The following is a 57,671-nucleotide window of genomic DNA, read 5'->3' as shown; positions in this document are numbered from 1 at the left end:
CCCCATGCTGGAGCTGGAAAGCGGTAGTAACGACCCGATGGCATATATGCTGACCATCGTGTTGATTCAATTCATCCAGTCCTCCGGAATGGGAGTTCCCCAGATATTAAGCTCTTTTGCCATACAGTTCATTGTCGGCGCTGCAACCGGTTATTTCCTCGGAAAGCTGGCCATCCTTATGCTAAACCGGCTGAATATAGACAACCAAGCACTCTATCCTATCCTATTGCTGTCTTTCATATTTTTCATCTTCTCCATCACCGACCTGCTGAAAGGCAACGGTTACCTGGCCGTGTATATTGCCGGAATGATAGTGGGCAATAACAAAATCATGCACCGGAAAGAGATTTATACCTTTATGGATGGACTGACCTGGCTTTTCCAAATCATCATGTTCCTCTGCCTCGGTCTGCTTGTCAACCCCCACGAAATGTTGGAAGTTGCAGTCGTGGCATTGCTCATCGGCATATTCATGATTGTTGTGGGACGTCCTCTCAGCGTTTTTCTCTGCCTGCTGCCCTTTGGCAAGAGAATCACCCTCAAGTCACGGCTGTTCGTATCGTGGGTAGGATTACGTGGCGCAGTACCCATTATCTTTGCCACCTATCCCGTGGTAGCCAATGTGCCCGGTGCCCATGTCATCTTCAACATTGTATTCTTTATAACCATCGTCTCGCTAGTCATCCAGGGTACCACAGTCTCCCGGGTGGCCCGGCTGCTAAACCTCTCTACCCCGCTGGAAAAAACCGGAAATGATTTTGGAGTCGAACTGCCCGAAGAAATTGACTCCAACCTGCACGATATGACCATTACACAAGAAATACTGGACCAGGCAGATACTCTAAAAGATATGAACTTGCCCAAAGGTACACTGGTGATGATTGTAAAACGCGGAAATGAGTACCTTATTCCGAACGGGACATTAAAGCTTCATGCCGGTGACAAGCTGCTTCTTATTTCGGAAAATGGTAAGGAATAAGAATTACGGATAGGTTTCTATCCGTCCCAAGACAAGAAAAAAGCGGAAACTATTTGCTTTGCATCACTATAAGACCTATCTTTGCGCAGTTTTAACTAAAGTGTGCAACAGCTGAATGGAACAAGAACAAGGGTTCATCGATTATATAGAACAAAGCATTATTAAAAACTGGGATCGCAATGCCCTGACAGACTACAAAGGAGTTACACTACAATACAAAGATGTGGCAAGAAAAATAGCCAAATTCCATATCGTATTGGAAAGTGCCGGTATACAGCCCGGAGACAAGATTGCCGTTTGTGGACGTAACAGTGCACATTGGGCAGTCGCTTTTCTGGCAACGGTTACCTATGGAGCCGTCATTGTTCCCATTCTGCATGAGTTCAAGGCTGACAATATCCACAACATCGTCAACCATTCCGAAGCCAAATTGCTATTTGTCGGCGACCGCGCATGGGAGAATCTAAATGAAGAGGCAATGCCCCAGTTGATGGGGATTGTACTGCTGACGGATTTCACTCCGGTGGTTTGCCGAAATGAACAACTGATGGAGGCTTTCGAACACCGCAACGTCCTCTATGGCGCACGCTTCCCCAAGAATTTCCGTCCCGAGCATATCAGCTACCGCAAAGAGGAGTCGCCCGAAGAACTGGCTGTCATAAACTACACTTCAGGGACTACGGGATATTCCAAAGGGGTCATGCTCCCTTATCGTAGCCTGGAGTCCAATGTAGCCTATTGCCATGAAATGCTTCCCGTACGTCCGGGAGACCATATCGTATCCATGTTACCTCTGGGACATGTCTTTGGCATGGTGTACGATTTCCTGTACGGTTTTTCCGCAGGTGCCCATCTGTACTTCCTTACCCGTATGCCGTCTCCCAAGATTATCGCACAGTCATTCTCCGAAATCAAGCCACGGGTCATTTCATGTGTACCGCTCATCGTAGAGAAGATTATCAAGAAGGACATTCTGCCCCGGATAGACAATAAAATAGGCAAGTTGCTGCTGCGGATGCCCATTGTCAACGATAGAATAAAGGCTGACATGCGCAAAAAGGCAATGGAGGCTTTTGGCAACAATTTCGATGAAATCATTATCGGAGGAGCACCGTTCAATGCGGATGTGGAACGTTTCCTGAAGCAGATAAGTTTCCCCTACACCATCGCATATGGCATGACGGAATGCGGTCCCATCATTTGCTCCAGCCGTTGGGAAACACTGAAACCGGCTTCCTGTGGCAAAGCAGCCACCCGCATGGAAGTGAAGATTGCCTCCCCCGATCCGCAGAACGTGGCAGGAGAAATAATCTGTAAAGGTGCCAATCTGATGCTGGGCTATTACAAGAATGCCGAAGCCACCTCCCAAATCATCGATATAAACGGCTGGCTGCACACTGGTGACCTTGCAACGATGGATGCCGAAGGATATGTCACCGTCCGCGGACGTAGCAAGAACATGCTACTCACAGCCAGCGGCCAGAATATCTACCCCGAAGAAATTGAAAGCAAGCTGAACAACATGCCATACGTATCCGAATCACTCATCCTATTGCAAAAAGACAAACTTGTGGCCCTTATCTATCCCGATTTCGACGATGCATTCGCCCACGGCTTGGAGCAATCGGACGTTGAGAAGATTATGGAGGACAACCGGAATGAATTGAATCTGCAATTACCGGCCTACAGCCAGATTACAAAAGTCAAGATACACTTCGAGGAGTTCGAGAAAACAGCCAAGAAGAGTATCAAGAGATTCATGTATCAGGAGGCAAAAGGATAAGGGGAATGGGGCAAACTGCTCTTTTAACGTTTTCTTTTGGTTAACAAAAATAGAAGCAAAGGAACAAATAGCTAATAAGTGTTATAAAACACACTTTTTTATTTGGATAATTTGCACATTCTCCCAATATCCGTATCTTTGCAATGTGTTTTTCATAGTATTAGATTTAAGGTTAACAAAGGTTGGAGTACAGCGGTACTCCTTTTTTTATGCCCGTAAATCAGATATTCCCGGAAAGCCTCTTCAGTCCCTTCAATACAGATTTATCTTTCACCTCCATGATGCTGATGGCATAGCCTCCACCGGAAGCAGCTTTCAGTTTCAAGACCGTTTTGGGAGAAACGATACCTTTACGGATAACATAAGCTTGCGGATTTGTCTTATAACCGGCATCTTTTGCATCGGCATAGACAGTTGCAATATACTGCTTGTCTGCATCCAGGAAGTCCAGTTTCAAAGTAGAAGCATGTCCGTGCTCACTGCTGGTGCAACCGATAAACCAGTCATTCGTGCCTTTTGCCTTACGGGCAACAGTGATGTAACGTCCCGGCTCAGCTTCCAGATAGCGGCTGTCGTCCCAATCCACAGCCACATCTTTGATGAACTGGAAAGCATCCATGAAACGCTCATAGTTCTCAGGAAGGTCGGCAGCCATTTGTAGAGGGCTGTACATAGTGACATAGAGTGCCAGCTGACGCGCCAAGGTAGTATTGGCATGCGTATGGCTGTTCGGATTCAATTTATTGATGTCCATTTCAAAGATACCGGGCGTATAGTCCATCGGGCCGCCTTGCAGACGGGTAAACGGAAGTATCGTTGTGTGGAAGGGCTTGTTACCAGAGAAAGCCTCATACTCCGTGCCTCGGGCAGATTCATTGCCTATCAGATTGGGATAGGTACGGCATAAACCGGTCGGACGTACCGCTTCATGGGCATTGACCATTATCTTGTGTTTGGCAGCTTCGGTCACGGCGTATAGGTAATGGTTGTTCATCCATTGTCCATAGTGATGCTCGCCACGGGGAATCATATTGCCTACGTAGCCACTCTTTACCGAATTATATCCGTATTTGTTCATCAGCCGGTAGGCGGCCTCCATGTGCCGCTCATAGTTACGGACGGAAGCCGATGTTTCATGGTGCATCATCAGACGGACACCTCTAGAATGGGCATATTCATTCAGATACTTGATGTCAAAGTCGGGATAAGGAGTCACGAAGTCGAAAACATAATCCTTGGAATTACCGAACCAGTCTTCCCAGCCCGTGTTCCAGCCTTCCACCAACACCTGGTCAAAACCATGTTCGGCAGCAAAGTCTATGTACTTCTTCACATTAGCCGTGTTGGCCGGATGAATGCCGTTCGGTTTCATCTTGGAATAGTCCGTATCATCCAGTTTCACAGAAGGGAGGTCAAAAGTATATGCCCAGGGCTTTCCCCCTGCAATCATTTCCCACCATACGCCGACATATTTCACCGGCTTAATCCAGGAGGTATCATCATACTTGCAAGGCTCATTCAGATTGAGAATCAAATTGGAGGCCAGTATCTCGCGGGCATCATCACTGACCATGACCGTACGCCAGGGAGTATGGCAGGGAGACTGCATATATCCTTTATTTCCTTGGGCGTCCGGAGTCAGCCAGGATTCAAAAACGAGGTTCTTGTCATCCAGGTTGAGATGCATGCAGGAGTAGTCCACCAAAGCTGCCTCGTGCAGGTTAAGGTACACTCCATCAGCTGTTTTAAGCTGTATGGAAGTCTGGACACCCGTCGGCGAAAAGACAGTTTGTGACGCATTGTCGCTCACAGCTCCCTGCAGCAGTCCACGGATTTCAGAGAGCCTGGACTCCGTGTAATCATATTCCTGGGTATCATAATCTCCCGGAATCCACCAGGCAGTATGGTCGCCGGTCATGGCAAACCGGGAATGTTCTTCCTTTATCACAAAATAAACCAGATTCTTCTGTTGCGGAAACTCATAACGGAATCCCACGCCGTCATCATATACCCGAAAACGGATATTCATAAAACGAGTGGTAGACGGTTGTTCAAGTTCTACCAGCAATTCGTTGTAGTGGTTGCGGATATCTTTTGTTTCCCCCCACACCGGTTGCCAGGTTTCATCGAAAGTGGAAGTAGAAGTCCTTACTACTTTGAAACCATCCATCAGGCTGGTAGCTCCTTTAAGTTCCAGTCCCAACGTACTGAGATTGATGACAGGGGCCCCTTTATAATCCACCTGATAGGCTGGTCTCCCGTCTTTTGTCAGTTCAAAATCCAGCTTCACCATGCCCGAAGGGGATGAAATGCCTTCAGCATTCCCCGCTAGGGCAGAAAAAAGCAAAGCCGCGCTAAGTACAAATTTCTTCATAATAATGATATGTTTTTTGTGTTAATAGATAAACTCAATGATATGCTCCTTTCCATCATCCGGTAACCTCAGCAGGCAGGTCTCCTGCTTCTTGTCGGGACACCAGGCAGTTATCGTAAACTCTGTCTCCCGATTTTCTTCCAGCTTTCCGACATTCGTTTTCTTGATTTTCTGACCGTCCAGCAAAGCCGTTTTCGGCATCTGTTCCGTATAGATGCAGAACATCAGGTTTCGTTGGCCGGGTAAGCTATATTTCTCACCGGTCCGTGTACCTACTTTCAGCGTATAGCCTTTGTCGGTAGTCTGGCAAGTAATAGGAGTGCGCATGAACTCTCCACGCAAATATCCTAAATCAGTTCCTGCATCTTCATAAAGCGAGAAGGTTGTTTCACTGCCCGCTGCAGCAGGAAATATCTCAAACGTAACCGGATAGACAAGTTTCTCGTCCGTATAGTTCATGACCGGCATTTGGGGTATGATGCTTCCTTGCTTTACAAACATAGGAATAGTATTGAGGGGAGCATCCACCGTCATCCATTGCTCACCGCTATATGCTGTGTGTTTGTTGTTGTAGTCAATCCAAGTTCCTTCAGGAAGATAAACATTTTTATTTCTCGCTCCTTTTTTTACTACCGGAGCAACCAGTAGCTCACTGCCAAACATAAACTGGGCATCCGTAGAGAACGTTTCCATATCTGCCGGATATTCCAGAAACATCGGTCGCATGAGGGGCAACCCCGTTTCGTGTGCTTCGCGGGCATACGTATAGATATAAGGCAAAAGGCGATATTTCAATTCGATGGCTGTCTTGGCATTCTTCTCGGACTCTTCGCCGAACAGCCACGGCTCCACAGCCACGTTGCCCTCATGATGAATGCGGCTCAGGGGATTGAAAGCGCCCATCTGTATCCACCGCGTATAAAGTTCAGCCATCGCAGGATAATCCTCTATATCTCCGCAATAACCGGTAATGTCACAAGTAGTAAAAGGAATAATTCCCAAACCGGCAGACAACAATACCGGAATCTGATTGGCCATCTGCCCCCAGCCCTGCGTCACGTCATCACCGTTTCCACAGTCACCAGTCCAGCCGAAGGTATAGCGTTGCAAGCCCGCAAAAGCGGCACGTGTCATCTGAAATACGCGACGGTCAGGATTCCGTTTTTCAAACTGCTCCTTCACCACCTTATCCCACGTAAGACCATAAACATTGTGAATCTCATCATGCATGCCCAAATGGTGTTTCATCACCAGCCGTTCTGTCTGCTCCTCATTGCTCCAGGCAGGTTCACCCATATCAGTCCAGAAACCGGCAATGCCATCATCAATGGGCTTCTGCTGATAAGCTCCCCACCAGTCTGCCACAGCAGGAAGGGTGAAGTCTACTACGCCACAATTACCGCCCCAGGGCCAGGGCATGTCATAACTCTTGCCATCGGTGGAGTCCTTTACCAGATACCCTAACCTATCGGCTTCCTCCCATTGCCGCTTATTGGCTTGTGAAATGACTGGATCTTGCGAGACTACCACCTTGAATCCCATATCCTTGAGGTCTACAAGCATCTTTTTCGGATTCTCGTAATTCCCTTTCCGCCACTCGAAATCCTGCAAATATTGTGTCCAGCCGATGTCCTGGTAAATAACATCACAAGGAATTCCGCGTTTGCGATAGCCTTCGGCTATTTCATAAGACAATTTCTCGCTCGTCAGCAGTCCCCGGCATTGTGCAAAGCCCAATGCCCATTTAGGAGGCATTATGGGTTTTCCCGTCAGGTCGACATATTGTTTCATGATTTCCTTATAATCCTTCCCGAAGATGAAATAATAAATCATCTCTCCCCCAGGAGCCTCGAAACTGTAGTAATCGCGGCTTTCCGTACCAAACTTAAATTCGGTTTTATACGTATTGTCCAGGAAAATACCATAACGATAACTGCTCATAAAGAACGGAATACTCTTGTAGAGCGGATCCTCAACGATGCTATAACAAGGCTTGTCGCTATTCCACATCTTGTAGGCTTCACCCCGACGATCCAGCTTGCCGGTCTTTTCTCCCAGGCCGAAGAAGTGTTCATCGCGACGAAGAATCTTGTATTCCAGTTTGCGTTGTCCGTCACTGATATGTCCTTTATCGGCATAATCACTGAACAGCAGTTTCTGATACTTGTCGAATATCTGTAAGTTAAACGGGGATTTGTTTACCCGAATGCGAAGCTTGGGAGTAAAAATCTCGTAACAAGCATTCTGCTCGTCCACATGAACAGTACCCACATCTTCCAAGTCCTCATTAACAACGGCAAAAGAAGGATTATTGCGCTGGAAACTTCCATCGGGAGAAAACCAGATACGCACCGTAGACTGGCTGCACAGGCGCAATTGTATGGCAGAACTGTCATTCAAATGAAAGGTCACACTCCGCTCGTTGCTGGTATAGGACGTACAGTCTCCAGTACGGCTCTGCGCATATGCACATACCGTAAATGCACAGACCGTGAAAAATAAAAGTATATATTTCTTCATTACCATAATCTGTTTGTTCCTTAATAAAATATTTTACTCCATCACAAGCATTGTCCAGTACTTCAGCAAAGGCAAGGTAAAGGTAACCGTACCGTCTTTCTGTTCAAACACCAGTTCCTGCGAAGCACCGGCATGGAAATCGGGCGATGCAACCCATATCTTGTTCACTTTGCCGGAAACATTCATCTTCAGCGGTACGTCAGATACCAAGCGCGGTTCAGGCATTGTCCCATTCAAATCCCTCCAACTCAAATTATCTGCATTGAGGAAGTTAAGCAAATGAATGACTTGCCTGCCATTTACATTTTTGGCATAAACAGTGATGGCAGACTTCTGCGGTGGCCACACATTCAGAGAAAGATTCTGTGTGGCATCCGTACAAGTCAAAGAAACAGCTATCTCCGCCTCCGTATCCTTGTCACGAAGTAGATTCTGATAAGCTGTCATAAAGTCATAATAACGAATCATGGCTGTTTTCAGTACATCGTTCATTTGCAAAGCCGTACTTGGAAAATACTCTTGACATAGCATGTGGTCGCCCAATTCCAAATGTGAACCACCCAATGCAAACATTACGGCATCCGTCAGCAGCACACCCGGTGTATTGAACTCACCGGTACTGCTACCTGCCTTGTCATAGTTCATGTATGCGGCAAACACCGTTTTCAAGGTATGGTTGCCATACTGGTCGTTCGCTTTGATAATGGTGTGCAGATCCTTGAAGCCTGCCTCATCGCCCCATACTTCATTATAAAGGAAATCCACTTTACCCGTACCAGCTATCTGGGAAGCTCCATAGCTGGAGACGGCATTCATCACCAAACGCTTGTCCGGATGCTTCTGTTTCATGGCTTCGATGAACGAGGCATATCCCTTAGGCAGATTTACCTTATTGCCATCATAGTCATAGCGGTCACCCCGGTTTCCCAGTTGGTCTATCTGATAACCGTCAAAGTCCAGATTGGCATAAACATCATCGTTTTTCTGGGCAATATATGCCTGCCATTCCGTATTGGTGGGATTGAGCAGGAAGATATTACTTTTCCAACTGGAGGGCAAGTCATGCGAATCCTTATCCATACGTCCCGTGTTCTTGAATATGTACCATTCTTCCTTTACTCCGTCGGAAACGGCATCGTCCAAAGCTCCGAAACATAGATTGTAAAACATGGACTTCATGCCCAGGCTGTGTTGTGTAGAGATATACTTCTTCACTACCTCGGTATAGACCTCCCGGTTGGCAATGTCCTTATAGACCTCGTCCAGATGCTCACGCGTACCACCTAACGGCCAGTGATGCTTGTTGTGCCAATCCTGAAACTGTACCCCGTTAATGTGGCAACGGTTCAGGAAAGCCATCTCCTTCTCTATCACTCCATCCACCTTTTTCGAAGCATCAAAAGTGGCAACGAAACCATAACGTGGAAAACGTGTCCAGTCACTGGATACATCTACGGCAATAGTACCAAGAATAACCTCTGTTCCATTCTCTTTTGTACGGTATACATCCACCAGATAACCGGTATAATCGGTTGCCGGAGCAGTCCAAGTCCAAGTAGTACCGACAGCAGCCTGCTCCGATACAACCTTGTCCATTGTCCGGTAGCGGATTTTAGCTCCGGCAGGAAGGGCGTCAGCTGTAAAAGAAACACTCTCGCCCGGCCGGTAACATGCCTTGTCGGTAGTGAGATTGACCGTCAAGTCCGAGGTGACTGGGGTTACTTCCGTAACCCCTCCACTCTCTCCGCCTCCACCGGTACCGCTACCGGTATCATCACTCTCCTTGCTGCATGCAACCAGCAGCAAGGCTACCATTGTTGTATAAACTATCTTCTTCATCTATTGTAGATACTTATTGTTTCACGATTGAAATTGTCTCTTCCAGCTGATTCAAAGTAATCAGATAGGAACCTGCTGTCGTAATCTTCCACTTCTGGTCGATGCCGCCTACCATCACGTCCAGATATTGCGCTTTGAACGCTTCGTCTGATTTATCAAGGAAAAGCATCGGTTCAGTTTCTCCGGCAGGCTGTTTGTCTGCTACAGCCGGCATGAACCAGGCTCCATTCCAATCTTCCTGCTTATCACAAGTAAATTTCAACTCACCGGCATTCAGCGTACCTTTCCAAGTGAACACATACGGATTATCCGTTGTCTGCATCGGCGTAGCATCACCAATCGTCCAACCGGCCGGAGTAGCATCACCTACCATATAAATCATCTCATACGGAGTAAATTCGCTCATCATCATGCGTTCCTTACCACTACGGATATCCATGCAAATCTTGTAGGCCTTGCCGCATTCCCCGTCTTTCAGCACCCATTTATTGTCCGGGTCGAACCCTTTCACAAACACCACTTCTGTATCGGTATAAGCAGCATCGGCGTTCTTGGCCTTATACATATTCTCCCAACTTCCATCGGAGGTTCCGAACTTGAATTCCCCTCCTTTGCCCACTTCGAAGAACTTGCCGAAGCGGAACAAGTATGGGTCGAGCACATCTTGTTTCATCTTCACGAATCCCCAATCCGTAGCGTTACCCACAAAATAAAGCTGGTCGTAGGCAGGTGCCAACGTCTCTGTCTGGGTCAATGTAAGAACACCGGTAAACAGATTGGCCTCGACGATGTAATTATGATCTTCCTCGACAATAAAAGGTATGTCCGGCTGGTCATCACTGCTACGAAGCATCAGCAAGCCGTCTGTTCCCTTGTTGTAAGAGGGCAGGAATGAGCCTAAGGTCGTGATGAACTTAAATTCACCCGCAACAAGTCGGCCCGTCCATGTAAAGATACCATTGTCCTTGCGGATCATTTCTGTCGCATCATCGGCACTCCATCCGCCCGGAGTGGCACTACCTATAAGATAAAGGGTGGATGTAAGCGGTTTATAAGCAGTAACGCTGAAAGCAGTGATAGATACCTGCTTTTCGTCCCGTTCCGTTACAACAGCTGTCAACCGCGCCTCCAGCGAAATGTTCTCCCCGGCAGTTGCCCCAAAATGGTTGCGCAGGATGTCATTCAATTCCTCCACGCTCTTTTTCCATGAGTATTCTTGTACGGCATTCTCCACAGCCACATAAGAGTTTGCAAAATTACTGCCGGCCTTTGCCAGTTCCAACGTATAGGATATTTTATTGCCCGTCCCATAATTGGTTCCCGTAGTCCAGGAAAGCTCCAGGGCATCATCGGCATGTGCCTGCTCATTCAAAACAACTTCCGTCTTGCTGGCCGTCAGTACAAGTTCATTCTGTCCTTTATCCAATTCCATGTAATCATCATCTACACAAGCAGATAAGGCTGCACAGCCCAGTAAGGCAAATACAAGGTGTGAAATATATTTCTTCATATTCTTCTGATTAAATTAATTAATAACCCGGGTTCTGCACCATTAAGGTATTAGCATCCATCTCCGTCTGCGGAATAGGGAACAGCAAGCGGTTCTTGTTCACGTTGCTCTTTCCAATGGAATGCAGGAATTTAATGGCATACTCTCCATTGTTGACACGAATCATGTCGAACCAGCGATGCCCTTCGAAAGCTAGTTCCATGCGGCGCTCATGGATAATCTTTTCACGCATGGTTTCCTGTGACAAGCCCGAAACCTCCGGCAGTCCGGCACGCTTACGTACAATATTCAAAGGAGCGGCAGCCTGGTCAGGGCGTCCCATTTCATTCAAAGCTTCGGCCTTCTTCAGCAGGACGTCCGCATAACGATAAATTACGAAGTTCGCAGGATTGGTGTTATACTCCGGAGAAACCGTTTTCGACACTAGGAACTTGCGTACATTGTATCCCGTATTGGAATAAGAGCTTTTGTAAGCCTTACCGTCAAAGTCCGGACATCCGGCATAAAGCACGGTCAAATCCTTACGTTTGTCACCGCTCTCATATTGCCCCACAAATTCTTCTGTAGGCTGGTTCCAGCCATAACTTCCGGCAACAAAATCCGAATTACGGGGCCCCATGAAAGTGGAAAGCCAGGAAGACTGCGGGTTGTTCCCCCAGAAATCATATTCCGTATTTCCCGAATACTGGACTTCGAATAAAGATTCCGGCCCGTTATTGACCAATGCATCGAAATTGTCCTCATACTTGCAGGAAGAAAGGTCATACCCCAAATTTGTTATCTCATCACACAAATCAGACACCTCCTGATAATATTCCGTATGATTAGGAGCCAGCGTCAGATAAATATCTGCCAACATGGCCAAAGCTGCATCTTTGCAAGCACGTCCCACATTTTCGTCGTCGTAAGAAGACTTGGCAGGAAGCAGGTCAACCGCATTCTTACAATCGGAAATTATCTGGGCATAAGTCTCTTCGACTGTAGCGCGTGCAATGTCTGTCGGTTCTCCCGGATTATAAGGAGCCAAACGCAGTGGAACACCACCGTACAGACGTACCAGCACATAGTAATAATGTGCACGGAGAAAATAAGCCTCTCCCAGACAGCGGTTCTTGATTCTCTCTGACACGGCTTCAGCCTCCAAAAGACTATTCAACACAATGTTGCATTGTCCTATCCCCACCCAGGGAGAACGCCACATGTACAATGCCATCCCATTGTCACTCTGCGTAATGAAGTTAGAAGCTTGTATCGTTTCAAGACCATCAGTACCGCCACCGGCACCAACCAAGCTATTGCCTGCCACAATATCCAATGTCCAGATACGCTGGTTGTACATATTGGAAGACTGAAGGGTGCGATAGCAGGCATTGGTCAGAGCAATGGCCACATCATCGGTCACCGTCGTTTCCGGGTCAACCGTATTTTTAGGAGACTTGTCCAGGAAGTCGCTGCAGGAAGCCAGCAGCAATACCGCCAGCATATATAGTAAATTTGTTATCTTTTTCATATCCGAGTCAATCATTAAAAGTTAAAGTTTAATCCTACACTGAACGTACGGGAGATGGGGTAACGATTCTGATCTATTCCGTTAATACCCACTTCGGGGTCGAAACCGGAATATCCGGTGATGGTAGCCACATTCTCACAAGAGAGTGAAAGGCGTGCATTCTCAATCCGGGCTTTCTGCAACCACTGCTTCGGGAAAGTATATGAGAGTGTGATATTCTTCAAGCGCAGATAAGAACCATTCTCCACAAAGCGATCTGATACGCGTGTATTCTGATTGGGGTCGCCGAACACGGCACGCGGCATCGAATTACTGGTGCCCTCTCCTTGCCAACGCTCCAGTACGTCGATAGTCTGGTTATAGGCAGCTGCCATACCGGTATTGTCGATATTGTTGGCATTGTATATCTTATTTCCGGCTATACCTTGCAGGAAAACTAAAAGTTCGAAACCTTTATAGGAAAGGCTGTTGTTCATGGAGAACAGCCAACTTGGGTTCGGGTTGCCGATAACGGTACGGTCATTGTCATTGATAACACCGTCGTTGTTCAAATCCCTGAAACGAATATCACCCGGCTCAGCTCCCGGCTGCACGGCATGTGCATTCACTTCGGACTGGTTCTGGAAGATTCCGTCAGTAACATAACCATAAAAAACGTTGATGGGATAGTCCTTTGCCAGCATCGTTATATAAGAGTTATTGATTTGATTAATGTAATACGGAACGTCGCTGTTCAAATCCTTAATTTTATTCTTGTTGTAAGTGGCGGTCAGATTCGTTTCCCATCCCAGTTCACCCGTCAGGTTGATGGTATGCAGGCTCATTTCAATACCTTGATTACGTACTTTTCCGGCATTGGTATACGTGGTTGTAGTATCTTCAAATCCCGATGTGATGGGGATAGACGCCTTTACCAGCATGTCTCTCGTCTCCTTCAGATAAGCATCGAACGAGAACATAACGCGTGAATTGAACAGTGAGGCATCAAAACCGATGTTGGTTTGTGCCACCTCTTCCCAATGGATATACGGGTTAGCGAGGGTAGAAGAAACCAGCGCTGTCTGATTGCCGCTCGAAATGCCAAAAGGATATACACTAGTATTGTAGGATGCCAGATAGCTATAGTTTCCAACACTTGCCTGACTACCGGTCACACCGTATCCCACACGCACTTTCAAGTCATTGATATAGTCGTTTTTTGGAAACCACTCTTCCTGAGAAGCGCGCCATGCCACAGATACGGAAGGAAAAGTACCCCAGCGATGTTTCTTACCGAAACGGCTGGAACCGTCACGACGAATGGTTGCTGTCAGCAGATAGTGGTCTTCGTAAGAGTAGTTGACACGTGCCATGCAAGAGAGCAACGCCCACTCTGTCTCGTTTCCACCGATGGCATACATTTCCTCGCCATTATCCATTTCGTGCACATTGTCGAACATAAACACATTCTTCTGCGCATTCAAGTAGTCGTGTGTGTTCCATTGGGCAGACATACCGGCCATCAATCCCACACGATGTTTTTCTGCAAAAGTATGGTCGAATAGGAAATAGTTGTCCCACAGATAGGTGAACGACTTATTGTCGCTCTTATAGCGTGAAGTCTCTTCTGTGGGAGTAGGTTTCCAGTTATACCTGGGAGTAAAGTTGTCTATGAACCAGAATTTGGCATCATAGCCGAAGGTACTTTTAAATTTGAGCCATTTGGTAAAAGTAAGTTCTGCCGTCAAGTTGGCCAGGAAGTTGTATCCATCAGTCTTACTCTTATTCAGCTCCGTCGGCCCAATGGGATTGCGCGTGCTGCCATACCATTCCGAATTACCATCAGGGCCACTCCAACTGCCATCTTCATTCTTCACCGGATAAATGGGGAGCGCTTTCAGTGCGTCGCCTATATTATAGCTGCCCGACTTCTTCGTATCGGCACTGAACGTAATGTTATTGGAGAACTTCAACCATTTCAAGACTTGCGCATCACTGTTGGACTGGAATGTGAAGCGACGGTAATTCACACTCTTCACGATACCGGACTGATCCAGAAAACCACCGGACACATAATAATGGGATTTCTCGTTACCGCCGGAATAACTTACCGTATAGTTCTGCATCACACCCGTACGGAGCAATTCATCCATCCAGTCGGTACCTGCACCCAATTCAGAAGGATTGGCCCATTCCGGATTAGGATTGCGTCCACTGTTCACCATCATGTCATTACTCAACTCGGCATACTGCGCCGCGTTCAATAAAGAAGGTACGTTCGTAGCATTCTGGAAAGAGTAATTGGCAGATACAGCAAGTTTTCCTTTTCCTTCCGTACCGCGTTTGGTGGTAATCATCACAACTCCATTGGCTCCCCGAGAACCGTAGATGGCTGTGGCCGAAGCATCCTTCAATACATCCAAACGTTCCACATCGGCCATATTCAAGGAAGACAAGCCCAAGTCGGTAGGCACTCCGTCAATCACGACCAGCGGGTCGCAGTTGTTGATAGAACCCAAACCACGAATCTTGATGGACACATTGTCTCCCGGTTTACCGGCATCTACAATCTGTACACCTGAGATTTTTCCCTGGATGGCTTGTCCCAAATTGGATACGGGGGAATCCTTGATATCCTTGTTACCGATGGAGGACACTGCTCCTGTAAGGTCGCTTTTCTTCATGGTGCCATACCCTATCACCACCACTTCATCCAGCATTTCGGCATCTTCAGACAAAACTACCTGAAGCTGTTTCTGTCCTTTCACCTGAACCTCCTGGGTCTTATAGCCTACAAATGAAACGACAAGGGTACCGTTCGGAGACATATTCAAGGAAAAATCACCGTCAATACCGGTTATTGTCCCATTTGTGGTTCCTTTTTCCATTACACTGGCGCCAATAACCGTTTCACCGGTCTGGTCTTTCACTACACCTTGTACTGTAATTTGCTGCGCGAACATGCACATCGGAAGTAACATCCCTATCAGACAAACCATCATCCGTAGCCTGCCGATTGGCATTTTGTACTTTTGCATAATATAAGAATTAAAAGTTAATAATAAAAACATAAATCACATGTGTCACTCTTTCCAAAGAGGAACAATGCAAATGTATCAGATAAGAGAGGTCAATAGTGGGAGAAAGAGTAAAAAAGTAGTGTATTACACCATTAAAACAGATTTAAAATTCTATTTATCAATAACATATAAAATCATTATACAACTAAAAAAGTAGTGGAAATATAAACGTATAAGAGACACTTTCAGGCTTCAAAATCCCTAATTTCAGTTCTTCGACTTGCCAATTTTCATCACTTCCTGTTCCAATAAGTCGCGGTCACCGGCAGCTTTATTGCGGACTTTCGTACGATAGTTATAAATAGTAGTAACGGAATACCGAAGGAATTGGGCTATCTTCACGCTGTCAGTAATACCCAAACGTATCAATGCAAAGATACGCAACTCTGTATTCATCCGTTCGCCATTTTTCAGGGATATTTGCTCATTATCGGCAAGCAGGGCATTGAAGTCTTCTACAAAAGTAGGAAACAGCTGCAGGAAAGTATTGTCAAAGTTGGCATAGAATTCCTTCAATTCTCCTTCTATGAATTTGGAAGACTTGATGTTCTTGTAGAGTTCCTCCACATTTCCGGTAGCGGCAATCTTTCCCAGCGACCGGCGGTAATTGTCCATCTTTTCCAAATAGACCGAGCACTGATCCATATATCGGCCGATATACTCCTCCTTCAGATAAGAGTTTTCAGCAATGCTATGGTTCGCCTCCTTGAGCTGTGCATTGGAGAGATGAAGCTCATTGTTCAGCTCCTTCAGCCGTTTGTTGGCATCAATCACTTCTCTGCGGGCAGCAGCCACTTTCTTCATCTGCTTGTACACATAGAATATGGCAAGCAACAGAAAAAGTGAAAGCAGGCTGATAGATACCAGTGCCCATTTCATCTGCTCTTGCTGCTTCTCTGTCTTTTGCTGGTAAGCATCATTAATGATAGGAAAGATTTCCAGAATCTCCAGCTTGCGCAATCGGGCATTGCAGGCGGCTGCGTCTTCCATACATATCTTCACATAAGAATAGGCACGCTCGATATCCCCTTCCTGGTAAAGCAGTACCGCGAGCTTGCGCAAAGAGACATATTCACGGACAGCGGTTTTCATATCCGCTATAGCAGAAACAATCAGGTATTCCTTTTCCTTCTCCTTGTCACCTTTCAGACGGTAAGACTCTGATAAAGTATAGGCACAAATCGCAACGTCGTGTTCATAGTCCTTCTGCTGTGCCAGATAATCTGTCAGCAAACGGATGGCCTTGTCACATTCATTGCGTACATTATACTGGTCGGACTGAATCAAGGTATGTATCAGAAGATTATCTTTATTGACCAGCAACAACGAATCACGATATCTGTCCGTAAGCTCCGCATAAAGCTTCTTTTCATATTCCGTCACAGCATAATCGGCCATAAGGCCATAGACCGTACGATAGATATGGTAGTAATATGGACGGATAGCCTCCGATAACCGATTTGCATGAATATTCTGCATTAAATCCATAACCTCCTTATACATACCGGTCATTCCCAAAACATCTGCTTTATTCATGCGGGCATTGTCTATGTATCCCGGGTTTCCAAGACGTATGGCTATCCGTTCCCTCTCCTCGGCCACGTACAATGCAGAATCCGTATTGAACGAACGGTACTCATCCAGCAATGTGCCAAGAATGGCAAAACGTTCTTCAGCCGGTATCTGCCGATACAACTGTCTTTTCAGCTCCACCAGCTTCAGCTCTTTCTGCTCCATATATATGGGACGCTCCTTTATCACCCGGTCCAGTTTCAGCAGCAAAGAATCCGCCCGGCTGCTGTTTGCAGCATAAAGGCGGCACATATAGATGGTACAAAGACACAAGAATATAATTATATTTTTCATACGGCTTTCTGATTAGTCAAAGGCAATACTTTTTGAGAATCCTCATGCAAAAGTAATTAAAATACCATAAAATCCTATTCTACTATCATTAAAAGCTCGAAAGCAGAGTGATAAAAGGGCATACTGCAAGCAAAAGATTTAAAATATTGAATTACCTTTACGGAGAATTCAAAGATAGACCATATCATAATATCATCCGATTATCATGGATATACACACATTCATTGCCAATTATCAGGAAGCTTTCGGCCAACGTGCCGAACTCCCCATCGCCTTTTGGTATTCAGACCGAATGGAGGCATCTACAGAGAAAGTAACCGGTTGTCTCTTCAAATGTATGAAACAAGTCAGAGACGGTAGAACCGTCAGTCTCAGCAACGAAACAATCGCCTGCGGAGGAGGTAAGTTCTATACCGGATTTACAGAAATGCCCGAGCGCGTCCCGGGTTTCGTCTCCTTGAAAGAGAAATACAAGAAGACTCCCGAAATGGTGGTAGATTTTATCAGTGAACTACAGATTCCCAGAGCCGACAAGACCTACCTGCATTTTGCCCGCATAGACAAGATACCTTCCTTCGACGAAGTAGAAGGCGTGCTGTTCCTGCCCACGCCCGATATACTATCCGGGCTGGCGACATGGGCTTCTTTTGACAACAATGCATTAGATACCGTGGCAGCTCCATTCGGCTCCGGATGTTGCTCCGTCATCACCCAAGCCACCATTGAAAACCGGAAACAAGGGAAACGTACTTTCCTGGGATTCTTCGACCCCTCCGTCCGCCCATACTTCGAAGCTGATTTATTAAGCTTCACTATCCCCATGTCGCGGTTCAAGGAGATGTATCACACCATGCGTGAAAGCTGTCTGTTCGATACACATGCCTGGGAAAAAATCAAGGAAAGAATACAGCTTTCCCAATCAGGAGACGTGCATATTCTCCCCTCTCCCATTTCCTTCCCCCTGCTTCCGGACATTTATCTGCAAGAAATCAGAATAGAAGATGCCGCAGCCATCTACTATGCCATCGACACACACCGGGATTACTTAAGAACATGGCTGCCATTCGTGGATAATATGCGTACGATAGCTGATGAAGAAGCTTTTTTACGCCAGGCACTATCCGCTCCTGCCGAACGGTATGAACCTATATTCGGCATTTGGAACCAACAACATGAAATCTGCGGACTGATAGGTTTCCATTTCTCCGATTTCGACAACCACCGTACAGAACTCGGCTATTGGCTACTGCCGGAATACCAGCACCGGGGCATCATTACTGAAAGTGTCCGCAAGTTGTGCCTGTGGGCCGTACAAGAAAAAGAGATGAAACGGATACAAATTCGCTGTGCCGTGGATAACGCAGCCAGTAATGCTGTACCGGTTCGCCTCGGTTTCATCCATGAGGGAACAGAACGTTGCGGAGAACTGCTGGCTTCCGGAGAATATACAGATATACATATATACAGCATCTTGAAAGAAGAAGTGCTAGCCCATCTCAAACGATAATATATATATCAACGACTATTGAAATTATACATGGAACAACAACCTCATCTCAATGACCACAACAAGCAGGAGTACCCTCCCATGCACACAACGGAGCATATCATCAACCAAACCATGATAAGGTTATTCAGTTGCGGCCGCTCCATATCAGCACACATCGAACGGAAGAAGAGCAAGCTGGACTATCGTCTTGCCGACTGCCCTGCCGAAGAAGAAGTAAAGAAGCTGGAAGAAGCCGTAAACGAGGTTATCGCCTGGCATCTGCCCGTCACAACAGAATTCATCACGCAAGAGGAAGCACAAGGACGTTTCGACCTGAAGCGCCTGCCCGACAGTGCCTCCGAAACGGTACGTGTCGTGAAGGTAGGCGATTACGACGAATGTCTCTGCATCGGAGCACATGTAGAAAATACATCGGAAATCGGAACTTTCAAAATCATCAGCCACGATTGGGACGAAGAAGCAAAGCGCTGGAGAATGCGTTTTAAACTAGTCTGAAAAGAAAATCTCCCGCTGCACAAAATGCAACGGGAGATTTCATATCCATAGACAAATGTGGAACTATTTCTTTTTCCCTTTCAGGAAACGGTCTGTCAGCCACCTGCGCACCGGTGCGTCGTACAGTTTCAAACAAGCATAAGCAAGGACAACGGCTCCAACGAAAGTCAGTATCATATAAGGAATACCTTCCACCATTGTGGCGTTATTATTGCATACCCAAGCCGTATAAGTATATACCAGCGGATAATGGGTGATATAAATCGGATAGGAAATATCTCCCAGGAACTTGCATACGGCAGTAGAGCGCTTACCGGTCACCTTGCCGCCCGCTCCCATTGAAACAATAACCGGAAAGATGCAGATAATGCAGAAAGCCTCGTAAAGCCCGTTCATCCAGTAGCCGTCCTCACCTCCGATACGGGGAATGGAAAGAACCACCACAATCAGCAGGCTACACCACCAGAAAGCACGCCTTTCAAGCCGTATCAGCCAGCCGAGGCGTGACAGAAGTAATCCGCCGAAGAACGGATACATCAGCCGGACCATCCCCACATACTGCTGTTCCCAGTTCAAAGCCCAACCACCCACAATATCGCCGGCAGGAGCAGTCAGGCAACGGTATATCGTGAAACAACCTGCCACAAACACCAGCACCGATAAGGCCACCTTATTGAACTTGCGCACAAACAGCGCATACAGAATATTACCGATATATTCATAATAGAGCGACCATGCCGGGCCATTCAACGGGTGCATCTCCGTCCAGCCGCGAATGTCGAACTTCAACGGAAGGGGGAGCAATGTGCAGCCCAGCAACATCACCAGCAGCATTGTTCCGATGGACGTATTCTCGATAGGCGGAAAACAAGGCGATTCCTGCAAATAGAAAAAGGCAGCTCCCACAATACTCCCCATAATCACCATAGGATGCAGGCGGATGATACGGCGTTTGAAGAAAGTGCCCACGGTCATCCGGTTCCAACGGTCATCATAAGCATAACCGATAACAAAACCGGAAAGCATGAAGAAGAAATCTACGGCCAGATAACCATGATTGATGATTTGAGCAAGATGGCTGCCTCCTGCATGTGCTTCAAAAAGATGGAAGATAATAACCATGACAGCTGCCACGCCACGAAGTCCGTCAAGAATCTCATAATGCGGTTTCGAGGCAAGATAAGTAGTCCGTGTATTCATTCTGATGTAAGATGTTTATTATTTACGCACAAAGATAGGAGTTTTTTCCAATAATAAAACTGATAAATATCAGATAAGCTCCATCAATAAATTGACAGGAACGGCTATCCTATACGGGAGCCTGATGGTCGGTCGCAAGAGTCGGCTTCCAATGCCAGCATCCCCTGTTTGGCTGCCAATCCACCGGCATAGCCTATCAGCCTATGGTTGCTGCCCACCACCCGATGGCAGGGGATGAATATCGAAAGGGCATTCGCCCCATTGGCAGCCGCCACCGCGCGCACGGCTTTCGGATGGCCCAGCTTTCGTGAAAGTTCGCCATAGGACATGGTCTTTCCGTAAGGGATGTTCTGCAACTCCTGCCACACCGTCTGCTGGAATTCTGTTCCGACAGCAAGCAGTGGAACATCGAATATGGTCCGCTTACGGGCAAAATACTCATCCAACTGGATGATTGCCCGCGAAATAACTTCCGAAGTGCCTTCCTCATAATCGGCATGCAGTGCCTGCCGTATGCGCTTATCAATGGTCATTCTACGTTTCCCGTTCAGCATCCAGTCGCATAGGCAGAGTTTATCGCCGGAAGCGCCGAGGAGCAGGTCGCCATAAGGAGATTGATAGTATTGGATTAAAATTGTTTCCATCGAACTAATATTAAAAACACAATTGGGTATTAAAATAAATCAGAATGTGTTCCTGTATTGAGCAGAAGCAATGTTAATTCCTTATCATCCTGCTCCCATATCAATAACCCATCTGGCCTGACATGGCACTCCCCCCGCATCGCGCAAATTGCCCGGGCAGAAGATGAGGTTTGTATTCTGAAGGTAAGCTTCCCGTTTCTTGTAGAATTTCAATAACCTTCTGCAACAACAAGAGATTCAGCCCCCGCTTCTGGCATCTCATTTGTAGTCCGCCCACGACTTAATGGCCAAGTCATCCGGCGTCATCGTGCAGAATGCATTGATGAACGCACTTGCCAGACGGGCATTCGTTATCAGCGGAATATTAAGGTCGATGGCAGCGCGGCGTATCTTGTAGCCGTTATCCAGCTCGCCTGCGGTGAGGTTCTTCGGGATATTGACCACCATGTCTATTTCCTTGCGGTGCAGCATGTCGAGTGCCTGCGGCTGTCGTTCGGGTTCGCTGGGCCAGTAGACGCGTGTATTCTCCACGCCATTCTCCGTAAGGAAGTTGCTGGAACCACCTGTGGCAAATATCTTATACCCCTTCTTCTGAAGCATACGCGCGGCAGAAAGCATGTCCACCTTCTGCTTCGGAGTACCGGTAGAAAGCAGGATATTCTTCTCGGGAATGCGGTAGCCCACGGAGAGCATCGCCTTGAGAATGGCGCAGGAAGTATCGCTGCCGATGCAACCCACCTCTCCCGTGCTTGCCATATCCACACCCAGCACCGGGTCTGCCTTCTGCAGACGGTTGAAGGAGAACTGGCTCGCCTTGATGCCTACATAGTCCAGGTCGAACAGATTCTTGTCCGGCTTCTGCACGGGGAGGCCAAGCATCACTTTCGTAGCCAGCTCAATAAGGTTTATCTTTAGCACCTTGCTGACAAACGGGAACGAACGGCTGGCACGGAGGTTACACTCAATCACCTTGATATCGTTTTCACGGGCCAGGTACTGGATGTTGAACGGACCGGAGATATTCAGCTCACGGGCTATCTCGCGGCTGATGCGCTTGATGCGGCGAACCGTCTCGACATACAACTTCTGCGGCGGGAACTGGATGGTAGCGTCGCCGGAATGTACCCCGGCAAACTCGATATGCTCACTGATGGCGTACGCAATAATCTCACCGTCCTGCGCCACAGCATCCATCTCCACCTCCTTGGCATGCTCAATGAACTGGCTTACCACTACGGGGTGTTTCTTGCTGACATTCGCTGCCAGCCTCAGGAAACGTTCCAGTTCCTCCCGGTTGGAGCAGACGTTCATCGCGGCACCGGACAATACATAGGAAGGCCGAACCAATACCGGGAAGCCCACTTTATCCACAAAGGCGTTGATATCCTCCAGAGAGGTCAGCGCCCGCCATTCGGGCTGGTCCACACCGATGCGGTCGAGCATGGCGGAGAACTTGTCACGGTCTTCGGCATTGTCGATGCTCTTGGCGCTTGTACCGAGGATAGGTACCTTCTGCGCATCGAGGCGCAAGGCTAGGTTGTTAGGAATCTGGCCGCCGGTAGAAACAATCACTCCGTGGGGATTCTCCAGTTCGAGAATATCCATCACGCGCTCGAAGGTAAGCTCGTCGAAATAAAGGCGGTCGCACATATCATAGTCCGTAGACACGGTTTCAGGATTATAGTTTATCATGACACTGCGGTAGCCCTCCTTGCGGATGGTGTTCAGAGCCTGCACGCCACACCAGTCGAACTCTACGGAAGAACCGATACGGTAGGCGCCGGAGCCCAATACGACGATGCTCTTCTTGTCGCCCAGATAATGAACGTCGTTGGCAACACCGCTATACGTCAGGTACAGATAGTTGGTCTGTGCGGGATATTCGGCGGCAAGAGTATCAATCTGCTTTACTACGGGCAGGATGCCTGCATGCTTACGATAGTTGCGAATGTACAGGATGCCGTTTTCCATGTCTCCTTCGAAGCCGATGGCACGGGCAATCTGGAAATCGGAAAAGCCTTGCACTTTTGCCTTGCGCAACAAGCCCACGGGGATTGTTGACAGTTGATGATTGACAGTTGATAATTCAGCATTGGAAGTTGACAGCTGGAAGGAGTGCAACTCCTTTGACGTCTTCATGATGTTCATCAGCTTTTCGAGGAACCATTTGTCAATCTTGGTCAGCTCGTGCACCTGGTCTACCGTATATCCGGCACGGAAAGCTTTTGAAATGACAAAGATGCGCTTGTCGGTAGGTTCGCGCAGAGCCTTGTCGATATCGGATATTACAAGTTCCTTGTTCTCTACGAAGCCGTGCATACCCTGGCCTATCATGCGAAGCCCCTTTTGGATAGCTTCCTCAAAAGTACGGCCGATAGCCATTACTTCGCCAACCGACTTCATGGAAGAACCGAGCTCCTTGTCCACCCCGTGGAACTTGCCCAAGTCCCAACGCGGTATCTTGCAGACCACATAGTCCAGAGCAGGTTCAAAGAAAGCGCTTGTCGTCTTCGTCACAGAGTTGTTCAAGTCGAACAAGCCATAGCCCAAGCCAAGTTTCGCCGCTACAAATGCCAACGGATAACCCGTTGCTTTAGAGGCCAATGCGGATGAACGGCTCAAGCGTGCATTCACCTCGATTACCCGGTAGTCTTCGCTCATCGGGTCGTAAGCGTACTGTACGTTACACTCTCCTACAATGCCGATATGACGGATAATGCGGATAGCTAGTTCACGTAATTTATGATAGTCCGTATTGCTCAACGTCTGCGACGGGGCAATAACGATGGACTCGCCCGTATGGATGCCCAGCGGGTCGAAGTTTTCCATGTTACAAACCGTGACACAGTTGTCAAAACGGTCGCGTACCACCTCGTATTCCACTTCCTTCCAGCCCTTCAGCGATTTCTCCACCAACACCTGCGGAGAGAAGGAGAAGGCCTTCTCCACCAGCACATTCAGTTCTTCTTCATTGTCGCAGAAACCCGAACCCAATCCGCCGAGCGCGTATGCGGCACGCACGATGACCGGATATCCCAGTTCCCGGGCTGCGCGACGGGCATCGTCCGCGTTCTCCACAGCTTCGCTCTTGATGGTCTTTACGTCAATCTCATTCAGTTTCTGCACAAAAATCTCACGGTCTTCCGTGTCAATGATAGCCTGCACGGGAGTGCCTAGAACTTTCACCCCGTACTTCTCGAAAACCTTGTCTTTATAGAGGGAAACACCGCAGTTCAGCGCCGTCTGTCCGCCAAAAGCAAGCATGATGCCGTCCGGACGCTCTTTCTCTATCACCTTCTCCACAAAGTAAGGAGTGACGGGCAGGAAGTAAATCTGGTCGGCAACTCCTTCCGAGGTCTGCACCGTGGCTATGTTCGGGTTGATGAGAACCGTGTAGATACCTTCCTCCTTCAACGCCTTGAGTGCCTGCGAACCGGAATAGTCAAATTCTCCCGCCTCACCGATTTTCAGTGCGCCGGAACCAAGCAGCAGGACTTTCTTTATATTGTTTTCTTTCATTTGCATATCTGTTTATTAAAAAGTGTAACGACAGTAATAAAACCTTATCTTTTTTTTACTTTCACAATCAGTCGCCAATTGAATGGCATTGAGTCAGGGACTGAAAGGCATTCACTCAGGGACTGAATGGCATTGAGTCAGGGACTCATTATAGCATTTTCTTACACACTGATTACCAGACGGTTATGAGTACAACCCATATTGGTAAAATTCTCTTACTATAACAGTTTAACGAACTCGTCGAAAAGGAACTCCGTATCCGTCGGCCCGCTGGCAGCTTCGGGGTGGAACTGTGCGGAGAACCAAGGATTTCGCTTATGCCGGATGCCCTCATTGGAGCCATCGTTCATATTGATGAACAACGGTTCCCAGTCTTCCGACAGCGTGTTGTTGTCTACGGCGTAACCATGATTCTGGGAGGTGATGAAACAACGCTCAGTACCCACCATGCGCACCGGCTGGTTATGGCTGCGGTGTCCATATTTCAGTTTGTATATCTTGGCGCCCCCCGCCTTGGAAAGCAACTGGTTCCCCATACATATGCCGAAGATAGGCAGTTTCTCGTTTTGCATCGCCTTGCGGATATTCCGTACGGCAGCATCGCAGGTATCAGGGTCGCCGGGACCGTTGGAGATGAACAGACCGTCGAACTCCAGCCCGTTATAATCGTAGTTCCAGGGAACACGGACCACTTCGACACCACGCCTCAGCAGACAACGGATGATGTTGTGCTTGACACCGCAATCCACAAGCACTACGCGTTTCCGTTGAGAACCGGCAGTTGACAATTGACAATTGAGCTGCGCCGTGGGGGTGCCGGTGTCAAAACGACGGCTTTCTGTTCCGCCATATACGATGATGTCCTTGCAACTGACCTTATCCACATAGTTTATCTCACCATAATCGTCCTTTGGCAATTGTTTATTGTCCACTTCATCGTCGAAGACTATACGCCCCATCATCACCCCGTGCTCGCGAAGCACTTTGGTCAGTTCGCGGGTATCAATGCCCATAATTCCCGGAATCTGTTCGCGTTTCAGCCAGTCGCCCAGGCTTTCCACGGCATTCCAGTGGCTGTAGTTTTCGGAATAATCGCTGACGATAATGGCTTCGGCATGGATATGCTCACTCTCCATGAAGGTAGCAAGCCCGTCCGGTTCGAGCGTGAAAGGCGGCACACCGTAATTGCCCGCCAACGGATAGGTCAGGGTCATCAACTGCCCGGCATACGAAGGGTCGGTCAGGCTTTCGGGATAACCCATCATGGCCGTATTGAAAACGACCTCTCCCGCTACCGGCTTTTCAAAGCCAAACGATTTGCCGCAAAACACGGTGCCGTCATCCAGGAGAAGCCTCACTCCCTTTCCCTCCCCCCGTAGGCAGGAGGAAGAAGTTACATTCACTTTGTCATTGTTGCTATTCATAAATATATTGTTAATCAAATAATTATTCCATTACAATTCAATCATCCTCTCCCCATTGCCGTTCTATCTCCTCCCCCTCCACTACGGGAGAGGGGAGTTGGGGGAAGAGGCTTTTAAAATTGATAGACTTGTTCTACATAATCAATAAATGCCTTGTTCAGCAGTTTTACACCGCCCGGCGTAGGATAATCGCCGCTGAAGTACCAATCGCCAGCATGCTTGGGGCAGGCCTCATGCAGCCCTTCGAGAGGCTGGTAGACAATCTGTACCTTGGCTTTCGTCCCTTTGGGAGTGAGCAGTTCCACCATCTTGGCAGAGATTTCTTCGTCTGTGAAAGGAGCATAAATCTCCTTCACATAATTCACCATCTGCTCTTTGGGCAGTCCCACCTGCTCTTTGGACTTGCGGTAGGCGGCGGCTATTACATCGCGCATCTCACGCTCCTTCAGCAGTTCCACGGCAGCCTTGAAAGCGATGAATTCACTCATCCGGGCCATGTCGATGCCATAATAGTCGGGATAACGTACCTGCGGTGAAGAGCTCACAATGACTATCTTCTTCGGACTCAAACGGTCGAGAATACCGATGATGCTCTGTCTCAAGGTGGTTCCGCGCACTATCGAGTCGTCGATGACCACCAGGTTATCCACTCCCGGAACGAGGCTTCCGTAAGTGATGTCGTACACATGGGCGGCAAGGTCGTTCCGGCTGTTTCCTTCGGCAATGAAGGTACGCAGCTTAATGTCCTTGATAGCCACCTTCTCGCTCCGTATGCGCCGTGACAAGATATGCTCCAGCTCTTCATGGCTGGGACTATGCCCCAAGGCGGCAATCTGCTGTACCTTCTCCTCGTTGAGGTAGTTGTCCAATCCTTGCAACATTCCGTAGAAGGCGACTTCCGCCGTATTGGGGATGAAAGAAAAGACGGTATGATCCACATCGTTGTCGATGGCTTTCAATATGTTGGGTACAAGTTTCTCGCCCAACAGTTTACGTTCCCGGTAAATATCCGTATCACTGCCCCGGCTGAAGTAGATGCGCTCGAAGGAACAAGGCTTCATCTTGCGCGGCTTGTTGATTTGCGCGGTACGCACCTTGCCGGACTTGTTGATAAACACGGCTTGTCCGGGTTGCAGCTCCTTGATGGAACCGACAGGAACATTAAGGGCTGTCTGTATCACGGGACGTTCACTGGCAAGCACCGCTATTTCGTCATCCTGATACCAGAAGGCAGTACGGATGCCCCACGGGTCGCGTACGGCAAAAGTCTCTCCGCTTCCGGTGAGCCCACACATCACGTATCCCCCGTCCCACTCCTTGCTCGAAGTGCGCAACACGTTGGCAAGATCGATGTAGCCTTCTATGTAATGGGTGATGTCCATACCTGCCAGCCCCTCTGCTTCGGCAAGGTTGAAGAGGCGCTCCACTTCGCGGTCAAGGCGATGCCCCAACTGCTCCAGTATGATGTAGGTATCGGCATATTTGCGAGGATGCTGTCCGATGGCGGTAATGCGTGCGAAGATTTCATCTACGTTCGTCATGTTGAAGTTGCCGCAGAGGGCAAGATTCTTGGCACGCCAGTTGTTTCTCCGGAGAAACGGGTGCACATACGAGATGCCGGACTTGCCGGTAGTGGAGTAACGCAGGTGTCCCATATAAACCTCCCCGGCAAAAGGCAGCACGCGCTTGGCATATTCCGCATCATGCAACTGCTCCTTGGTCAGGTCCTTGAAGTGACTCTGCACCGTACCGAAAATTTCGGTAATGGCACTCGGACCGAGAGCACGCTCACGGAACATATATTCCTCGCCGGGACTGGCTTCCAGTTTCACACAGGCCAGTCCGGCACCCTCTTGCCCGCGATTGTGTTGTTTCTCCATCAGAAGATAGAGCTTGTTCAGTCCATACATCCATGTTCCGTACTTCTCTTCATAGTACTCCAACGGTTTCAGCAGGCGTATCATGGCAACGCCACATTCATGCTTCAGTTGTTCCATCTTTGCATTTACAATTTACCATTTACAATGTACAACTTTAAGTGTACAATTTTCTTTTTCTATATAGCGTACATATTTACATTTACATCTCCCCAAGCGCAGCCCGATTGCAAATGGCATACGCCCCAGTCACTTCCTGCAAGGCAAGTCGCACCGCCGTCAGTAAGTCCAATATGGTTTGTCACCTGAATATATTCAATGAGCTGTATCGGCACCTCGGTATCAGTGCTGCTTTCAAATAGATAACCTTTGGCTTGAAGTTTTTCTTTAAGGACGGCGTAGTTTTCAATGATGCCGTTATGGATGAGGGCGAGGCGTTCGGAAGAGGAATAATGGGGATGGGCATTGACGGAGCAAGGTTCTCCATGAGTAGCCCAACGTGTATGTGCAATATCAATGCTACCGGAAATATCTTTTTGAGCAACGAAAGCTTCAAGTGCCGAAACCTTACCTTTCGCTTTGTATATGTTCAACTGTCGGTTATCACTGATTAATGCTACCCCCGCACTATCATATCCACGGTACTCCAACCGCTTCAGACCTTTGATAAGAATGGGGCAGGCTTTCCTTTGACCTATATAGCCTACTATTCCACACATAATGTATCAGTATTTGATTTTGCGCTGCAAATATATATATTCTTAAGAACATAAAGTTAACTTTTCCACTATTTATTTATCAGAAGAATAGAAAAAAGTTGTTTTTATATCAAAAAGTTAAAGAAAGCATTATTTTATAAGCAAAAGGTCTAACTTATAAATCAAAACCAAACAATCCGGTTTTGATTTAGGATTAAAAGAAAACATAGGGCATTTTCCGTCAATTCATAACATTATCCCCTATCGCAGGAATTTTGCAAGAAAGAAGGCAGGGATTCATGTTATCATTTTGCAGTTAATACAATATATTTGCCAAACATTTTGACACCACAAATAATATTATCCAGCAATAAAGAAAGTTTATAGTCATGAAACAAGAACTTTTTAACAGCAAAACAAAAGTAGAGGATTACCAACGACAGCCCAAACAGTTGGGCTTGTATGAGGCATCCCATGAGCATGATGCCTGCGGGGTAGGCATGCTGGTCAATATCCAGGGAGGGAAATCACACGAACTGGTAGAATCGGCATTGAAGGTACTGGAAAACATGCGCCACCGTGGAGCGGAAGGAGCGGACAACAAAACTGGAGACGGCGCCGGCATTATGTTGCAGATACCGCACGAATTCATTCTGTTGCAGGGCATTCCCGTTCCCGAGAAAGGGAAATACGGCACCGGCCTGCTTTTCCTTCCCAAAGACGAGAAAGACCAGGCAACCATCTTGAGCGTCATTATCGAAGAGATTGAAAAGGAGGGATTGACCCTGATGCATCTGCGCAACGTGCCCACTTGCCCCGAAATATTGGGAGAAGCGGCTCTTGCCAACGAACCGGACATCAAGCAAATTTTCATTACCGGATTTACGGAAAGCGAAACTGCCGACCGCAAACTCTATATAATAAGGAAAAGGATAGAGAACAGAATACGCAAGTCGGACATCCCCACCCGCGAGGATTTCTACATCGTCTCGCTCTCTACGAAGAATATCGTCTACAAAGGCATGCTCTCTTCCTTGCAGTTGCGCAACTACTTCCCCGACCTCACCAACAGCTACTTCACCAGCGGGCTGGCACTGGTACACTCCCGTTTCAGCACCAACACTTTTCCCACTTGGGGACTGGCACAGCCTTTCCGCCTGCTGGCACACAACGGCGAAATCAATACCATCCGTGGCAACCGCGGCTGGATGGAAGCCCGTGAGAGTGTACTCTCCTCTCCCGCCCTGGGAGACATCCGGGAGATACGCCCCATCGTGCAACAGGGCATGAGCGACAGTGCCTCGCTGGACAATGTGCTCGAGTTCCTCATCATGTCAGGCCTGAGCCTGCCGCACGCCATGGCCATGCTCGTACCGGAATCGTTCAACGAAAAGAATCCCATCAGCGAAGCCTTGAAAGCTTTCTATGAATACCACTCCATCCTGATGGAGCCGTGGGACGGACCGGCGGCACTGCTTTTCAGCGACGGGCGCTATGCAGGCGGCATGCTCGACAGGAACGGACTGCGCCCTGCACGCTACCTGATTACGCAGGGCGGCATGATGGTAGTGGCCAGCGAAGTCGGCGTGATGGATTTCGAGCCGGGAGACATCAAGGAAAAAGGACGACTGCAACCGGGCAAGATACTGCTTATAGACACCGAGAAAGGCGAAATATATTATGACGGCGAACTGAAGAAACAACTTGCCGAAGCCAAACCATACCGCACCTGGCTGGCCGGCAACCGCATCGAGCTGGACGAACTGAAAAGCGGTCGGAAAGTCTCCCATAGCGTGGAGAACTACGACAGCATGCTGCGCATCTTCGGCTACTCCAAAGAAGACGTGGAACGGCTGATTGTCCCGATGTGTACCACCGGTGCCGAACCCATCAACTCCATGGGCAATGATACACCGCTTGCCGTACTATCGGACAAGCCGCAACTGCTGTACAACTATTTCCGCCAGCAGTTTGCCCAAGTCACCAACCCTCCCATCGACCCGATACGCGAAGAACTGGTAATGTCGCTGACCGAATACATCGGAGCCGTAGGCATGAACATACTGACACCCAGCGAAAACCATTGCAAGATGGTGAGGTTGAACCACCCCATCCTGAACAATGCTCAGCTGGATATTCTCTGCAACATCCGGTACAAAGGCTTCAAGACCGTGAAGCTGCCCCTGCTCTTCGAAGTGGCAAAAGGGTGTCGGGGATTGCAGGAAGCATTGGCAACCCTCTGCAAGCAGGCAGAAGAATCCGTCAACGAAGGGGTGAACTACATTGTGCTTTCCGACCGCGACGTAGACGCCGCCCATGCCGCCATTCCGTCACTGCTTGCCGTGTCGGCAGTACACCATCATCTTATCTCTGTGGGCAAACGGGTGCAGACGGCACTGATTGTAGAAAGCGGTGAAATCCGCGAAGTGATGCACGCCGCACTGCTACTGGGTTTCGGAGCCAGCGCACTGAATCCGTACATGGCTTTTGCTGTCATCGACAAACTGGTGAACGAAAAGGAAATACAGCTCGACTACGCCACTGCCGAAAAGAAATATATCAAGTCCGTCTGCAAAGGCTTGTTCAAGATTATGAGCAAGATGGGCATCAGCACCATCCGTTCTTACCGGGGCGCGAAGATTTTCGAGGCCGTAGGACTGAGCGAGGAATTGAGCAATGCCTACTTCGGCGGATTGAGTTCACGCATCGGAGGCATACGCCTGGATGAAGTGGCACGTGATGCCATTGCCTTCCACAAGGAAGGGATGGAGGTTATTAAAAAGAAGGGGGAAGCGGAGCTATTGCCGAACCGCGGACTGTATGCCTTCCGCAAGGATGGTGAGAAGCATGCCTGGAACCCGGAAACCATCAGCACACTGCAACTTGCCACACGACTGGGAAGCTATAAGAAATTCAAGGAGTTCACCGCCATGGTAGACGGCAAGGAAGCTCCCGTCTTCCTGCGCGACTTCCTCGACTTCCGCCGCGCTCCTATCAGCATAGACCGGGTGGAACCGGTAGAGAACATCGTACAGCGCTTTGTCACCGGCGCCATGTCCTACGGCTCCATCAGCCGCGAAGCCCACGAAGCCATGGCTATTGCCATGAACAAGCTGCACGGCCGGAGCAATACGGGCGAAGGAGGCGAAGACCGGGCACGCTTCACACCACGCGAAGACGGCACCAGCCTGCGCAGCGCCATCAAGCAGGTGGCTTCAGGACGTTTCGGTGTCACCGCAGAATATCTGGTGAATGCGGACGAAATACAGATAAAGATTGCCCAAGGCGCCAAGCCGGGCGAAGGCGGACAGCTGCCGGGCTTCAAAGTGGATGAAGTGATTGCCAAGACACGCCACTCCATTCCGGGCATCTCGCTGATTTCCCCCCCGCCCCACCACGACATTTACTCCATCGAAGACTTGGCACAGCTCATCTTCGACCTGAAGAACGTGAACCCACGGGCGAAAATCAGCGTAAAGCTGGTGGCAGAAAGCGGTGTGGGCACCATTGCCGCCGGCGTGGCAAAGGCAAAGGCTGACTTGATAGTCATTTCGGGTGCGGAGGGCGGCACGGGAGCCTCTCCTGCATCATCTATCCGCTATGCCGGCATCTCGCCCGAACTCGGTTTGAGCGAAACGCAACAGACACTGGTGCTGAACGGCCTGCGCGGGCAAGTGATGTTGCAGGTGGACGGACAGCTCAAAACAGGCCGCGACATCATACTGATGGCAATGCTCGGAGCCGAAGAATTCGGTTTCGCTACAAGTGCCCTGATTGTACTGGGTTGCGTAATGATGCGCAAATGCCACCAGAACACCTGCCCCGTAGGGGTGGCGACACAGAACCAAGAACTGCGCAAACGCTTCCGCGGACGCAGCGAGTATCTGGTGAACTTCTTCAAGTTCCTGGCGCAGGAAGTACGCGAATATCTTGCAGAAATAGGTGTGGAACACCTGGATGACGTCATTGGACGCACAGACCTTATCGTCCGCAAGCCGGATGACGGAATCAGGAAACATCAGTTGATAAGCTTCGACAAACTACTGGCACGCGTGGACAACGAAGCCGCCATTCGCCACGTCACCGACCAACAGCATGGCATCGACCATGTAAAAGACGTGGAGATGCTGCATGCAGCTGCCGAAGCCGTAGAGAACCAGAAGGAAATCTCACTGGAATACACCATCGCCAATACCGACCGTGCCTGCGGTGCCATGCTCTCTGGTACCATTGCCTCAAAATACGGAGAAAAAGGACTGCCCGAACATACGCTGAACGTGAAATTCAAGGGCTCTGCCGGACAAAGCTTCGGCGCCTTCCTTGTGTCGGGTGTAAACTTCAAGCTGGAAGGCGAAGCCAATGATTATCTGGGCAAAGGTCTGAGTGGCGGACGCATCGCCGTCCTGCCTCCGGTACGGAGCAACTTCGAGGCAGAGAAGAACACGATTGCAGGCAACACCCTGCTTTATGGCGCCACAAGCGGCGAGGTTTACATCAACGGCCGTGCAGGCGAGCGCTTTGCCGTCCGCAACTCCGGTGCCATAGCCGTAGTGGAGGGAGTAGGCGATCACTGTTGTGAATACATGACCGGCGGACGCGTGGTAGTCCTCGGACAGACGGGACGCAACTTTGCCGCAGGCATGTCCGGCGGTGTTGCCTACGTCTGGAACCGGGACGGCAACTTCGACTACTTCTGCAACATGGAAATGGTGGAGCTGAGCCTCATCGAAGAGGCCTCCTACCGCAAGGAACTGCATGAACTCATCCGCCAGCACTACCTCTATACCGGTTCCAAACTGGCACGCACCATGCTCGATGACTGGCCACGCTATGCCGACCAGTTCATCCAGGTAGTCCCTATCGAATACAAAAAGGTGCTGCAAGAGGAGCAGATGCAGAAATTGCAACAAAAAATTGCAGAAATGCAGAGAGACTATTAAAGCCTCTCCCTCCACCCCCCCCCCCGTAGGGAGGAGGAAATAGTACTGAGAAACAATGAACGACCTACAATATATATGTAGATACAGAAAAAGAGATTTACATCAAATAATACTAACCACTTAAACAAGCGTTACCTCACGCACACCCTCACAGCGCAGCCCTCCCCCTCCCTACGGGGGGGAGGGGGCCGGGGGGAGAGGCTTTATATGGGAGACCCTAAAGCATTCCTCAATATCCCCCGCCAAGAGGCGGGTTACCGTCCGATACACGAACGTATCACAGACTTCAGCCAAGTGGAACAGACACTGAACAGTCACGACCGCAAGCTCCAGGCCTCACGCTGCATGGACTGTGGCGTACCTTTCTGCCACTGGGCATGTCCGCTGGGCAATAAAGACCCGGAATTCCAAGACGCACTCTACCGGGGCAAATGGCGCGAAGCCTATCAAATACTGAACAGTACGAATGATTTTCCGGAATTTACGGGACGCATCTGCCCTGCCCTTTGCGAGAAGTCGTGCGTACTGAAACTCTCGTGCGACGAGCCGGTCACTATCCGCGAGAACGAAGCCGCCATTGCCGAAGCTGCCTTTCGCGAGGGCTACATCACACCGTGCAAGCCCGAACGTAACGGAAAGAAGGTAGCCGTTATCGGGGCAGGCCCTGCCGGATTGAGTGTCGCCGTACGGCTGAACGCCAAAGGTTACGAAGTTACCCTATTCGATAGCAAACCGATGCCGGGAGGACTGCTGCGTTATGGCATTCCCAACTTCAAACTGGACAAAGCCGTCATCGACCGCCGCATGAAAATCCTCGAAGCCGAAGGAATCTTGTTCAAGATGGGAGTCCATGTCGATGTACAGAAACTGCCCGCCGGATTCGATGCCTACACCATTTGTACCGGTACGCCCACCGCCCGCGACCTCTCCATTCCGGGCAGGGAGCTGAAAGGTATCTACTTTGCCCTCGACATGCTGGCACAGCAGAACCATATTCTGGATGGAGATACCTTCCCGAAAGACCAGCTCGTCAACGCCCGCGGCAAACGGGTACTCGTCATCGGCGGCGGCGATACCGGGTCCGACTGCATAGGCACCAGCATCCGACAGGGAGCCGTCAGCGTAACCCAGATTGAAATCATGCCCCAACCGCCCATAGGACACAACCCGGATACTCCCTGGCCTCAATGGCCCGTCGTACTGAAAACCACCAGTAGCCACGAAGAAGGCTGTACCCGTCGATGGTCTCTCGCCTCCACCCGGTTCATCGGGAAGAACGGCAGGGTATGCGGTGTGGAAGTGGAAGAAGTGGAGTGGCTTCCGGCAACAGACGGTAGCCGCCCTACCATGAAACCTACGGGTAAGAAAGAGGTCATCGAAGCCGATATGGTACTTCTTGCCATGGGTTTCCTCAAGCCCGAGCAACCGAAGTTTGCAGAGAACGTATTCGTGGCAGGCGATGCCGCCCACGGTGCCAGCCTCGTGGTACGTGCCTTGGCCGACGGACGACGAGTGGCAACAGAGATAGACCGTTACCTCAATCCCCTAAAAGAAAACAAGAAATGATTTCCCTTTCTTTAATTTTTAACCTTTAATTTTTAATTCTCATGTGTGGAATAGCAGGAATCTTCAACATACAGTCTCAAACTCCTGAGTTGAGAAACAAAGCGCTACGGATAGCGCAGAAAATCCGTCATCGCGGACCGGACTGGAGTGGTATCTACGTAGGCGGCTCCGCCATCCTCGCCCACGAACGCCTCTCCATTGTCGACCCGGAATCCGGTGGACAACCCTTATATTCACCCGACCGCAAACAGGTGCTTGCCGTCAACGGCGAGATTTACAACCATCGCGACATCCGTGCCCGCTATGCCGGAAAATACGCCTTCCAGACCGGTTCCGACTGCGAAGTCATCCTTGCCCTTTACAAAGACAAAGGCATCCGCTTCCTCGAAGAGCTGAACGGCATCTTCGCCTTCGCCCTCTATGATGAAGAAACGGACGATTACCTCATCGCCCGCGACCCCATCGGCGTAATCCCCCTTTATATAGGACGCGACAAGGATGGACACATCTACTTCGGCAGTGAGCTGAAAGCCCTTGAGGGTTTCTGCGACGAGTACGAGCCTTTCCTTCCCGGCCACTACTATCGTGGGTGCGAAGGCAAGATGCACCGCTGGTACACCCGCGACTGGATGGACTATACCTCTGTGAAGGACAACTATACCCCTGCCGCCGAACGCAACGCCGCGCCGGCTTCGATAGGCCGGACAGCCTACGGCACACAAGTCACTGCCGTGCACGACGCCCTTGAAGCCGCCGTACAGCGCCAGTTGATGTCCGACGTCCCCTACGGTGTCCTGCTCAGTGGCGGACTCGATTCTTCCGTCATCTCTGCCATCGCCAAGAAATATGCCGCCAAACGCATCGAGACAGACAACAAGGCAGATGCCTGGTGGCCGCAGCTCCATTCCTTCGCCGTCGGCTTGAAGGGTGCTCCCGACTTGATTAAAGCCCGCGAAGTGGCCCGTCATATCGGTACCGTGCATCACGAGATAAACTATACCGTTCAAGAAGGCCTCGATGCTGTCCGCGACGTCATCTATTTCATTGAGACTTACGACATAACCACTGTCCGCGCCTCCACCCCCATGTATCTGCTGGCACGTGTCATCAAAAGCATGGGCATCAAGATGGTACTCAGCGGCGAAGGTGCGGACGAGGTGTTCGGCGGTTATCTTTACTTCCACAAGGCGCCCACACCGCAAGCCTTTCACGAAGAAACCGTGCGCAAGCTCTCCAAACTGCATCTGTACGACTGCCTCCGTGCCAACAAAAGCCTTGCAGCCTGGGGAGTGGAAGGACGTGTCCCCTTCCTCGACAAAGAATTCCTGGATATTGCCATGCGCATCAATCCGGCAGTCAAGATGTGCCCCGGCAAGGAGATAGAAAAGAAAGTAGTCCGCGAAGCCTTTGCCGACATGCTCCCACAGAGCGTTGCCTGGCGGCAGAAAGAACAGTTCTCCGACGGTGTGGGCTACAGTTGGATTGATACGCTGAAAGCCGTCACTGCCGCTGCCGTCAGCGACGAACAGATGGCACATGCAGCCGAACGTTTCCCGATACATACCCCGCAAAACAAGGAGGAGTATTACTACCGCACCATCTTCGAAGAGCATTTCCCCAGTGAAAGCGCAGCCCGGAGTGTTCCCAGCGTACCCAGTGTGGCATGCTCCACCGCCGAAGCGCTGGCATGGGACGCCTCTTTCCAAGGAAAGAACGACCCCAGCGGACGAGCAGTAGCGGGGGTACACGAAGAAGCATACAAGGATTAAAAAAAGAGCTGCCGACAGATTTCCTGCCAGCAGCTCTTCTCATTTTTTATTTATCAAATCCTATCGGACTAAAATATCATTGTCTGTCTGCCAATCACACCTGCCACAGCACTCGCTACGGCAATAATAAGTTTCAAAATCACATTCCACGTTTTCTTCATAAAGATTATCCATTATCTGATTAATAATTCATAGCTACCGTTATCCCAGTGGATTCTCACCTTGGTCTCCATCCGAATCCGAGCCTCCTCCTTCCGAACCGGAGCCGCCATCTGTAGAAGTCTTCCCCTTAAGATAATCATCCAAACTCACCAAATCCAGCCTTTCTCCAGCACGGGTGGCAGACTTCGATATCTTCAGTTCCCTATTCGCCTGAAAACAGATACGGACGCTCTCCACACTCTTGGCTGTCACGTCATCAGCCTTTTCCTCACCTTTCGATTTGGCTGCCAGTATAAAGACACCCAGCCCGGCTATATTAACCGTCTTTCCTTCCAGCAGCTGCTCTTTCAGCTTTTCCACAAAGTTCTGCATCGTACTCTTGATGTCACCGATAGACAGAGAAGAGCGGTCCTGCATCTTCTGTGCAATAAACGCCAAATCCACGCTTTGCCCCAATGTCACCAACTGCGGATAATACTTCTTGGGAGAGTTTTCAATCCTGGGGTCCGACGGTCTCTCCACCGTCCTGAAAATTACACTCATACTTTTTTTCTTTAGAGATTTAAATTCGTTTTACTATTCACACGTTTCGTTGATCAACGATGCAAAGGTGAGGATTAAAAACTATGTAGCCAAAGAAAAAAGGTGCTTGGGAGTAGTTTTTCTGAAAAAAGTGATAAAGTCTTAGTTTTATGATAATTGAGTATGCCTTGCTCAATGAACACAACATTTAAACTTTCCACGTTCGATAGGCAGATAAGTTCATTGATTGTGGCATAGTTTCGGATGTCCCTTTCAAGTCCGAGTTCGCCTTTCGTCATTGCTTTGCCGCCATACGAAACATGGGCACAGCTTCATTGGCATAGACGATACTTGCCTGTGCCGGTGTAATCTCTGCCGAAATAAGGTTTTGCTTGATTGCATCCTTCTTATTATATACAGTTCAAATAAGGTAAAGGCGTTCAGCCCGGCTTCCTTTTTAAACCTCTCGAATCCGATGGGTTTAAAATTGGGGTTGTACAAACTCCCCCAAATACCGGAATATTCTATTTTATTCCGGTTACGCAGCCATTAATACTCAATTTAGAGCATATCCTTTTTATAAGGCACCAGAATGGGTTGCCTCACAAAAGTCCGTAAAGCCTTGCAGGTGGAACACCGTCCACCTGAACTTCCACTATTTTTCTGCGGATAGCCTTGTACCATTTATGAAAAATGTTGGAAGGGACGTTATTCTTTGAACAGAATGACCGAAGAGACATTCTTGAGCCCTAATTTGAGTGCTTAAAACAGATGCACTATATTGTGTTTATTATAATGCCTCTGCTTTTTCACATAATAAGGAATAAAAAGGAAAGAAAGGACTTTAGAAACCCTTTTAAGCTGTATAAATAATGATTTTAAAGTCACTCTAAAGATCAATTGATGCGTTTTATGTAATAACAATCGCTTCCTTTATCTTTTCAACAATGTATTTTACATCATCATCCGTCACCCACGGACCAGCAGGCAGACAAAACCCCATTTTGAATATTTCCTCCTCCACGCCATTGGTATAAGTTGGAGCATCCGCATACACCGGTTGCTTGTGCATAGGTTTCCACACCGGGCGAATTTCAATTCCATTTGTCAACATAAATACACGCAGAGCCTCCACGTTTTCATTGGGCTGGCAGTCAGTCGTAGCACTATCTACAGCCTTAATTACTCCCGCGGCACCGCCCACAGCAGTCTTGACCACATCCTTATAAGCATTCTCCTGACCTTGAATTTTCACGTCTGCGTCCAGCATAGCCGTGCAAAGCCAAAAGTTGGAATCATAACGCGAGTCAGCAGGTTGTTGATGAACATGTACCTCCTCCACATCTTTTAGCAGTTCTTCATATACTGCCTGTACGTGTTTATGATGATTAATATGTTCTTGTGCCACCGTCATTTGACCGCGACCTATGCCTGCACATATATTGCTCATGCGATAGTTGTAACCGATAGCGGAATGTTGGTAATAAGGATAAGCGTCACGTGCCTGCGTGGCGTACCACATGATGGTATTCTTATCTTCTGCATTTTGACAAATCAAAGCACCACCGCCAGAAGTCGTAATCATCTTGTTACCATTGAAACTCAATACGCCAAATCTACCCAAAGTACCCAATATCCGTCCATCGAACTTCGAGCCAAAGCCTTCGGCCGCATCCTCCACTACCGGTATACCATAACGGTCAGCAATCTCCATAATCCGTTCACAGTCGTAAGGCATACCATATAGTGCCACTGGCACAATCGCTTTCGGTTTCTTTCCCGTCTTTTTCATGCGGTCTTTAACTGCTTCCTCCAGTAACACCGGGTCCATATTCCAAGTCTCCGATTCAGAACCCACAAAGATAGGCTTGGCTCCCAAATAAGTGATAGGATGCGAAGAGGCACAGAATGTGAATGATTGTACCAGTACCTCATCCTCTGGTTTAACGCCACAAGCAATCAACGCTAAATGAAGAGCAGCAGTACCAGCACTTAAACACACTACTTTACAGTCCAACTTCGGACCATTCGAACAAGCATTCGCAAAATCTGCCAAGTTCTGCTCAAATACGTTAACATTTGGTCCCATAGGTACTACCCAATTCGTATCGAAAGCTTCTTTTACATACTTCTGTTCCCATCCCTCCTCGCTCATGTGAGCAAGGCAGAGATATATTGTTTTATATTCTTCCATAATGTGTATTCAAATTATCTTTATTCTCGTTTTTGTAGCAGGAGGACAATCTTATTGTCCACATCTCGCATACACCTATTACCCATTTATTCTTAAAACCATCTAAGGATTACTTTATCTCCATGAGATAATCATTCTTCGAGAACATTCTGCCACATTCCGGTACTAACATCTGAGGATCCACCTCCTCACCCTTGAGCCACTTGATGATGGCCAATGGGAGATTAACACCTGCCTCATAACTGAAAGGAAAACCGCCACCAAAACGTGGGTTCAACTCCAGTACACAATAATCCCCATTAGCCTTCTGCATAATATCTACATCCAAGTTTCCAATGTGACCAAGGTTCTCACCAATCTTACGTCCTATCTCACGAACCTTAGGTAGATTACGAGTAATAGCCTTATCAGTCTCACCCGAACGCATAGCGAGTTTCTGCTTCACGCTTACACCCACGTTCTTACCATTCAGATCGTTCATCACGTCAAGACCAAACTCACTGCCAGTAAGCTTTTCTTGAATCATGATATACTCATCACCTACCGAAACCGTTGCGAGTATGGTTCTCTTAATCTTCTTCATCAAAAGATTATAATAAATATTCAGCTCTTCCATGTCAGCAATACTTTCGAGGCCGATAGAACCGCTCCCCCATCGAGGCTTCATAAAGAGCGGAAAAGTAATCTCACCTGAAGCTAAAGCTTTTTTGCAATCCTCCAAACACACATAAGTTTTGGGAGCAGTCAGTCCTAATGATTCTATCCACTGAGCCGTCTTATATTTATCGAAAGCAATGTCAATCACCTTAGGGTCACTCACTACCACCTTCACGCCAATTGCTTCGAATCTCGCTTTATTTTCAGCCAAAATAGGCAATTCAAGATCATTCAGTGAAAACAGAGCATCAATTCTCTGCTCTTCACAGATACGCAACATTATATTTACGTACTCAGAATCATACACAGCAGGCACCTGCAACTTCATATCAGCGACTTGCAATGCAGGAGCTGTCAGTGACATGTCAGTAGCCACAATTTTATCACCCTCAGAAAGATTTTCTTTAAAGTATTTCAGCAGATACGTACGTCTACCAGCGCAAGTAAAAAGAATATTCATTATTATATCTCCTTCATATATTTGTCTATCTCCTATTTCATTATATTCATCAGTCCACCCGTATGCCAAAACACAATATTCTTGTCTTTCAGATGATACTTTTCTATTTCTTGCATCATCCCATAGAAGCCTTTGCCAGAGTAAGTGGTTGAGAAAACCAAACCAGTCTTTGCAGTTGTTTGATCCAAGTAGTCCTTCATTTCAGGAGTGAATTTCTCATAACCTCCACACAAATAGTCTGTATTGAAAAAAATACTCTCAGAATAATCTCTCTTCAAACCATAATGGGCAGCTAGCATATTAGCGAATTCTACAATCACTTGCTTGCCTCTGCCCTGTTGACGAGCCACAGAAATACCTACGCACTTCACATCCCCCCAACCAACGAGATCAAGTCCTACTACGATACCAGCCTGAGTAGAGCCTGTACCTGATGCCAAAAAGAGATAATCTGGCTTATAATCTATCCGCTCACATTGGTATTTCAATTCTAATACTGCATCCACAAAGCAAGTACCACCCGGAAGATTGTGACCGCCGCCAGTCACGTAATACGGATTATAACCTTCTTCCTTCAACTTCTTCATTGCTCTATCCATTGCCACAGCTGTATCTTCCAGACGTATCAGTTCACACTCCGCACCACTCAATCTATCAAGTAAGGCATTACCTTTTTCGTTCATAAAACGTTCTTCACTGCCCTGAATACACAAATGACATTTCCAACCATTCTTTGCACACATCAAAGCCATAGCCCTGTTGTGATTACTCTGAATGCCTCCACATGTCACAATAGCATTATAGCCATTCTCACGTAAGAAGACCTCGTATGCCACAGCTTTGCGAGCTTTACTGCCCCCACCTACAAAAGGATATAAATCATCACGGACAACTCTAAGTTTTACCCCCCCCCTACATCTATACAATTCATTATCAAACTATTACAACCAATCATTAACAAAGGTATTTGGTCATAATCAAATTCCTTAGCAAGAAGACCATAATAAAAACGATCCTCGTAATTACCATCAACCATACGTTCTTCACGATGTGTACCTTCAAGTTTAAAACCCACAGACTCATACACTCGCTGCGCACCAATGTTTGTAGCATTTGTATAAAGAAAAACTTTGTTTAAATGCAACACATTAAAAGCATACTTGCACAAAAGGTAAGTCGCTTTTTTACCCAGTCCCTGACGTTGACGATTAGGATTGACAAATAAATACAACTCAGCCTTTCTACATGAGTAATCAATGCCAGTAAGTCCTGCCATTGCAAGAAGTTCACCTATTTCGTTAACAAACACACAATCCACACGTTTGTTATTACTCAAATTAGAACGATACCAATTAACAGTATTCTCTAATGAAATAGGAGGAGTAAAACCCATAGAAGGATAAACAGCGACATCATTCATCCACATTACCCTATCCTTTAAGTCACTTTCTTGCAATCGTCTCAAATACATCTGCCACCCCATATTCATTACTATTATTGTTTGTTCATTTTCTCAGCACGCTCTACATTAAGAAGCCTTCCTGTAGGAACAACCTCTATATCTTTGCTTATCAGTACATTTTTAATAGTTTTGAAGATTATTTTCAAATCCATCCCCAACGAAAAATGTTCCACATAGTACGCATCCATTTCCAAACGATCATCCCATTTCACTGCATTACGCCCATTCACCTGTGCCCATCCTGTAATACCTGGACGGACTGTATGACGCAAACGCTCATGCTCAGTATAATATGGCAAATATTCCAGCAAAAGCGGACGAGGTCCAATAAGTGACATATCTCCTTTCAAGACATTAATCAACTGAGGAAGCTCATCAATAGAAGTCTTTCTCACAAAACGTCCCACTTTGGTAATTCTCATCTCGTTAGGCAACAGATTACCATCAGCATCACACTCATCTGTCATACTTTTAAACTTAATGACTTTGAATATCTTGCCATTCTTTCCGGGACGTTCCTGAAAGAAAAAAACACCTGCACCTTTGTTGGCAAAGTGAAGCCATAAGGCAATTAATACCAATGGTAGTAATAAGACACTCAACGCCACAAAAGCAATACAAAAATCTATTATACGTTTAAAAAAATGTTTGTACATAAGAACCCTTCAAATTATCATAAATTCAGATATGTATATAATAAGCAATCAATTTAAGGTATCCCCTTTAAAAGGGCATAAGTGTGCCAATCGTCAATTGTCAATGATAAGCCCTCTCTAAAATTCCTCGAACTCCTCTTCTGTCATCATCCGGCGCATGCTTTCCGGCAAGCGCATCAGGCAGTCGTGACGAACGCTACACCTTTTTTTATTTTTTGATAAATGGTGAGGCTCATCTTAGCTTCCTTACACAAGTATACACGCACAAATACGTGCCGCATCAATCTTCTTTCCCCAGTTGAGGGAAGTAATGACATCGTTTGTCTATTGTTCCATTGTTAATATTATTGACATATAAAAATTATAGTATCAAGATTACATTGTGTGAACATCTGCAAAAAAAATGGCTAATAACCCCGAAAAATACACTGCATATTTTGAATACAGAAACACGGTTCATAAACCTCTATACTATGTCCGTAAACCTCAACTTTAGGGTTCGCCAAGTACACGTTCTTGAGTTGCATAATCAAGTTCTTCCTAAAGGGATTTTACCTTACGTTTGGCAGCCTTACGAAATTTGCGTTCTTCAGACTTTAAGGTACATTAAACTCCAACTATATATTACGCATTACAATATCTTTAGTTATTGATTTGTAATAATCTAATACAATTCTTATATCAAAGTCTTTTTTAGCTTTTGCATTTGACGCTTCTGCCATCTCTTTTTTTCTATTTTGTGGAAGTTCTATGAATTTTATCATCGCTTCCGCAAGAGCAATATGATTTCCTGGTGGTATTAAAAAGCCATTAACTCCATTTTCTACAGTTTCTTGGCATCCCGGATTAGTAGTCGTAATTATAGGACGCCCCATAGAACAAGCTTCCATTAAAGATTTATTAAGTCCTTCCAAATATTTGCTAACTAAAACCACTACCACTCCATCTCTGAGAACATAAGAAGGGACATCATTGGTCGTACCTAAATAGTTGATAAATCCATTATTATGATCACTTTTCACTATTTCTTCAGGAACCCCCATAGGACTATCTGTTGCTAAAGCTCCCAAAAGTTCTATCTCTATATTAGGATACTTACGTTTTATAATTTTAGCTGCTTCAACATATTCGGTATACCCCTTATCATAAAGAACTCGTGCTATCATTAAAAATTTCGTTGTTTCAAATCGCATTGGCTTATAAGGATAAAGATCTAAATTGACACCTTCTCCACCTTTAAACCAGATTAAATTATTAGGTTTGCAATAATTACCATTAAGAAGCACTTCTGCATTTGCAGCATTTAAACAAATGATCTTATTAGAACGTCTCAAACTAAATTTATACAAACTACGACCAATCCTTTTTTTTAATGAATTACCCTCAAATACATACCCCAAACCAGCCACCATAGCAACGCATGGTAATTTCAATAACCTTGCAGCTATTGTTCCATAAATATTTGGTTTAATTGTATAATGAAATATTATATCGGGAAGCTCTTTTTTATAAATCATATATAGCTCCCAAAAATATTTTAAATCAGAAAAGGGATTAATGCTATTCGGACTTAGCGATACAAGATTCACTTTCCATTTTTTAGAAAGCTTCTCCAATTCCACTTCTGTGACCTTCTGTTTAGCAACGACAATAACAATCTCATACCCCATTTTCTCATATTCATCAATAACTTCTTTACGAAAATGAATAAGGCCACTTAAACAATTATTACAAAAAAGAATTTTCTTCATAATTAGATATTTAAACATAGGACTTCACACAAATGATATTTCACTAATATATAGCATCATTACTGTCCCATTAAAATCTAAAAGAGTTCTTTGAAATATTTGAAATTTGGTTAGTTACAACGATTCTCCGAGCGAACGGACTTGAATTTGTAGCTTTGCATCAGATTAATCCGATGGCATATGTTCCAAGACAAATACGTCTTCGCTCAATTGGCTTCATTTCTGAATCGAAGTAAGTTTAACCGCATAGTCACCAAGTATGATGGTGACAAATATGTGAAGCGCTTCACCTGCTGGAATCAACTACTTGCTTTGATGTTTGTCCAACTTTCTAATTGTGAAAGTTGGCGAGATTTGATCGTTGCTCTTGAAGCCCATCATTCCAAATGTTATCATTTAGGAATGGGTAAAAATGTATCAAAGTCATCGCTGGCAAGAGCAAATCAAGATAGAGACTATCACATCTTTGAAGAATATGCTTACAACCTGGTTAGCGAAGCACGACAAAAGTGTGCTAATCATATTTTCAAACTTGGCGGTAACGTTTATGCTTTAATTCGACAACTATTGACCTGTGCCTTTCAGTCTTTTGGTGGGCAAAATTCCACAAAAAGAAAGGTGGTATCAAAGTGCATACATTATATGATGTGGAAACACAGATTCCTGCATTCTTTCATATCACGGAAGCATCCGTGCACGATTCTAAAGTCATGATTGAAATTCCTTATGACCCAAGCTCTTATTACATCTTCGACCGAGGTTATAACAACTTCAAAATACTGTATAAAATTCATCAAATTGAAGCCTACTTTGTTGTCAGAGTAAAAAAGAATCTCGGGTACAAATCCATCCAATGGAAACGTAGACTGCCTAAGAATGTGCTTTCAGACGCAAATGTACTTCTAACAGGATTCTATCCTAAACAATATTACCCAGAGCCACTTAGGCTGATTAAATATTGGGATGAAGAGCAAGAACGAGAATTTACATTCATAACCAATGCGATGCATATATCTGCGCTTCAAGTTGCTGAACTTTATAAAAATCACTGGCAGATAGAGCTATTTTTCAAATGGCTCAAGCAGCACCTTAAAATCAAAAGATTTTGGGGAACTACAGAGAATGCTGTTCGAATACAGATATATGCTGCTATATGCGCTTACTGTTTGGTGGCAATCATTCAACACGATATGCAACTGGACAGAAGTACATATGAAGTGTTACAAATACTGAGTATCTCATTGACTAATAAGACTCATCTGAGAGAGCTCTTTAATAAAACTAAATTTCAAAAGGACAAAGAACGATTCGGACCAAATGGGCCAAGTTTGTTTAATTTTTAATTCGTCCCAATTTTAATGGGACACTAATGATATAGCATATTACCAAACAGCATTCTTCAAGCAAACTTTAACAATCTCCCAAAGTATAATAGTTCTATACCGTAATCTCATCAAAATTGGATTATTGCTTCTCGTATTACTTGGAGTTACATTGTTTCCATGACGGCGGAATAACATTAATGATTCTTTAAGAAATTTACGCTTATAGAAAAAACCTCCATAAACACCTATCCAAAAATCGTGACCTACACCAGATTCTGGAAAAGGCAGTACCTTATCCAAAATCTTCCGCTTAAAAACAGTACAACATCCAGTTGTTGTGCAAGACTTTATATTACGCCAAAATTCAGGATGAGGCATTGCAAATTCTTGAATTACCTGCAAATTACCATCTACAACTTTTCGCCCGTGAAGCAGAATGTCGCAATCATTCATATTTGCCATAACGCGCTCTACCTTGTTAGGCATCCATACATCATCTTGGTCAGCAAGGAAAATAATGTCACCCTTTGCCTGACGAAGAGCATTCTCAAAGTTATGAGTAGCATAATCGAAGTTATAGTGATACTTACGTGAGTGCTTATAAGCATGTAGCTTTATACGAAAATCATGGTAAGCCTCTAATATTGCTAATGTATTGTCTGTGGAACCATCATCAGATATCACAATCTCGTCTCCCGGCTCCAGCTGGCTTAGAATACTATCAATCTGTTCTTTAATATATTTCTCGCCATTATGCGTAGCTATACATACTGATATCATTTAACCATCAATGTTTTGTAATAGTCATTCAACTTATAGTACACACTATCCCACAGGAAGTTTTCCTCGCAAAAACGAATCAGATCTAGTGATTTATTTCTTTTCTTAAGACTAACAAATAGTTTTTTTGCTTCTGCCATATTTGAGTAGTATAGATTGAGTGGCGATGGAGCACCATAGTCTTCCACTCCTGGAATCTGAGGAAGTATAGAGGCAGTACCTAAGAATCCTGCCTCTAATAAAGCATTATTTGCTGTTGCAAATGTCAAAGGAAGAAATGAGTAATCACAATCATTAACCACAGAAAAATACTTGTCGTCGGGAATTCTCGGATATACTACAACATTACAATAATTATAGAATTGTTCTTTGATTCGTTGAGGTTGTCCTATCATATGAAAACAAATATCATTCCTATGTTCCAAACAAAACTTTATGATAGTTTCCATTGTATCATAATCTCGATAGTTTTGACCCAAAACACATACATTGATTTTACTTTTGTTTAATCCACTTTCAACCTTCTTAAATTTGGGTCTGTTAAAACCATGAGGAATAAACACAGAATCAAGGTTATATTTTTCCTTCAGTATCCTTTTTTGATTAGTACTTAACACGACAATGCCATCCAAACTTCTCAAAGCTTTAATAAATGAAGATTTACACCTTCTCTCTTCCTCAATATTAAGATGTAGGGTAGCCACTGTTTTATGTTTATTTAAGCGGAGAAATGGTACAACTAACGTATCACCATAGAAGTAATGAACAACTGTATATCTCAGTCGCTTAAAGCGGGAAATAATACCAAGAAAAATTACATTAAGTATCTTTCCTCTTTTACTAACGGGAATGAACCCAAAAGGAACATTCTCCCCCATTAAACAGTCTGTTTCCGGATTACCTATAATCGAATCGTACCCACCTGCTGAAGAATGGCTATTGTCACGATAGCCAACATATAATATTCTTTTCATTATTACTAAATTACACTATGATACGGTATGAAAAGAGACTCATACTGACCATGAAGTGTCTGATTAAATAAAATGAATCTATAAACAATATATACAAAAAACGCCAACCATAATTGTGACTTATTTCTGAACTTCTTTTCCATACCTAATAGTAATAACATCCCAACACCACCAGATGCCAATATTCCTATTCGCGAAAGATATGGTATGGCAAAGGCTACAGTACGATTAAAATACATTCCAAAAATATAAAGATTCAAAAGTGTATGATACATATTGTTTTGGTATTCTTCTTGTGTTGAAGATGCTTTAGAAAAATAGTGGTTACCAAAGTAATGATACAACCAAATGAAAAAAGCTCCACTACAAAATGATAGTATAATGCTCGAAACCGAACGAATAGAATACTCAGCGATTCCTCCATACATATAGCCATCAATCTTTTCTTGAATATCTCCATCAAAAGAACCTATTGCCAATAGCGAATTAATTGAATCAAGAAAAGAGACAACTGAAGAAGACGCAAATCCTATCATTATACTGGCAAAATACATAAATAACATCATCACCAAACTAAATCTTTTGCGTGGCACAAAATAGAAAGGAATAATCAAAAGAGTTGCAATGTGAATTGTAGATGCAACAATGACATAAAGAAAAAACTTTTTGAAATTTCGTTCTACAATATGTTTGAAACCCAAAATAACAATTATGGATGCTAAGGCAAAACGCACAGGAAAGATACTACCAACAAAACAACCAAATATAACACTTGTAATATTATTCAAACCCACATATTTAGCAAATTTGATATTCAAAAGTACGATTAGAGCAGATTGAACTATCAGCATTGCCGTGTAAGACTCACCTGAAAATCGTCGTACAATATCATTAAGAAGCCACCACCCATATTCATTATAATAGATAGGCTCAGAAGGATACATAAACATTCCATAATAAGAATCCCAGTCTGTACCATTCTCCCAACGCAGCCCCTGAAACAGTACTACAATAACAATCGCAAGAATTTCTATGAATATTTGTTTTTCTCTCTTTACTCCAACAGATACTAAGATAAGAAAGGCCAACAATGAAAAGACAACGTAATATATCATTTATTCACAAATTTCAGAACAAATTTCAGTGCAATATTTGACCAACAGAACTCAGGATACTCTTTTTCAAAAGACATAACTTGACTAGAACAATTGGCTAATAGCTTTTCATTGTTCAAAAACATTTTAATACATTCTGCTAATTCAATAGGTTTGTTATTAGCAAAGAGCAAGCCATTCTTCTTATGTGTCAATATTTCCTTGAATCCATCAAGGTCAGAAGCAATAATTGGCTTACCAAATGTATAAACAGTTTGAGGAATTCCGCTCTGTGACATAGTAATATATGGACAAATCACAAATGATGATTGACTAATTACTTCACACAATTCAGCATTAGAAAGACGCTTATTGATTAATAATACGTTTGGATTATTACTTAAATCTTCAAGGCATGGATCATTTCCTTTGCCAGCAACTACAAGTTTACAACAAAAACGATAGTCTGCCAATAACTTCATCGCTTCATTCAAGATGGGTAATCCTTTATATGGCAACATACTTCCAAAGAACAAGAAATATTTCTCAGGCAAAAACAAAGTGTTCTTTACAGATATCGTTTTATAAGTTTCAAATAATCCAAAGTTCAAACGATGAATCTTTTCTCTCTTAATATCTTTATAATTGAAAATATCACACAATGAATTATCAGAATAAATGATTATATCAATAGAGCTTTTGAAAAGGTACTTTAGCAATGGCGAAGGTTTGCTAAAATCAGGGTGAAAATGATTACATACTTCATGCAGCGAGACGACTATCTTGCAGTTCAGTTTCTTCAAGAATGGCAGATACTCACAAGAATAATAACCACCTATGATATTGACAATTTCGTAGTTCTGCTCATTGATAAATGAAGAAGATTTAGTGGCATAGTAATCGGAATACCATCCAATGACATTCCGCACAATGGGGATACGCTCATAGGGTCTTGGCATCTTCAACGAGAAAAGTCTAACCGAATCTGATTCACCAAAGTAAGAGAACATCTCAATCCAATTATTCACTGCAATTTCCTCAACTCCATACTTACTTGACTGATACGAACAATTGAAAGCTTCTAGTTCTGAAAACGATATATAGTAGAAAAGATAAATATCTACTGCATATCCCATTTCAAGGAACTGTTTTGCCAACGGGAAGGTACTCCCAGTAAACCCTTTTGTGATTAATGCTATTCTTTTTTTCATTTTTCAGCTTTGTGAAGTTCGTAATAGATTTGCTATATTGTACATAATCGTACTCACCCATTTTATGCATATTTGATGCATAAAATCAAAATCTATTTCAGAAGGGGTACTCCTTCTGATTTATTTCTTCATATCATCTTTATTTCTTACTTTTGTATAAAAAACCATATTTCCCAATATCAATTGCTATGTTTACATTATCTTCTTTAACATACCATATAACTCACAAAATCCGCTTTTTAAAAATTCTCGGAATGAAATCCGATATTCTTTAAGAACCCAGCGAGGCCAGTACCAATTGTTGTATGCCAACTGCACTCCCCCTTGAATGAGTATTATACCAAGCAACCCAAGACTCGTAAATTGTAAAACAACAAAGTCGCCTATACAAATTAAAAATCCAGAAATAAGGGCTGCCGGCACAAATGGTACTTGATTTCCTGAACTGATAAATATTGCAAAATTTGAGTGGTTCTCCTCGAGGAAACAGACCAAAGAATACAAAAGTAAAATATTAAGAGTAGGAAGCTGAGCATTAGAGCCAATTAAATTTAGAGCCCAAGAACCAAGAAAAACCACTACGGCCAAACCACAAATACATAGTAAATAATATACAATGATAGAGTATGAGAAACGCCGAATTGTCATAACTCTATCTCCTTGTATTCTGTATGATATAATTTGCGGCTGTAATGTTCCAAAAAATGTTACACTAATACTTGTTACAATCGTAACAAATTGCATCATCAAGCCATAGGAAGCAACTACGTCTGACGCGAGATACAAACCAATAAGGAACATACCAAATTGCCGTGTACAATAAGTGCCAATAAAGTTAACTCCAACTTTTTTCGCATTATACCATATAGCTTGGAAAATTTCACTTTTAAGTTCATCTGAAAAGGCTTGACCATATAGTTTTGAAATAGTACCATTATCATAAAAAAAATGATGAGCTAAATATCTGCCTAGAAAAGGAGAGATGAGATTAGCAATGCAAACTCCCATTAGACCAACACTAGCAAGAAGCAGTACATAAACTAAGACAATCTGCAAGACCTTACTAGCAAGAATACATTGTTTTGACTCTTTAACCAATCCTCTACCTACAAGCAACGAGTCATAATATTTGAAATAAATTGAAAAGAATGATGAAGTGCAAAATACCAACCAGATAGCAAACGAGTTATCAACGTTGGAGAACCCTTCCGTTACAAAATACATATACCATGTACCCAAAGTCATCAACAAAACAAGTACAATAGCACTTATGATACGGAAAATTCTACGCGTCACGCTCAAAAGGCACGCCAATAGCTGATAATTTACCGTCCCAGTACTTCCCTCAACAATTCCCTCTTTTAGTAATTTAGTCGCCCCACTATATACATATGAAACCTGTCTACTAATCTGTGGAGTAAAGCCAAAATCCATTAAGGTTACCAGCGTTGTAACTGTCAACATCAGATAATTCATCGCAATCTCTTCTGTACTTAGCAAGTGGAGTATGAGAGGCAGAGTAATAAGTCCTGATGCAATATTAAAAAATTGCGAAACGTAGCTCCAAATAATGTCCCCTTTTGAAATATCTATATTTGACATAAGCCCTCTTTATTTAGAACAATTTCAATAATAAGTCTATAACAAATTCTTTTTTGTGAGTTTTATAATATAGAAGTTTCAGTTTAAGTTGTATCAATTTCAGCCAAAAAGGCTTCACCCCCTTCAGTGAAAGATATCCTTCAATCCATATAATGGACTTTGGCACATTCTTAAAAATCTTATAGTTCCATTTTAGGGCTATTTTACTATCCGCAATCTTGTTGCTACCATCAGCATCCTCATCCCATAATTGACAAATTGGTTCAGCATTGTCCACTTGAGGATAATGAAAAAAATTCAACAAGCGATTTATACCTAAACCGGAACATGACAACGGTATATGATTCTTATAAGCATTTATAAATAATAACGTATATTTTTGTACTTCATCAACATAAGGATAATTTAAAGTTTCTCTTGTTTGTTTGTTCTTTGCGACAACGACAGTGCCATTTTCCTCAAAAAAATGAAGACTTGTACCTGATGGTTCAAATAAAAGATGCTCAAAAATCAAACAATTCCTATAAAACTCACTTTTTTGATAAGAAGATATTTTTATCGAATCAAAATATACTGAATATCTGTTACCAACATTTGTTTTACATTTGATAGAATCATGAAATTGTAAGCCATAAATATTTGCGTCAATTCCTTTATTATGAAGATAAGATTCCAACATCAATTGACCATTTCCATTTATACTATTATTTACAAGTCCTATCTTGCCATCAAAGATGCCATTTTGCACCAAATACTTCATTAAAAAGCAAGACTGTTTAGCCATCGTCCCAGTACATAATTCTATTAATTGATTCAACTTATCATCATAAATACCATTGTATAAATCTTCTCTTGTTACGATAGAATTAATCGAAATTTTCAACCTATCTGAAATCAATCGTCTCTGCGTTTCATTCTTTGCAATGAGAAAAGTATCATAAATTTGATTCCATGAATAAACTGCCCTTTGAAGTAAGCTATCTTTATATATCGTCAAAGTTTTCTGTTCATATATTAAGGGAAGCCTTAACAGATTCTTGTTTAGGCAAATGTATCCTACATCCGCTTCTTCAGGATATAGACACTTATAACATTTCTCCAACAAATAGCCTTCTCTAGCAACGAACAACAGTTTGTCAATATTTTGTTTCAATCTTTCCTCGTGCAACCAATTACAGAAGTCATATATCAATGGACCCAAGATAGAAAAGCCAATATTATAAGCTGATTGGTTGAATTCGGTCCTATTATACAAACAAGATAGTGAATTTATATGATTTTCAATATAGCTAGATGTAACTACATTCTGCAAAGCGTTCCAATCATACCACCGTTCCAAAGAATCTATCCCATTATTCATTGCCTGATAGATATCGTTGTTATCATCATCTCCAATGTGTAATACTTGCGCTGCAGGAACGTTCAATTTCTTCAGCAATATTTGAAAAAGTTTTCCAGAACGCTTTGTTTCTCTTTCTTCAGATGAAATGAACAAAAAATCTGCCTTAATACCGAGTTTATTAAACAACTGTTCAAAAAAGCTACGAGGCAAATACATATCCGTAGTTATGGCTATTTTTTTCCCAATACCACGACAATAATTAACAAACTCTACCATCGGAGCATTAGGAATACAATTTTCAAGTTCAACATATATCTCAATTTCTTTTAGCAATTTGAGAGTATCAGCCTTATATTTTAATTGAGAATATATTTCATCTAATGTTATATCTTGTCCGATGTGCTGACTACGAGCTATCCTTTCAGCTTTTATTCTGTCTCTGTAGAATGAGGATATCGTGCATCCTGTCTTCTTTATATATAGTTCTTGAACTATGATAAAAATATCTTCGGGAGTTGCTACAGATCTAAATATCAATGTATCAAATACATCAAATGAAACATACTCATATTTAGAAATATCGTTTTTTTGCATATATAACTCGTTGTAAGGTAAACATCCAATTCTCCCCAAACCAATCTTAAACATTTGATTTTCTGCCTATTTATTAGTTTGAGTTAAATGTAATAATGTAAGATTTAACATTTCAGGACCCTATTTTTAGGGATTTTGAACCGAATTATCCTCGTCCAAACCCAATTTCGGACCAAATTTCTCTAATTGTTGTAAGCACTCAATTTAGGGCATCCCCTTTTGAAAGGGCACTTTTCTGTGCCCTAAATCGAGTTTTGTTAATTAATTAGTTTTGAAATTAACATTGGCTTGTAGCCAAAGTGATTTTGTCAGGAACCATGTTAACATAATCCCGGCATCCGTTAAAGATTTTTTTGAAAAAAGTTCCGATGAAGTTCCAGACAGAACTGCCATGAAGCTTTACCGTTCCTATCATACTGTGATAAGTTGCAGCCATCCCAGCACCGGCATCACTACCATATTTAAACCGAGCTGATTTCAACTCATTGCCGATAAATACATAAGCATTGTATCCGTCGGACATAATACTCTTCAATTCTGCATCGCCCAAAAAGTCTGTAAGTACCTCACGACCACGCGAGCCATTCTCATAGAAGAAAATGGCTGTTTTCTGAGCCTTGTTGACCAGCACCCAAATGTAGCACTTCTTATAGTGATCATATTTACGCACTTTACACCAGGTCTCATCGCAATTCACAATCGAGTCTTTTTCCAAAGCTATGGACTTCAATACACAGACCAATTCATCCAGGTATTTCTTGCCTTTCTTAAGCCAGTTGCACAATGTGTTTTTAGAAACGGTCATGCCCATATCTGTCAGCTATTGACGAAGAAGACCGAAAGTCACATTCTACTTTTAAACTTCATAGGCAATAGCCTGCAGAAATTCAGGAGTGGCTCTAGTGCCTTCAAAATTGGTTACTACCTCCGGATGGCTTTCAGAAAGGAAATAACCCCACCCGGGCTTTTTACCCAGTTCTGCATAATGAACCATCTCAAAACATTTTTCCGCAAGGAAAGCAATCAATAGCCATTTTTTGACTGCTTACATAAAGAATATCAAAAAAGGACTTGAGTTTTAAGTATCATTAGTTTGGATTCCTATCGTTCATAGAAAAGGAAGTTTGCCGAGGCATGAGTGCTAAAGAGTTATTCCACAATATACCTCTCCACATTCCGTGTCTCCTTGCTGAAGTTCACCCCCACTTTCACCAGCCGCCTGCCATCCAGCACATAAGGAATCAGACAACCTCTCTCATCAACTTGCTTCAAGGCATCTTCGGCACTGCCGTTCAGCTTGAACTCAAAGACGTAAACGGTATCTTTTGTCCGCACCACGGCATCGGCACGACCACGCGCACTGCGCACTTCCGCCTGTACGAATTGACCCAGCAAAGTGAAGACGACATAAAAGATGGCCTGATAGTGGCGTTCGGTATTGTTGCTCAGTTCGTAGGGAATGCCTGCAAAGAATACTTTCAGGCGTTCCATGAATGCATCTACATCACCGGAACGGAGTTCACGCATAAACCTGGCTATGTGAAAACCGGTTTCATCATCAGTCACTCCTGTATAATAAGGAACCAAGAAATTCAAGAAACCATAGCGTACCTCATCATTGGGAAAGCCCAAAGTGTACAATAAAACATCCCTATCGTAGTCTTTGATGGTCAGATAACCACTCTGATAAATCATGGGAAGCGGATTCTTTACTTCCGCACGATACTCAAAAAAGGCGGAAGCCGTCACTTCAACTCCCTCAATCAGAAGGCGCAAATCATAATCACTCTCTTTCAATAAATTTACCAAATAGGTAGGAGTACCGGTCTGAAACCAGAAATTATCCAAAATCTTCGACTTGCATGCATTCAATACACTGAAAGGATTAAAAACCCCTTCACAATGGGGGTAAAAATGATAACCGTCATACAGCTTGGTCATCTGCTCCAAAGTTGTATCGAAGTCCATCCCATTGGAAACACCCAAACGTTCTATCTCCGGAGTAAACGTTGTGAGCAGTTCTTCCTTAGTAATACCACATAAAGAAGAATAGTCGGGCCATGTACTGATGTCCTGCAACTGATTTAAATCACTGAACACGCTAATCTGCGCAAACTTCGTCACACCCGTCAAAAAAACAAAGCGGAGATAACGGTCGGCACTTTTCAGTACCCCATAAAAGGCTTTCAATATCCGACGATATTCTTCCGTTAGCTTTTCATCCGAAAGAGCTTGAAGCAAAGGCTTATCATATTCATCAATCAACACTACCACTTGCTTACCCGTCTGGGCATACGCCTGCTCTATCACATAGGCAAAGCGCTCTTCGGGACTACGTTCCTGCTTTTCCGCACCATATTTCAATTCCCACTTTTCCAGATATTGATTAAGCATGGCTACCAAATCTCCGGCTGTTTCATATTTACGGGCATTCAAATCCAGATGCAATACAGGATATTCCTCCCACCGGGTTTCCAGTTTTTCGATGGCAAGTCCGTGAAACAAATCTTTACGTCCTTGGAAGTAAGCTTCGAAGGTAGATATAAGCAAACTCTTACCGAAACGGCGAGGACGGCTCAAAAAATAGGGAGTGGAATTGGATGCTATCTTATAGACCATTGCTGTTTTGTCTACATAAAGATAATTTTCTTCACGCAGCTTTTCAAAAGTCTGTATACCAATCGGCAGTTTACGCATCTGTTCCATCTCATTTCTCTTTTTTAGAAGCTATATGCAAATATACGTTTTTTCTTCAAAGAGAAATTCTATTTATACATTTTTATTCCATTTCTTCCCACGGATAAGGATTATCCACCACATTCCGAAACTCGTTAACCGCTTCTTGCTGTTCTGCCGTGAGCGATGCGGAATTCCAGGAAGCAATGATAGAACGGCCCTCGTCGGCCAAAGGCTCATCGAAAACCTCTCCATAACAAGCCGTAAGCAAGCGGAGTTTCAGCAAAGAGGAAGGAAGGGAATCAAGGGTATCCCAGCAACGCCTCAATACCTCCTGCACATGCTGCTGTTTTTCACCATGGTCAATGAACGAGGCACTATACCCCTTCAAAAGCGCAAGACATACATTTGCCTGCTCCTCCACCGTGGTGCCCCAGGTGCCGGAATTATACAAAGTTGTGGTCAAGCGATAGACTTCGCTGTTACGACGGGACAAGTCATCACTATAAATAGGACTGCCGTCCATACCCAAATACATCAAGTCGTGCGCGGCACGCTGAAGGAGGAGTGCTTCTTCTAAAAGAGACATGCTATTTTGATTTATGATTTCAGAGTTATGATTTATCTATCACCAATGACTAATCATTGATTATCGACGATTATTTGATTACTTCGATGAGGTCTGGATGGATGGTCGCAATGGCAACGGCGATGATACCTTGTATAGCAATCACTACACGACGGTCACGGGCACCTTTTACCTTTAGAAAAACACCTTCTTGACCCTCGAAGTCGCCACCGGTGATACGGACTTTCGTACCTTTGGAGAGATTCAGCTCTTCGGGTTGGAAATAGAGAAGATGGTCATTGTAGGTACCGGCGACGGCTATGAAACGCTGCATATCATGGTCGGGAATGATTATTTTCTGACCGCTACGGGTATCGGTGATATATTGCAAATAAGTAATTTGAGACTTAAATCGCTGCACTTCGGAAGGACGTGCGTGGACAAAAACCAGATTACGGATGACGGGAACCAAAGCACGGACTTTCCTGCCCCTACGGATACTTATCTTATATTGCATGGGAATGAAACAGCCAAGATTTGCCTTTTCGAGAAGATGCAT

At 45.1% G+C, this 57,671-nt stretch carries 36 protein-coding genes and 5 pseudogenes (1 of these 41 running past the window's edge); 8 read left to right on the top strand and 33 right to left on the bottom strand.

Annotated elements, in window-relative coordinates; translation table 11 throughout:
* Together HU824_RS07915 and HU824_RS07910 are read left to right on the top strand one after the other, a co-directional pair.
* Positions 1-979 carry the 3' portion of a potassium/proton antiporter gene (locus HU824_RS07915; RefSeq protein WP_136009592.1) on the top strand. Its footprint begins 473 nt before the window's first position, so only the last 979 of its 1,452 coding nucleotides appear in the window; its start codon lies beyond the left edge, outside the window; it ends in the stop codon at positions 977-979.
* Positions 980-1,094: 115 nt separating this feature from the next.
* On the top strand, positions 1,095-2,762 hold the full coding sequence (locus tag HU824_RS07910) for a long-chain fatty acid--CoA ligase (RefSeq protein ID WP_176468574.1): 1,668 nt from the start codon (positions 1,095-1,097) through the stop codon (positions 2,760-2,762).
* Between the two features lie 220 nt (positions 2,763-2,982).
* Here HU824_RS07910 and HU824_RS07905 read toward each other — a convergent pair whose 3' ends face one another.
* From HU824_RS07905 to HU824_RS07875, 7 genes are all read right to left on the bottom strand, one after another.
* Positions 2,983-5,136, bottom strand: coding sequence for a glycoside hydrolase family 97 protein (locus HU824_RS07905; protein WP_176468573.1), 2,154 nt, complete (start codon positions 5,134-5,136; stop codon positions 2,983-2,985).
* A gap of 21 nt (positions 5,137-5,157) precedes the next feature.
* Positions 5,158-7,656: a glycoside hydrolase family 31 protein gene (locus HU824_RS07900; RefSeq protein ID WP_176468572.1), complete on the bottom strand. Its 2,499-nt coding sequence runs from the start codon at positions 7,654-7,656 to the stop codon at positions 5,158-5,160.
* A gap of 33 nt (positions 7,657-7,689) precedes the next feature.
* The gene (locus tag HU824_RS07895; RefSeq protein ID WP_176468571.1) at positions 7,690-9,495 is read right to left on the bottom strand and encodes a glycoside hydrolase family 66 protein; all 1,806 of its coding nucleotides are present in this window, start codon (positions 9,493-9,495) and stop codon (positions 7,690-7,692) included.
* A 13-nt stretch (positions 9,496-9,508) separates the two neighbouring features.
* On the bottom strand, positions 9,509-11,005 hold the full coding sequence (locus tag HU824_RS07890) for a SusF/SusE family outer membrane protein (protein ID WP_176468570.1): 1,497 nt from the start codon (positions 11,003-11,005) through the stop codon (positions 9,509-9,511).
* Positions 11,006-11,024: 19 nt separating this feature from the next.
* Positions 11,025-12,515, bottom strand: a complete 1,491-nt coding sequence (locus HU824_RS07885; protein ID WP_168354288.1) for a RagB/SusD family nutrient uptake outer membrane protein — start codon at positions 12,513-12,515, stop codon at positions 11,025-11,027.
* Between the two features lie 14 nt (positions 12,516-12,529).
* Positions 12,530-15,532 (bottom strand): TonB-dependent receptor, encoded by a 3,003-nt coding sequence (locus tag HU824_RS07880; protein ID WP_176468569.1) that lies wholly within the window; start codon positions 15,530-15,532, stop codon positions 12,530-12,532.
* A gap of 249 nt (positions 15,533-15,781) precedes the next feature.
* Positions 15,782-17,440: a DUF6377 domain-containing protein gene (locus HU824_RS07875; RefSeq protein ID WP_176468568.1), complete on the bottom strand. Its 1,659-nt coding sequence runs from the start codon at positions 17,438-17,440 to the stop codon at positions 15,782-15,784.
* Between the two features lie 205 nt (positions 17,441-17,645).
* Between HU824_RS07875 and HU824_RS07870 the strand changes: the two genes are divergently transcribed.
* The gene (locus HU824_RS07870) at positions 17,646-18,947 is read left to right on the top strand and encodes a GNAT family N-acetyltransferase (RefSeq protein WP_255260486.1); all 1,302 of its coding nucleotides are present in this window, start codon (positions 17,646-17,648) and stop codon (positions 18,945-18,947) included.
* Positions 18,948-18,977: 30 nt separating this feature from the next.
* Positions 18,978-19,445, top strand: coding sequence for a hypothetical protein (locus HU824_RS19725; protein WP_255260485.1), 468 nt, complete (start codon positions 18,978-18,980; stop codon positions 19,443-19,445).
* Between the two features lie 63 nt (positions 19,446-19,508).
* On the opposite strand, the gene HU824_RS07865 is transcribed toward HU824_RS19725, so the two are convergent.
* From HU824_RS07865 to HU824_RS07835, 7 genes and pseudogenes are all read right to left on the bottom strand, one after another.
* The gene (locus HU824_RS07865; RefSeq protein ID WP_176468567.1) at positions 19,509-20,645 is read right to left on the bottom strand and encodes an acyltransferase; all 1,137 of its coding nucleotides are present in this window, start codon (positions 20,643-20,645) and stop codon (positions 19,509-19,511) included.
* 104 nt (positions 20,646-20,749) lie between these two features.
* Positions 20,750-21,289, bottom strand: a complete 540-nt coding sequence (locus HU824_RS07860) for a methylated-DNA--[protein]-cysteine S-methyltransferase (RefSeq protein ID WP_176468566.1) — start codon at positions 21,287-21,289, stop codon at positions 20,750-20,752.
* A 29-nt stretch (positions 21,290-21,318) separates the two neighbouring features.
* Positions 21,319-21,551, bottom strand: a pseudogene (locus HU824_RS07855) (type II toxin-antitoxin system mRNA interferase toxin, RelE/StbE family).
* Positions 21,548-24,808, bottom strand: a complete 3,261-nt coding sequence (carB, locus tag HU824_RS07850) for a carbamoyl-phosphate synthase (glutamine-hydrolyzing) large subunit (protein WP_136009605.1) — start codon at positions 24,806-24,808, stop codon at positions 21,548-21,550. Before carB ends, HU824_RS07855 begins: the two are co-directional and overlap by 4 nt.
* A gap of 218 nt (positions 24,809-25,026) precedes the next feature.
* Positions 25,027-26,232 (bottom strand): glutamine-hydrolyzing carbamoyl-phosphate synthase small subunit, encoded by a 1,206-nt coding sequence (carA, locus tag HU824_RS07845; RefSeq protein WP_176468565.1) that lies wholly within the window; start codon positions 26,230-26,232, stop codon positions 25,027-25,029.
* A gap of 113 nt (positions 26,233-26,345) precedes the next feature.
* Positions 26,346-28,229 (bottom strand): amidophosphoribosyltransferase, encoded by a 1,884-nt coding sequence (locus HU824_RS07840; protein ID WP_176468564.1) that lies wholly within the window; start codon positions 28,227-28,229, stop codon positions 26,346-26,348.
* 112 nt (positions 28,230-28,341) lie between these two features.
* Positions 28,342-28,828, bottom strand: a pseudogene (locus tag HU824_RS07835) (glutamine--fructose-6-phosphate aminotransferase); the annotation flags it as partial.
* Between the two features lie 368 nt (positions 28,829-29,196).
* Here HU824_RS07835 and gltB point away from each other — a divergent pair.
* The 3 genes from gltB to asnB all read left to right on the top strand — a co-directional run bounded on the left by gltB (position 29,197) and on the right by asnB (position 37,082).
* Positions 29,197-33,747: a glutamate synthase large subunit gene (gene gltB / locus HU824_RS07830; RefSeq protein ID WP_176468563.1), complete on the top strand. Its 4,551-nt coding sequence runs from the start codon at positions 29,197-29,199 to the stop codon at positions 33,745-33,747.
* A gap of 207 nt (positions 33,748-33,954) precedes the next feature.
* Positions 33,955-35,313: a glutamate synthase subunit beta gene (locus HU824_RS07825; protein ID WP_176468562.1), complete on the top strand. Its 1,359-nt coding sequence runs from the start codon at positions 33,955-33,957 to the stop codon at positions 35,311-35,313.
* Between the two features lie 41 nt (positions 35,314-35,354).
* Positions 35,355-37,082, top strand: coding sequence for an asparagine synthase B (asnB, locus tag HU824_RS07820; protein ID WP_176468561.1), 1,728 nt, complete (start codon positions 35,355-35,357; stop codon positions 37,080-37,082).
* A 68-nt stretch (positions 37,083-37,150) separates the two neighbouring features.
* Here the strand turns inward: asnB and HU824_RS07815 are convergent, their stop codons facing one another.
* From HU824_RS07815 to HU824_RS07780, 9 genes and pseudogenes are all read right to left on the bottom strand, one after another.
* Complete coding sequence (locus HU824_RS07815) at positions 37,151-37,243, bottom strand: smalltalk protein (RefSeq protein ID WP_168354289.1); 93 nt, start codon at positions 37,241-37,243, stop codon at positions 37,151-37,153.
* 40 nt (positions 37,244-37,283) lie between these two features.
* On the bottom strand, positions 37,284-37,787 hold the full coding sequence (locus HU824_RS07810) for an HU family DNA-binding protein (RefSeq protein WP_176468560.1): 504 nt from the start codon (positions 37,785-37,787) through the stop codon (positions 37,284-37,286).
* Positions 37,788-37,948: 161 nt separating this feature from the next.
* A pseudogene (locus tag HU824_RS19720) lies at positions 37,949-38,315 on the bottom strand (KilA-N domain-containing protein); the annotation flags it as partial.
* Between the two features lie 361 nt (positions 38,316-38,676).
* On the bottom strand, positions 38,677-39,960 hold the full coding sequence (locus HU824_RS07805; RefSeq protein WP_176468559.1) for a DegT/DnrJ/EryC1/StrS aminotransferase family protein: 1,284 nt from the start codon (positions 39,958-39,960) through the stop codon (positions 38,677-38,679).
* Between the two features lie 109 nt (positions 39,961-40,069).
* A complete protein-coding gene (locus HU824_RS07800) occupies positions 40,070-41,077 on the bottom strand; it encodes an ATP-grasp domain-containing protein (protein WP_176468558.1) in 1,008 nt (335 codons plus the stop codon).
* A gap of 32 nt (positions 41,078-41,109) precedes the next feature.
* Positions 41,110-42,003 (bottom strand): 1-aminocyclopropane-1-carboxylate deaminase/D-cysteine desulfhydrase, encoded by an 894-nt coding sequence (locus HU824_RS07795; RefSeq protein ID WP_176468557.1) that lies wholly within the window; start codon positions 42,001-42,003, stop codon positions 41,110-41,112.
* Positions 41,979-42,566: a GNAT family N-acetyltransferase gene (locus HU824_RS07790; protein WP_217994185.1), complete on the bottom strand. Its 588-nt coding sequence runs from the start codon at positions 42,564-42,566 to the stop codon at positions 41,979-41,981. The genes HU824_RS07795 and HU824_RS07790 overlap by 25 nt, the downstream gene beginning before the upstream one ends.
* Before the next feature lie 5 nt (positions 42,567-42,571).
* Positions 42,572-43,195: a sugar transferase gene (locus HU824_RS07785; protein ID WP_176468555.1), complete on the bottom strand. Its 624-nt coding sequence runs from the start codon at positions 43,193-43,195 to the stop codon at positions 42,572-42,574.
* Between the two features lie 617 nt (positions 43,196-43,812).
* Positions 43,813-44,946 carry a glycosyltransferase family 4 protein gene (locus tag HU824_RS07780; protein ID WP_176468554.1) on the bottom strand — a complete coding sequence of 378 codons (1,134 nt, stop codon included), beginning with the start codon at positions 44,944-44,946 and terminating at the stop codon, positions 43,813-43,815.
* Positions 44,947-45,126: 180 nt separating this feature from the next.
* Between HU824_RS07780 and HU824_RS07775 the strand changes: the two are divergent.
* Positions 45,127-46,289 (top strand): annotated as a pseudogene (locus tag HU824_RS07775) (IS4 family transposase).
* Between the two features lie 39 nt (positions 46,290-46,328).
* On the opposite strand, the gene HU824_RS07770 reads toward HU824_RS07775, so the two are convergent.
* The 10 genes and pseudogenes from HU824_RS07770 to HU824_RS07725 form a co-directional block, all read right to left on the bottom strand.
* Positions 46,329-47,051, bottom strand: a complete 723-nt coding sequence (locus HU824_RS07770; protein WP_176468553.1) for a glycosyltransferase — start codon at positions 47,049-47,051, stop codon at positions 46,329-46,331.
* Positions 47,048-48,025: a glycosyltransferase gene (locus HU824_RS07765; RefSeq protein ID WP_176468552.1), complete on the bottom strand. Its 978-nt coding sequence runs from the start codon at positions 48,023-48,025 to the stop codon at positions 47,048-47,050. The genes HU824_RS07770 and HU824_RS07765 overlap by 4 nt, the downstream gene beginning before the upstream one ends.
* Before the next feature lie 5 nt (positions 48,026-48,030).
* On the bottom strand, positions 48,031-49,140 hold the full coding sequence (locus HU824_RS07760) for an EpsG family protein (RefSeq protein WP_176468551.1): 1,110 nt from the start codon (positions 49,138-49,140) through the stop codon (positions 48,031-48,033).
* Positions 49,137-50,330, bottom strand: a complete 1,194-nt coding sequence (locus HU824_RS07755; protein ID WP_176468550.1) for a glycosyltransferase family 4 protein — start codon at positions 50,328-50,330, stop codon at positions 49,137-49,139. The genes HU824_RS07760 and HU824_RS07755 overlap by 4 nt, the downstream gene beginning before the upstream one ends.
* Before the next feature lie 192 nt (positions 50,331-50,522).
* Positions 50,523-51,932 (bottom strand): O-unit flippase-like protein, encoded by a 1,410-nt coding sequence (gene wzx, locus HU824_RS07750; protein WP_176468549.1) that lies wholly within the window; start codon positions 51,930-51,932, stop codon positions 50,523-50,525.
* A gap of 13 nt (positions 51,933-51,945) precedes the next feature.
* Positions 51,946-53,922, bottom strand: a complete 1,977-nt coding sequence (locus HU824_RS07745) for an HAD-IA family hydrolase (protein WP_176468548.1) — start codon at positions 53,920-53,922, stop codon at positions 51,946-51,948.
* Positions 53,923-54,145: 223 nt separating this feature from the next.
* Positions 54,146-54,886, bottom strand: a pseudogene (locus HU824_RS07740) (transposase); the annotation flags it as partial.
* A gap of 131 nt (positions 54,887-55,017) precedes the next feature.
* Positions 55,018-56,574, bottom strand: coding sequence for an ATP-binding protein (locus tag HU824_RS07735; RefSeq protein ID WP_176468547.1), 1,557 nt, complete (start codon positions 56,572-56,574; stop codon positions 55,018-55,020).
* 73 nt (positions 56,575-56,647) lie between these two features.
* The gene (locus HU824_RS07730; RefSeq protein ID WP_176468546.1) at positions 56,648-57,133 is read right to left on the bottom strand and encodes a UpxZ family transcription anti-terminator antagonist; all 486 of its coding nucleotides are present in this window, start codon (positions 57,131-57,133) and stop codon (positions 56,648-56,650) included.
* A gap of 70 nt (positions 57,134-57,203) precedes the next feature.
* The coding region (locus HU824_RS07725; protein WP_176468545.1) for a UpxY family transcription antiterminator at positions 57,204-57,671 on the bottom strand (468 nt) is incomplete at its 5' end.

Origin of the sequence: Bacteroides sp. L10-4 (assembly GCF_013373675.1) — a bacterium.
Taxonomy (GTDB): domain Bacteria; phylum Bacteroidota; class Bacteroidia; order Bacteroidales; family Bacteroidaceae; genus Bacteroides; species Bacteroides muris.
Note: the sequence above shows the minus strand (reverse complement) of the source record. Positions and strands in the feature narration are given on the sequence as shown.

What these genes read in the sequence shown, in the direction of transcription:
- HU824_RS07905 (WP_176468573.1), bottom strand. Translation starts at nt 5,136, where the DNA reads ATGAAGAAATTTGTACTTAGCGCGGCTTTGCTTTTTTCTGCCCTAGCG.
- HU824_RS07745 (WP_176468548.1), bottom strand. Translation starts at nt 53,922, where the DNA reads ATGTTTAAGATTGGTTTGGGGAGAATTGGATGTTTACCTTACAACGAG.
- HU824_RS07875 (WP_176468568.1), bottom strand. Translation starts at nt 17,440, where the DNA reads ATGAAAAATATAATTATATTCTTGTGTCTTTGTACCATCTATATGTGC.
- HU824_RS07765 (WP_176468552.1), bottom strand. Translation starts at nt 48,025, where the DNA reads ATGAAAAGAATATTATATGTTGGCTATCGTGACAATAGCCATTCTTCA.
- HU824_RS07880 (WP_176468569.1), bottom strand. Translation starts at nt 15,532, where the DNA reads ATGCAAAAGTACAAAATGCCAATCGGCAGGCTACGGATGATGGTTTGT.
- HU824_RS07815 (WP_168354289.1), bottom strand. Translation starts at nt 37,243, where the DNA reads ATGAAGAAAACGTGGAATGTGATTTTGAAACTTATTATTGCCGTAGCG.
- HU824_RS07870 (WP_255260486.1), top strand. Translation starts at nt 17,646, where the DNA reads ATGGATATACACACATTCATTGCCAATTATCAGGAAGCTTTCGGCCAA.
- HU824_RS07890 (WP_176468570.1), bottom strand. Translation starts at nt 11,005, where the DNA reads ATGAAGAAATATATTTCACACCTTGTATTTGCCTTACTGGGCTGTGCA.
- carA (WP_176468565.1), bottom strand. Translation starts at nt 26,232, where the DNA reads ATGAATAGCAACAATGACAAAGTGAATGTAACTTCTTCCTCCTGCCTA.
- HU824_RS07860 (WP_176468566.1), bottom strand. Translation starts at nt 21,289, where the DNA reads ATGGAAACAATTTTAATCCAATACTATCAATCTCCTTATGGCGACCTG.
- HU824_RS07800 (WP_176468558.1), bottom strand. Translation starts at nt 41,077, where the DNA reads ATGAATATTCTTTTTACTTGCGCTGGTAGACGTACGTATCTGCTGAAA.
- gltB (WP_176468563.1), top strand. Translation starts at nt 29,197, where the DNA reads ATGAAACAAGAACTTTTTAACAGCAAAACAAAAGTAGAGGATTACCAA.
- HU824_RS07780 (WP_176468554.1), bottom strand. Translation starts at nt 44,946, where the DNA reads ATGAAGAAAATTCTTTTTTGTAATAATTGTTTAAGTGGCCTTATTCAT.
- HU824_RS07735 (WP_176468547.1), bottom strand. Translation starts at nt 56,574, where the DNA reads ATGGAACAGATGCGTAAACTGCCGATTGGTATACAGACTTTTGAAAAG.
- HU824_RS07790 (WP_217994185.1), bottom strand. Translation starts at nt 42,566, where the DNA reads ATGAATATGGGGTGGCAGATGTATTTGAGACGATTGCAAGAAAGTGAC.
- HU824_RS07770 (WP_176468553.1), bottom strand. Translation starts at nt 47,051, where the DNA reads ATGATATCAGTATGTATAGCTACGCATAATGGCGAGAAATATATTAAA.
- wzx (WP_176468549.1), bottom strand. Translation starts at nt 51,932, where the DNA reads ATGTCAAATATAGATATTTCAAAAGGGGACATTATTTGGAGCTACGTT.
- HU824_RS07840 (WP_176468564.1), bottom strand. Translation starts at nt 28,229, where the DNA reads ATGGAACAACTGAAGCATGAATGTGGCGTTGCCATGATACGCCTGCTG.
- HU824_RS07810 (WP_176468560.1), bottom strand. Translation starts at nt 37,787, where the DNA reads ATGAGTGTAATTTTCAGGACGGTGGAGAGACCGTCGGACCCCAGGATT.
- asnB (WP_176468561.1), top strand. Translation starts at nt 35,355, where the DNA reads ATGTGTGGAATAGCAGGAATCTTCAACATACAGTCTCAAACTCCTGAG.
- HU824_RS07825 (WP_176468562.1), top strand. Translation starts at nt 33,955, where the DNA reads ATGGGAGACCCTAAAGCATTCCTCAATATCCCCCGCCAAGAGGCGGGT.
- HU824_RS07755 (WP_176468550.1), bottom strand. Translation starts at nt 50,330, where the DNA reads ATGAAAAAAAGAATAGCATTAATCACAAAAGGGTTTACTGGGAGTACC.
- HU824_RS19725 (WP_255260485.1), top strand. Translation starts at nt 18,978, where the DNA reads ATGGAACAACAACCTCATCTCAATGACCACAACAAGCAGGAGTACCCT.
- HU824_RS07895 (WP_176468571.1), bottom strand. Translation starts at nt 9,495, where the DNA reads ATGAAGAAGATAGTTTATACAACAATGGTAGCCTTGCTGCTGGTTGCA.
- HU824_RS07785 (WP_176468555.1), bottom strand. Translation starts at nt 43,195, where the DNA reads ATGTACAAACATTTTTTTAAACGTATAATAGATTTTTGTATTGCTTTT.
- carB (WP_136009605.1), bottom strand. Translation starts at nt 24,808, where the DNA reads ATGAAAGAAAACAATATAAAGAAAGTCCTGCTGCTTGGTTCCGGCGCA.
- HU824_RS07730 (WP_176468546.1), bottom strand. Translation starts at nt 57,133, where the DNA reads ATGTCTCTTTTAGAAGAAGCACTCCTCCTTCAGCGTGCCGCGCACGAC.
- HU824_RS07885 (WP_168354288.1), bottom strand. Translation starts at nt 12,515, where the DNA reads ATGAAAAAGATAACAAATTTACTATATATGCTGGCGGTATTGCTGCTG.
- HU824_RS07865 (WP_176468567.1), bottom strand. Translation starts at nt 20,645, where the DNA reads ATGAATACACGGACTACTTATCTTGCCTCGAAACCGCATTATGAGATT.
- HU824_RS07760 (WP_176468551.1), bottom strand. Translation starts at nt 49,140, where the DNA reads ATGATATATTACGTTGTCTTTTCATTGTTGGCCTTTCTTATCTTAGTA.
- HU824_RS07805 (WP_176468559.1), bottom strand. Translation starts at nt 39,960, where the DNA reads ATGGAAGAATATAAAACAATATATCTCTGCCTTGCTCACATGAGCGAG.
- HU824_RS07910 (WP_176468574.1), top strand. Translation starts at nt 1,095, where the DNA reads ATGGAACAAGAACAAGGGTTCATCGATTATATAGAACAAAGCATTATT.
- HU824_RS07900 (WP_176468572.1), bottom strand. Translation starts at nt 7,656, where the DNA reads ATGAAGAAATATATACTTTTATTTTTCACGGTCTGTGCATTTACGGTA.